54 protein-coding genes (2 of these 54 running past the window's edge) are annotated in these 56,455 nt (G+C 70.8%); 43 read left to right on the plus strand and 11 right to left on the minus strand.

Features of this window, described 5'->3' with window-relative positions; genetic code table 11:
* From sufD to OG623_RS27495, 7 genes are all read left to right on the plus strand, one after another.
* Positions 1-519, plus strand: partial view of a Fe-S cluster assembly protein SufD gene (sufD, locus tag OG623_RS27465; protein ID WP_406150083.1) — the final stretch only. 663 nt of this gene lie to the left of the window's left edge; the window shows 519 of its 1,182 coding nt (coding positions 664-1,182); its start codon lies beyond the left edge, outside the window; its stop codon occupies positions 517-519.
* Positions 519-836 carry a bifunctional 3-phenylpropionate/cinnamic acid dioxygenase ferredoxin subunit gene (locus OG623_RS27470; protein WP_018555702.1) on the plus strand — a complete coding sequence of 106 codons (318 nt, stop codon included), beginning with the start codon at positions 519-521 and terminating at the stop codon, positions 834-836. Before sufD ends, OG623_RS27470 begins: the two co-directional genes overlap by 1 nt.
* Positions 837-843: 7 nt before the next feature.
* On the plus strand, positions 844-1,608 hold the full coding sequence (sufC, locus tag OG623_RS27475) for a Fe-S cluster assembly ATPase SufC (protein ID WP_406150086.1): 765 nt from the start codon (positions 844-846) through the stop codon (positions 1,606-1,608).
* Positions 1,605-2,873: a cysteine desulfurase gene (locus tag OG623_RS27480; protein ID WP_406150087.1), complete on the plus strand. Its 1,269-nt coding sequence runs from the start codon at positions 1,605-1,607 to the stop codon at positions 2,871-2,873. The genes sufC and OG623_RS27480 overlap by 4 nt, the downstream gene beginning before the upstream one ends.
* 18 nt (positions 2,874-2,891) lie before the next feature.
* A complete protein-coding gene (sufU, locus tag OG623_RS27485) occupies positions 2,892-3,347 on the plus strand; it encodes a Fe-S cluster assembly sulfur transfer protein SufU (RefSeq protein WP_403985567.1) in 456 nt (151 codons plus the stop codon).
* Positions 3,344-3,682, plus strand: coding sequence for a metal-sulfur cluster assembly factor (locus OG623_RS27490; RefSeq protein ID WP_093539690.1), 339 nt, complete (start codon positions 3,344-3,346; stop codon positions 3,680-3,682). Before sufU ends, OG623_RS27490 begins: the two co-directional genes overlap by 4 nt.
* A 155-nt stretch (positions 3,683-3,837) precedes the next feature.
* A complete protein-coding gene (locus OG623_RS27495; protein WP_406150090.1) occupies positions 3,838-4,203 on the plus strand; it encodes a VOC family protein in 366 nt (121 codons plus the stop codon).
* Positions 4,204-4,375: 172 nt separating this feature from the next.
* Here the strand turns inward: OG623_RS27495 and OG623_RS27500 are convergent, their stop codons facing one another.
* Positions 4,376-5,119 carry a TetR/AcrR family transcriptional regulator gene (locus tag OG623_RS27500; RefSeq protein ID WP_406150091.1) on the minus strand — a complete coding sequence of 248 codons (744 nt, stop codon included), beginning with the start codon at positions 5,117-5,119 and terminating at the stop codon, positions 4,376-4,378.
* A 141-nt stretch (positions 5,120-5,260) separates the two neighbouring features.
* Here OG623_RS27500 and OG623_RS27505 point away from each other — a divergent pair, with 141 nt between their 5' ends.
* The gene (locus OG623_RS27505) at positions 5,261-6,124 is read left to right on the plus strand and encodes an SDR family oxidoreductase (RefSeq protein WP_406150093.1); all 864 of its coding nucleotides are present in this window, start codon (positions 5,261-5,263) and stop codon (positions 6,122-6,124) included.
* A gap of 23 nt (positions 6,125-6,147) precedes the next feature.
* Here OG623_RS27505 and OG623_RS27510 read toward each other — a convergent pair whose 3' ends face one another.
* Positions 6,148-7,317 carry a hypothetical protein gene (locus OG623_RS27510; RefSeq protein WP_406150094.1) on the minus strand — a complete coding sequence of 390 codons (1,170 nt, stop codon included), beginning with the start codon at positions 7,315-7,317 and terminating at the stop codon, positions 6,148-6,150.
* A gap of 144 nt (positions 7,318-7,461) precedes the next feature.
* On the opposite strand from OG623_RS27510, the gene OG623_RS27515 reads away from it, so the two are divergent.
* The 3 genes from OG623_RS27515 to dapD all read left to right on the plus strand — a co-directional run bounded on the left by OG623_RS27515 (position 7,462) and on the right by dapD (position 9,459).
* Entirely contained in the window at positions 7,462-7,782 is a 321-nt protein-coding gene (locus OG623_RS27515) for a DMT family transporter (RefSeq protein ID WP_406150095.1), read from the plus strand.
* Positions 7,782-8,330: a TetR/AcrR family transcriptional regulator gene (locus tag OG623_RS27520; RefSeq protein WP_406150097.1), complete on the plus strand. Its 549-nt coding sequence runs from the start codon at positions 7,782-7,784 to the stop codon at positions 8,328-8,330. The genes OG623_RS27515 and OG623_RS27520 overlap by 1 nt, the downstream gene beginning before the upstream one ends.
* A 130-nt stretch (positions 8,331-8,460) precedes the next feature.
* Entirely contained in the window at positions 8,461-9,459 is a 999-nt protein-coding gene (dapD, locus tag OG623_RS27525) for a 2,3,4,5-tetrahydropyridine-2,6-dicarboxylate N-succinyltransferase (protein ID WP_406150098.1), read from the plus strand.
* On the opposite strand, the gene dapA is transcribed toward dapD, so the two are convergent.
* A complete protein-coding gene (gene dapA, locus OG623_RS27530; protein ID WP_406150099.1) occupies positions 9,456-10,343 on the minus strand; it encodes a 4-hydroxy-tetrahydrodipicolinate synthase in 888 nt (295 codons plus the stop codon). The genes dapD and dapA overlap by 4 nt on opposite strands.
* Positions 10,344-10,525: 182 nt before the next feature.
* Here dapA and OG623_RS27535 point away from each other — a divergent pair, with 182 nt between their 5' ends.
* The 4 genes from OG623_RS27535 to OG623_RS27550 all read left to right on the plus strand — a co-directional run bounded on the left by OG623_RS27535 (position 10,526) and on the right by OG623_RS27550 (position 15,778).
* Positions 10,526-11,239, plus strand: coding sequence for an antibiotic biosynthesis monooxygenase (locus OG623_RS27535; RefSeq protein ID WP_406150100.1), 714 nt, complete (start codon positions 10,526-10,528; stop codon positions 11,237-11,239).
* Between the two features lie 112 nt (positions 11,240-11,351).
* Positions 11,352-12,854, plus strand: a complete 1,503-nt coding sequence (locus OG623_RS27540) for a hypothetical protein (RefSeq protein ID WP_406150102.1) — start codon at positions 11,352-11,354, stop codon at positions 12,852-12,854.
* Between the two features lie 157 nt (positions 12,855-13,011).
* The gene (locus tag OG623_RS27545) at positions 13,012-15,327 is read left to right on the plus strand and encodes an esterase-like activity of phytase family protein (RefSeq protein WP_406150103.1); all 2,316 of its coding nucleotides are present in this window, start codon (positions 13,012-13,014) and stop codon (positions 15,325-15,327) included.
* A gap of 220 nt (positions 15,328-15,547) precedes the next feature.
* Positions 15,548-15,778 (plus strand): hypothetical protein, encoded by a 231-nt coding sequence (locus tag OG623_RS27550; RefSeq protein WP_014156926.1) that lies wholly within the window; start codon positions 15,548-15,550, stop codon positions 15,776-15,778.
* A gap of 108 nt (positions 15,779-15,886) precedes the next feature.
* On the opposite strand, the gene OG623_RS27555 is transcribed toward OG623_RS27550, so the two are convergent.
* Together OG623_RS27555 and OG623_RS27560 are read right to left on the minus strand one after the other, a co-directional pair.
* A complete protein-coding gene (locus tag OG623_RS27555) occupies positions 15,887-17,140 on the minus strand; it encodes a TerD family protein (protein WP_406150105.1) in 1,254 nt (417 codons plus the stop codon).
* Between the two features lie 84 nt (positions 17,141-17,224).
* Entirely contained in the window at positions 17,225-18,034 is an 810-nt protein-coding gene (locus OG623_RS27560) for an NAD-dependent epimerase/dehydratase family protein (protein WP_406150106.1), read from the minus strand.
* 284 nt (positions 18,035-18,318) lie between these two features.
* On the opposite strand from OG623_RS27560, the gene OG623_RS27565 reads away from it, so the two are divergent.
* From OG623_RS27565 to OG623_RS27635, 15 genes are all read left to right on the plus strand, one after another.
* Positions 18,319-19,278, plus strand: coding sequence for a 5-dehydro-4-deoxyglucarate dehydratase (locus OG623_RS27565; protein ID WP_406150108.1), 960 nt, complete (start codon positions 18,319-18,321; stop codon positions 19,276-19,278).
* Entirely contained in the window at positions 19,275-20,456 is a 1,182-nt protein-coding gene (locus tag OG623_RS27570) for a hypothetical protein (RefSeq protein WP_406150110.1), read from the plus strand. The genes OG623_RS27565 and OG623_RS27570 overlap by 4 nt, the downstream gene beginning before the upstream one ends.
* A 186-nt stretch (positions 20,457-20,642) precedes the next feature.
* On the plus strand, positions 20,643-21,299 hold the full coding sequence (locus OG623_RS27575; RefSeq protein WP_406150111.1) for a GntR family transcriptional regulator: 657 nt from the start codon (positions 20,643-20,645) through the stop codon (positions 21,297-21,299).
* Positions 21,300-21,331: 32 nt separating this feature from the next.
* Complete coding sequence (locus tag OG623_RS27580) at positions 21,332-22,234, plus strand: dihydrodipicolinate synthase family protein (protein WP_406150112.1); 903 nt, start codon at positions 21,332-21,334, stop codon at positions 22,232-22,234.
* On the plus strand, positions 22,231-23,982 hold the full coding sequence (gene araD / locus OG623_RS27585; protein WP_406150113.1) for an L-arabinonate dehydratase: 1,752 nt from the start codon (positions 22,231-22,233) through the stop codon (positions 23,980-23,982). Before OG623_RS27580 ends, araD begins: the two co-directional genes overlap by 4 nt.
* A 144-nt stretch (positions 23,983-24,126) precedes the next feature.
* Entirely contained in the window at positions 24,127-25,065 is a 939-nt protein-coding gene (locus OG623_RS27590; protein WP_362887406.1) for a sugar ABC transporter permease, read from the plus strand.
* Complete coding sequence (locus OG623_RS27595) at positions 25,062-25,979, plus strand: carbohydrate ABC transporter permease (RefSeq protein WP_406150115.1); 918 nt, start codon at positions 25,062-25,064, stop codon at positions 25,977-25,979. The genes OG623_RS27590 and OG623_RS27595 overlap by 4 nt, the downstream gene beginning before the upstream one ends.
* Complete coding sequence (locus OG623_RS27600) at positions 25,976-27,178, plus strand: Gfo/Idh/MocA family protein (protein ID WP_406150117.1); 1,203 nt, start codon at positions 25,976-25,978, stop codon at positions 27,176-27,178. The genes OG623_RS27595 and OG623_RS27600 overlap by 4 nt, the downstream gene beginning before the upstream one ends.
* Complete coding sequence (locus tag OG623_RS27605) at positions 27,175-27,999, plus strand: PmoA family protein (protein WP_406150119.1); 825 nt, start codon at positions 27,175-27,177, stop codon at positions 27,997-27,999. The genes OG623_RS27600 and OG623_RS27605 overlap by 4 nt, the downstream gene beginning before the upstream one ends.
* Positions 27,996-29,543, plus strand: coding sequence for a glycoside hydrolase 43 family protein (locus tag OG623_RS27610; RefSeq protein ID WP_406150121.1), 1,548 nt, complete (start codon positions 27,996-27,998; stop codon positions 29,541-29,543). Before OG623_RS27605 ends, OG623_RS27610 begins: the two co-directional genes overlap by 4 nt.
* 92 nt (positions 29,544-29,635) lie before the next feature.
* Positions 29,636-30,970 carry an ABC transporter substrate-binding protein gene (locus OG623_RS27615; RefSeq protein WP_406150122.1) on the plus strand — a complete coding sequence of 445 codons (1,335 nt, stop codon included), beginning with the start codon at positions 29,636-29,638 and terminating at the stop codon, positions 30,968-30,970.
* A gap of 147 nt (positions 30,971-31,117) precedes the next feature.
* Complete coding sequence (locus OG623_RS27620) at positions 31,118-31,948, plus strand: rhamnogalacturonan acetylesterase (protein ID WP_406150124.1); 831 nt, start codon at positions 31,118-31,120, stop codon at positions 31,946-31,948.
* A gap of 78 nt (positions 31,949-32,026) precedes the next feature.
* Positions 32,027-33,355: a polysaccharide lyase family 1 protein gene (locus OG623_RS27625; RefSeq protein WP_406150125.1), complete on the plus strand. Its 1,329-nt coding sequence runs from the start codon at positions 32,027-32,029 to the stop codon at positions 33,353-33,355.
* Positions 33,356-33,495: 140 nt separating this feature from the next.
* Positions 33,496-34,599 (plus strand): pectinesterase family protein, encoded by a 1,104-nt coding sequence (locus tag OG623_RS27630; RefSeq protein ID WP_406150127.1) that lies wholly within the window; start codon positions 33,496-33,498, stop codon positions 34,597-34,599.
* Positions 34,596-35,702, plus strand: coding sequence for a dienelactone hydrolase family protein (locus tag OG623_RS27635; protein WP_406150128.1), 1,107 nt, complete (start codon positions 34,596-34,598; stop codon positions 35,700-35,702). Before OG623_RS27630 ends, OG623_RS27635 begins: the two co-directional genes overlap by 4 nt.
* A gap of 36 nt (positions 35,703-35,738) precedes the next feature.
* Here OG623_RS27635 and OG623_RS27640 read toward each other — a convergent pair whose 3' ends face one another.
* Positions 35,739-36,413: a TetR/AcrR family transcriptional regulator gene (locus tag OG623_RS27640; protein WP_406150129.1), complete on the minus strand. Its 675-nt coding sequence runs from the start codon at positions 36,411-36,413 to the stop codon at positions 35,739-35,741.
* Between the two features lie 77 nt (positions 36,414-36,490).
* On the opposite strand from OG623_RS27640, the gene OG623_RS27645 reads away from it, so the two are divergent.
* Positions 36,491-37,441 (plus strand): zinc-binding alcohol dehydrogenase family protein, encoded by a 951-nt coding sequence (locus OG623_RS27645; protein WP_406150130.1) that lies wholly within the window; start codon positions 36,491-36,493, stop codon positions 37,439-37,441.
* 105 nt (positions 37,442-37,546) lie between these two features.
* On the opposite strand, the gene OG623_RS27650 is transcribed toward OG623_RS27645, so the two are convergent.
* The 5 genes from OG623_RS27650 to OG623_RS27670 all read right to left on the minus strand — a co-directional run bounded on the left by OG623_RS27650 (position 37,547) and on the right by OG623_RS27670 (position 42,394).
* Positions 37,547-38,395, minus strand: a complete 849-nt coding sequence (locus OG623_RS27650) for a pectate lyase (RefSeq protein ID WP_406150132.1) — start codon at positions 38,393-38,395, stop codon at positions 37,547-37,549.
* A 98-nt stretch (positions 38,396-38,493) separates the two neighbouring features.
* Positions 38,494-39,213 carry a hypothetical protein gene (locus OG623_RS27655; RefSeq protein ID WP_406150134.1) on the minus strand — a complete coding sequence of 240 codons (720 nt, stop codon included), beginning with the start codon at positions 39,211-39,213 and terminating at the stop codon, positions 38,494-38,496.
* On the minus strand, positions 39,213-39,785 hold the full coding sequence (locus OG623_RS27660) for a SigE family RNA polymerase sigma factor (RefSeq protein WP_406150135.1): 573 nt from the start codon (positions 39,783-39,785) through the stop codon (positions 39,213-39,215). Before OG623_RS27660 ends, OG623_RS27655 begins: the two co-directional genes overlap by 1 nt.
* Before the next feature lie 283 nt (positions 39,786-40,068).
* Positions 40,069-41,520, minus strand: a complete 1,452-nt coding sequence (locus OG623_RS27665) for a peptidoglycan D,D-transpeptidase FtsI family protein (RefSeq protein ID WP_406150137.1) — start codon at positions 41,518-41,520, stop codon at positions 40,069-40,071.
* Between the two features lie 103 nt (positions 41,521-41,623).
* On the minus strand, positions 41,624-42,394 hold the full coding sequence (locus OG623_RS27670) for an IclR family transcriptional regulator (RefSeq protein WP_406150138.1): 771 nt from the start codon (positions 42,392-42,394) through the stop codon (positions 41,624-41,626).
* 154 nt (positions 42,395-42,548) lie between these two features.
* Between OG623_RS27670 and OG623_RS27675 the strand changes: the two genes are divergently transcribed.
* The 12 genes from OG623_RS27675 to OG623_RS27730 form a co-directional block, all read left to right on the plus strand.
* Positions 42,549-44,069: an aldehyde dehydrogenase (NADP(+)) gene (locus tag OG623_RS27675; RefSeq protein ID WP_406150139.1), complete on the plus strand. Its 1,521-nt coding sequence runs from the start codon at positions 42,549-42,551 to the stop codon at positions 44,067-44,069.
* A complete protein-coding gene (locus OG623_RS27680; protein ID WP_406150141.1) occupies positions 44,066-44,680 on the plus strand; it encodes a DUF1349 domain-containing protein in 615 nt (204 codons plus the stop codon). The genes OG623_RS27675 and OG623_RS27680 overlap by 4 nt, the downstream gene beginning before the upstream one ends.
* A gap of 173 nt (positions 44,681-44,853) precedes the next feature.
* Positions 44,854-45,975 (plus strand): IS30 family transposase, encoded by a 1,122-nt coding sequence (locus tag OG623_RS27685; RefSeq protein ID WP_406152021.1) that lies wholly within the window; start codon positions 44,854-44,856, stop codon positions 45,973-45,975.
* A 234-nt stretch (positions 45,976-46,209) separates the two neighbouring features.
* The gene (locus OG623_RS27690) at positions 46,210-47,115 is read left to right on the plus strand and encodes a polyphosphate polymerase domain-containing protein (RefSeq protein ID WP_406152022.1); all 906 of its coding nucleotides are present in this window, start codon (positions 46,210-46,212) and stop codon (positions 47,113-47,115) included.
* Entirely contained in the window at positions 47,112-47,789 is a 678-nt protein-coding gene (locus OG623_RS27695) for a DUF4956 domain-containing protein (RefSeq protein ID WP_099176060.1), read from the plus strand. Before OG623_RS27690 ends, OG623_RS27695 begins: the two co-directional genes overlap by 4 nt.
* Positions 47,789-49,591 carry a CotH kinase family protein gene (locus tag OG623_RS27700; protein ID WP_406150143.1) on the plus strand — a complete coding sequence of 601 codons (1,803 nt, stop codon included), beginning with the start codon at positions 47,789-47,791 and terminating at the stop codon, positions 49,589-49,591. The genes OG623_RS27695 and OG623_RS27700 overlap by 1 nt, the downstream gene beginning before the upstream one ends.
* 165 nt (positions 49,592-49,756) lie before the next feature.
* On the plus strand, positions 49,757-50,482 hold the full coding sequence (locus tag OG623_RS27705; protein ID WP_406150145.1) for a response regulator transcription factor: 726 nt from the start codon (positions 49,757-49,759) through the stop codon (positions 50,480-50,482).
* Positions 50,479-52,008, plus strand: a complete 1,530-nt coding sequence (locus OG623_RS27710; RefSeq protein WP_406150147.1) for a sensor histidine kinase — start codon at positions 50,479-50,481, stop codon at positions 52,006-52,008. The genes OG623_RS27705 and OG623_RS27710 overlap by 4 nt, the downstream gene beginning before the upstream one ends.
* 264 nt (positions 52,009-52,272) lie before the next feature.
* A complete protein-coding gene (locus tag OG623_RS27715; protein ID WP_406150148.1) occupies positions 52,273-53,991 on the plus strand; it encodes a PHP domain-containing protein in 1,719 nt (572 codons plus the stop codon).
* Positions 53,988-54,515, plus strand: coding sequence for a hypothetical protein (locus OG623_RS27720; protein ID WP_406150150.1), 528 nt, complete (start codon positions 53,988-53,990; stop codon positions 54,513-54,515). Before OG623_RS27715 ends, OG623_RS27720 begins: the two co-directional genes overlap by 4 nt.
* A gap of 139 nt (positions 54,516-54,654) precedes the next feature.
* Positions 54,655-55,392, plus strand: a complete 738-nt coding sequence (locus tag OG623_RS27725) for a DsbA family oxidoreductase (RefSeq protein WP_406150151.1) — start codon at positions 54,655-54,657, stop codon at positions 55,390-55,392.
* Positions 55,393-55,462: 70 nt separating this feature from the next.
* Positions 55,463-56,455 carry the 5' portion of an aminotransferase class V-fold PLP-dependent enzyme gene (locus OG623_RS27730; RefSeq protein ID WP_406150153.1) on the plus strand. The gene runs 69 nt beyond the window's last position, so the window shows 993 of its 1,062 coding nt (coding positions 1-993); the start codon lies at positions 55,463-55,465; its stop codon lies off the right edge, out of view.

The following is a 56,455-nucleotide window of genomic DNA, read 5'->3' on the forward strand; positions in this document are numbered from 1 at the left end:
GTCCGTCTGCACCCCCGGGTGGCCTATGCCGCCCCCGGCGGCGAGGCCGAGCTCTTCGGCCTGTACTTCACCGACAAGGGCCAGCACCAGGAGCACCGTCTCCTCGTCGACCACAACACCCCGCACTGCAAGTCCAACGCGGTGTACAAGGGCGCGCTCCAGGGCGACGACGCCCACGCCGTCTGGATCGGCGACGTGCTCATCCAGGCCGCCGCCGAGGGCACCGACACCTACGAGATGAACCGGAACCTGGTTCTCACCGACGGTGCCCGTGTCGACTCCGTCCCGAACCTGGAGATCGAGACCGGCGAGATCGTCGGCGCCGGCCACGCCTCGGCGACCGGTCGCTTCGACGACGAGCAGCTGTTCTACCTGCAGTCCCGTGGTATCCCCGCCGAGGAGGCCCGCCGTCTCGTCGTGCGCGGCTTCTTCGCGGAGCTGGTCCAGCAGATCGGTCTGCCGGACGTCGAGGCCCGTCTGCTCGACAAGATCGAGACCGAGCTGAAGGCGTCGGTCTGATGGCCTTCGTCAAAGCCTGTGCGCTGAGTGAGCTGGAGGACGACACCCCGAAGCGGGTGGAGCTCGACGGCACGCCGGTATCCGTCGTCCGCACCGAGGGCGAGGTGTTCGCGATCAACGACATCTGCTCGCACGCGAACGTCTCGCTCTCGGAGGGCGAGGTGGAGGACTGCTCGATCGAGTGCTGGCTGCACGGATCGAGTTTCGACCTGCGCACAGGCAAGCCGTCCGGCCTTCCCGCGACGCGCCCCGTCCCCGTATACCCCGTAAAGATCGAAGGGGACGATGTGCTCGTCTCCGTCACCCAGGAGTCCTGAGTCACCCATGGCAACGCTTGAAATCCGCGACCTGCACGTCTCCGTCGAGGCCGACAACGCCACGAAGGAGATCCTCAAGGGCGTCGACCTGACCGTGAAGCAGGGCGAGACCCACGCCATCATGGGCCCGAACGGGTCCGGCAAGTCCACCCTCGCCTACTCGCTCGCGGGTCACCCCAAGTACACGATCACGAGTGGCACGGTGACCCTCGACGGCGAGGACGTCCTGGAGATGTCCGTGGACGAGCGGGCCCGCGCCGGCCTGTTCCTCGCCATGCAGTACCCGGTCGAGATCCCCGGCGTCTCGGTCTCCAACTTCCTGCGCACCTCCGCCACCGCCGTCCGCGGCGAGGCCCCCAAGCTGCGTACCTGGGTGAAGGAGGTCAAGGAGGCGATGTCCGCCCTCCAGATGGACCCGGCCTTCGCCGAGCGCAACGTCAACGAGGGCTTCTCCGGCGGTGAGAAGAAGCGCCACGAGATCCTTCAGCTGGAGCTCCTCAAGCCGAAGGTCGCGATCCTCGACGAGACGGACTCCGGTCTGGACGTCGACGCGCTGAAGACCGTCTCCGAAGGCGTCAACCGGGTGCGCGAGACCGGCGAGGTCGGCACCCTGCTGATCACGCACTACACGCGCATCCTCAAGTACATCAAGCCCGACCACGTGCATGTCTTCGCCAACGGCCGCATCGCCGCCTCGGGCGGCGCCGAGCTCGCCGACCAGCTGGAGAACGAGGGCTACGAGGCCTACACGAAGGGTGGCGCTTCAGCGTGACTGACGCCCGACAGGGGCTCTCCGGCCTCCTCGACACCGAGGCGATCCGCAAGGACTTCCCGATCCTGGACCGCACGGTCCATGACGGCAAGAAGGTCGTTTACCTGGACAGTGCGGCGACCTCGCAGAAGCCGCGCCAGGTCCTCGACGCGCTCAACGAGTACTACGAGCGGCACAACGCCAACGTCCACCGCGGTGTGTACACGATCGCCGAGGAGGCGACCGCGCTGTACGAGGGCGCTCGCGACAAGGTCGCGGCCTTCATCAACGCGCCCAGCCGCAACGAGGTGATCTTCACCAAGAACGCCTCGGAGTCGCTGAACCTCGTCGCCAACATGCTCGGCTGGGCGGACGAGCCCTATCGGGTCGACAGCGACACCGAGATCGTCACCACGGAGATGGAACACCACTCCAACATCGTTCCGTGGCAGCTGCTCTCGCAGCGCACCGGCGCGAAGCTGAAGTGGTTCGGCATCACGGACGACGGCCGTCTCGACCTGTCCGACATCGACGAGATCATCACGGAGAAGACGAAGATCGTCTCCTTCACCCTCGTCTCCAACATCATGGGCACGATCAACCCGGTCGAGAAGATCATCCGTCGCGCCCAGCAGGTCGGCGCGCTGGTCTGCATCGACGCCTCGCAGGCGGCCCCGCACATGGTGCTCGACGTGCAGGCGCTACAGGCCGACTTCGTGGCCTTCACGGGCCACAAGATGGTCGGCCCGACCGGCATCGGCGTGCTCTGGGGACGGCAGGAGCTCCTGGAGGACCTGCCGCCGTTCCTCGGTGGCGGCGAGATGATCGAGACCGTGTCGATGCACTCGTCGACGTACGCCCCCGCGCCGCACAAGTTCGAGGCGGGCACGCCCCCGATCGCGCAGGCCGTCGGCCTCGGCGCGGCCGTGGACTACCTCTCCTCGATCGGCATGGAGAACATCCACCGCCATGAGCAGGCCATCACTCAGTACGCGGTGAAGCGGCTCCTGGAGGTGCCCGATCTCAGGATCATCGGCCCCGCGACGGCCGAGGACCGCGGTGCGACGATCTCCTTCACGCTCGGCGACATCCACCCCCACGACGTGGGCCAGGTACTCGACGAGCAGGGCGTCGCCGTCCGGGTGGGACACCACTGCGCACGGCCCGTCTGCCTGAGGTACGGAATTCCTGCGACGACGCGAGCGTCGTTCTATCTGTACTCCACGCCCGCCGAGGTCGACGCTCTGGTGGACGGCCTCGAGTATGTGCGGAACTTTTTCGGTTAGACGGCAGAGGGTTGACTGGTGAAGCTTGATTCCATGTACCAGGAAGTGATCCTGGACCACTACAAGCACCCCCACGGGCGTGGCCTGCGGGACGGCGACGCCGAGGTGCACCACGTCAACCCGACGTGCGGCGACGAGATCACGCTCCGCGTGAAGTACGACGGCGACACCATCGCCGACGTCAGTTACGAGGGCCAGGGCTGCTCCATCAGCCAGGCCAGCGCCTCCGTGCTCAACGAGCTGCTGGTGGGCAAGCAGCTCGGCGAGGCGCAGAAGATCCAGGAGTCGTTCCTGGAACTGATGCAGTCCAAGGGCCAGCTGGAGCCGGACGACGCGATGGAGGAGGTGCTGGAGGACGCGGTCGCGTTCGCCGGTGTCTCCAAGTATCCGGCCCGGGTCAAGTGCGCGCTGCTGAGCTGGATGGCGTGGAAGGACGCGACGGCGCAGGCGCTGTCCGAAGGGAAGACCGCATGAGCGACAACGAGACTCTCACCACCAAGCCGGCCTCCGAGGAGGAGGTCCGCGAGGCGCTGTACGACGTGGTCGACCCCGAGCTGGGGATCGACGTCGTCAACCTGGGCCTGATCTACGGCATCCACATCGACGACGCCAACATCGCCACCCTCGACATGACGCTGACGTCCGCGGCCTGCCCGCTGACCGATGTCATCGAGGACCAGGCGAAGTCCGCGACGGACGGCATCGTCAACGAGCTCCGGATCAACTGGGTCTGGATGCCGCCGTGGGGTCCGGACAAGATCACCGACGACGGCCGCGAGCAGCTTCGCGCGCTCGGCTTCAACGTCTGATCCATTGATCCATGGTGGTCTGAACGTCCTGGCGTCCTTGTCTGTCCGGATATCCCGGGCTTTCCGGACTTCCTGGGTCTTCTGAACGGCTCCCGGCACCGCCGGGGGCCGTTTTCGTATGCCCGCCGCCGCATCGGGCTGGCAGACTGACGGGCATGGCCGTCCGCTTTCACCAACTCGCCGTCGACACCCATGATCTGCCGAAGCTGGCCCGCTTCTGGAGCGCGGTGCTGGACTGGAAGGTGCTGTCCGAGGACGACGAGGAGATCGCCATCGGCGCCGAGGGGACCGGGGCACCCCGTATCTCCTTCCTCGCCGTGCCGGAGGGCAAGGTCGTCAAGAACCGGCTGCACATCGATCTGGACCCCGACGACCAGGCGGCCGAGGTCGAGCGGATCCTCGGGCTCGGGGCCAGGCGGGTGGTCGTGGGGCAGGGAGAGGACGCGACATGGGTCGTCCTGGCCGATCCCGAGGGCAACGAATTCTGCGTGCTCCGGCCGAGGGGGCCGCGGAACGGCTGATGGCTCAGCCGACGCGGGGCCTCCTGATCGCCGTCAGCCGCAGCAGACGCGGGACCTCACCCTGATCGCCGTCAGCCGCAGCAGACGCGGGACCTCACCCTGATCGCCGTCAGCCGCAGCCGGTGCCGGCCGCCTGATCGCCGTCAGCCGGTGCGGGAGCCTCTGATCGCCGTCAGCCGTCGCTGGCGAGGCGGTTCAGCCATTCCCTCAGGAGGTGCCGCTCCGCGCTGCTGAGGGGTGACTCCTCGGGCAGCAGGGCGCGCAGGGCGCGGGCGGCGCCCGCCGGGCCCTCGTCCCGCACGGCCGGCTCCTCACGGGTGACTGCGGTGACCATGGACTCCCGCAGGGTTGTGAACAGGGCGGGGTCGCGCCGGTCCTCCGGCAGCGACAGCCAGGTGAGCACCGCGCCGCGCGCCGTGGCATGGATGGTCTGGGCCGCGAGCTCCTCACCGACACGCAGCCAGCCACCGGCGGCCAGCCGCTTGACCCGGCCCATCAGGATCTCCAGGCCGGTCCTGAAGGCCGCCGAATCGGTCCTGGTGGGATCGGTGTACATCAGGGTGAAGAGCGCGGGATTCGCCAGGCCGAACTCGATCGCGACGTCCCAGCCGGCTCTCAGGTCCTCTATGGGGTCCCGCGGCTCGGGGTCGATGTGCTTCGTGGCGAGGAACGCGGCGAAGCCGTGCTCGGCCACCGCGTCGAGCAGCCCGTCCTTGTCGCCGAACAGCCGGTAGATGGCGGGCGGCTGGAGTCCCGCGGCATCGGCGACCGCGCGCGTGGTGACCGCGTCGCGCCCCCCGCGCGTCAGCAGATCGATGGCGGCCTCGATGACCCGCTGCCGGGTCTGCTCCCGGCCCGCGGATGCGGTGTCGGCCTTGACGGTGGTGCCGTCCCTGCCGCGTGAAGGTGTGGGCATGAATCGATGATACCGCGTTGATGGTTCCGGTGTTAGTATCAGTGATAACGTGAACTCGATTCCATCGGAATCGCTTGGATCGCCCGTATCGCTGGAACCACGGAACAGGGCCACAGCTGTGGCCGTACGGAGGAGCGCATCATGATCATCGTTACCGGAGCCACCGGGCAGCTGGGCCGTCTGATCGTCGAGAGTCTGCTCGGGCGGGTGCCGGCGGACCAGGTCGGCGTCAGTGTCCGCGACCCGCGGAAGGCGCGGGCGTTCGCCGACCGGGGTGTGCGGGTGCGGCAGGGCAGCTTCACCGACCCCGCCGGTCTCGCCCATGCCTTCGAGGGCGCCTCCCAGGTCCTCATCGTCTCCGTCGACAAGATGGGCGACGAGTGCGTCGAGCAGCACCGCACCGCGATCGAGGGAGCCGTCGCGTCCGGTGCCCGCCGCATCCTCTACACCAGTCAGATGGGGGCCGACGCGTCCTCGCACTTCCAGTCCTGCCGCGACCACGCCGCCACCGAGAAGCTCCTTGGCGCCAGTGGTGTGCCGTGGACCTCGCTGCGTAACGGCTTCTATGCCGCCAGCGCGGCGCTGTTCCTCGGGCAGGCCCTGGAGTCCGGCCGGATCGTGCTCCCCGCGGACGGGCCGGTCAGCTGGACCGCGCATGCCGACCTCGCGGACGCGGCCGCCACCGTCCTGGCCGACGAGGGGCGTTTCGACGGCCCCACGCCGCCGCTCACCGGGCCGCAGGCGCTCACCTTCGACGACATCGCCGCCCTCGCGACCGGGATCACCGGTCGCCCCGTCGAGAGGGTCACCGCGCCCGACGACCAGTTCCTGGAGCAGACGCTGGGCCGGGGTGTCCCCCCGGAGGTGGCGAGTCACCTGCTGGGCATATTCGCCGCCGCCCGTGCGGGGGAGTTCTCAGCCCTCGACCCGGCGCTGGCCACCCTGATCGGCCGCGAACCCGCCACCCTGGACGCGGTGTTGCGTGAGCGGCTGTCCGAGGGCTGATCCTTCCCGGGCCGCGGCCCTGGTCACCACTGCGGGGCGCCGCCTCCGTAGGGCGGAGGGACCGGTCCGTACGGCGGAGGGACGGGGCCCTGCGGGGGGAAGCCCGCGGCCTCGGCCAGGGCCGGGCCCAGGTTCTCCGTCCGTATCCGCCGGTCGACATAGAGCAGACCGGTCACCAGCTGCGGGAAGGTCGTGGAGAAGATCTGGCTCACGAGCTGGCCCAGCAGGCTCGCGACCAGATAGCCGCTCATCGCGACCATCACGGCTGCCGGGCTGGGGTCGTTGTCCAGTGACGCGGTCCCGATCATGCCGGGGAACAGCCCGAGGAAGGAGAACGGCAGCTGGACGACATAGCCGGCCACCCCCGCTATCAGGCCGGCCAGCAGGATGATGCCGAAGATCCGCCACCAGTCGCCGCGCACCAGCTCGGAGGAGCGGCGCAGTGCGGCGAAGGGGCGCCGGCCCTCGAAGACCACGGCCGCCGGTGCCAGGCAGACCTTTATCCAGAGCCAGACCGCCAGCGGGCCCGTCACCAGCACGCCGACGACGCCCAGCGACATGGCGACGGCGGCCCCGCCGCCACCGTCCAGAGTCATGAGGGAGATGACCGCCGCGACGAAGACCGCCACGACGAGCAGTGCGGGCACGATCGCGAACAGGGAGGTGATGATCAGGGTGCCGATCACGGGGGCGACGTGGCTCCAGGCCTTGCGCCACAGCGCCGCGAAGGCGACGGGCCTGCCCAGGACCGCCTCCTGGAGCACGGACGGGACCACCGCGTACATCAGGCCGGAGACGAGCGCCATGGTGGCGATACCCAGCAGCACCAGGACGCAGCCCGCCGTCACGAGCGCGGCGATGTCCCCGGAGGAGGCGCTCTCGCCGTAGTCGAGGGAGACCACCCGGTCCAGGTGGTCGGCGACGGCGGAATAGGCGACGGCCACCGCTGTCGTCATCAGGAGCGCGGCGCAGCCGTAGAGCGTGGCCGCCATGCCGAGCAGCTGCTTCCAGTACCTGCCTATCGTCGCGAACGCCCCGCCCAGCACGTCGCCCAGTCTCAGCGGGGCGAGCGGTATCACCCCCGGCTTCGGCGGGGGTGCCCAGCCGCCCCATCCCGGTGGGCCCCCGTAGGGACTTCCGCCGTACGCCGCGCCCCCGTAGGCGCCCCCGCCCCACCCTGCGTCCTGCGCCACCACTGCTCCGTTGTTCGTGTCGTGTGTTCGTGTCGTGTTCGGTGTCGTCCGGTCCTGCCGTGCGGACACCGTAGCGTCCCGTGGTCCCGGTTCCCCCGCCTCGGTTGTGTACGCCCGTACGCAACGCTGTGTACGCTCGTACGTATGGGATACGGATTGCTGGCCGCGGCGATAGCGGCGGAGGTGGCCGGGACGACGGCCATGAAGTACAGCGAGGGGTTCACCCGGCTGTGGCCCTCGCTCATCACCGTCGTCGGCTATGTGCTGGCCTTCGCGCTGCTGGCCCAGACCCTCAAGACCCTCTCGATCGGCACCGCCTATGCCATCTGGGCGGGGACGGGCACCGCGGCCGTCGCCGCCATCGGCATTCTCTGGATGGGCGAAACCGCGGGCCTCGCCAAGCTGGCGGGCATCGCGCTGGTCATCGCGGGGGTCGTCGTCCTCAATCTGGGAGGAGCCCACTGATGGTCCGCCGGTACGACCCCGAGCGGCGCGAACGCATCATCGACGCGGCCCTGCGCGTCGTCGCCGAGCGGGGCATCGGCGGGCTCAGCCATCGCACGGTGGCCGCCGAGGCCGATGTGCCGCTCGGCTCGACGACCTATCACTTTGCCTCCCTCGACGAACTGCTGGTCGCCGCGCTGCGCCGGTGCAACGAGAGCTTCGCCCGGACGGTGCGTGAGAGCCCGTACATCTCCGACCCCGAGGTTCCGCTGGCCGATGAGCTGACCCGGCTGCTGGGGGAGTGGTTCGGGGCAGGCCGCGGACCGCTGACACTCGAGTACGAGCTCTACCTCGCGGCCCTGCGCAGGCCCGCCCTTCAGCCGGTCGCCGCCGAGTGGGCCGACGCGCTGGCCGTGCTCATCGCCCACCGCACCGACCGGGCGACCGCGCGGGCACTCGCGGCCCTGCTGGACGGGATCAGCCTCCAGGTGCTGCTCACCGGGGGCGACTTCGACCCGGAGTACACCAGGGAGATGCTGGCCAGGGTGGTGGACGGAGCGACCCGCTGAGCCCGGTCGGGCGGTGTCCCGGCGGACGGGCGTCCCGCCCCGATGCTTCCGGGGGCAGCCCGGCCTCCGAATGCCTCCGGCAGCTGAGACCGGTTCGCCCGTGCGGGGCTCGGGCGGTTAGGTTCTGTTCATGACCGACACGACTTCCCAGGGCCCCGCCCGCACCACCGGCGCCGTCGCCGCCGGCCTCGCCACCATCGCCGGTGACGGCACCGTCCTCGACACCTGGTTCCCCGCCCCCGAGCTCTCCGCCGAGCCCGGCCCCGCCGGGACGCAGCGCCTCAGCCCCGAGGAGGCGGTGAACCGTCTCGGCGAGGGCGCGGCCAAGGCCATCGGTGTGGACGCACGCCGTGGGGTGGAGGTCGTCGCCGTGTCCACGGTCATCTCCTCGCTCGACGACAAGCCGCTCGACGCGCACGACACCTACCTGCGGCTGCACCTGCTCTCGCACCGCCTCGTCCAGCCGCACGGCCAGAGCCTCGACGGGATCTTCGGTTTCCTCGCCAACGTCGCCTGGACCTCGCTCGGCCCCGTGGCCGTCGACGACCTGGAGACGGTCCGGCTCAACGCCCGCGCCGAGGGGCTGCACCTCCAGGTCACCTCGGTGGACAAGTTCCCCCGGATGACGGACTACGTCGCGCCCAAGGGCGTGCGGATCGCCGACGCCGACCGGGTACGGCTCGGGGCGCACCTGGCCTCGGGCACCACCGTCATGCACGAGGGCTTCGTCAACTTCAACGCCGGCACGCTCGGCACCTCCATGGTCGAGGGCCGCATCTCCGCGGGCGTCGTCGTCGGCAACGGCTCCGACGTCGGCGGCGGCGCGTCCACCATGGGCACGCTGTCCGGCGGCGGCAAGGAGCGCATCGTCATCGGGGAGCGCTGCCTGATCGGCGCCGAGGCCGGCATCGGGATCGCGCTCGGCGACGAGTGCGTCGTCGAGGCCGGGCTGTACATCACGGCCGGCACCCGGGTCACCATGCCGGACGGGCAGGTCGTCAAGGCCCGCGAGCTCTCCGGCGCCTCGAACATCCTCTTCCGCCGCAACTCGGTCACCGGCGCTGTCGAGGCCCGCCCGAACAACGCGGTCTGGGACGGCCTCAACGACGTGCTGCACAGCCACAACTAGGCAGTAGCCGCCAGGAGTTCCTCGTACACCGCACGCAGCCCGTCGACCGTCCCGCGGTCGGCGGGCTGTAGCGGTTCGCGGACCGGGCCTGCGTCCAGCAGGGCCTTCACCGTGACCGTGCCGGGCAGGCCCCCGGCCATCATGGCCTCGACCAGAGGGGCGTTGAGCCCGTTGAGACGAGCTGCCCCCGTGGTGTCACCGGCGTCGAACGCGTCCAGCACGGCACGCATCCGACGCGGGATCACATTGGCGACCGTACTGACATAGCCGGCCCCGCCCAGCGCGTACAGCGGGAGGTTCAGCTCCTCGCAGCCCGAGTAGTACGCCAGCGAGGTCCGCGTCATCACCTGGGTGGCCGCGAGCAGATCGTACGAACAGTCCTTGACCGCCACGACGCGTGGATGTTCCGCCAGACGCAGCAGTGTCGCGGGTTCGATCCTCGTGCCGGTGCGGCCCGGGATGTCGTACAGCATCAGCCCGATGCCCGTGGCCTCCGCCACCCGGAGGAAGTGTGCCTGGACGGCGGCCTGCGGGGGGCGGCTGTAGTACGGGGTCACCACCAGCAGCCCGTCCGCACCCGCGGCCTCGGCCTCCTGCGCGAGCCGGACCGTGTGCCGGGTGTCGGCACTGCCGACACCCGCGACCAGCGGGACCGAGCCGCCGACCGCCTCCCGGACGGCCCGTAGCAGCGCCGTCTTCTCCTCGTCCGTCGTCGTCGGTGACTCGCCCGTGGTGCCGCTGAGCACGAGGCCGTCGCAGCCGTCGGCGACGAGATCCGTGGCACGGCGGCGGGCGGCGTCCAGGTCCAGGTCACCTGAGGCGGTGAACGGGGTGATCATGGCGCAGAGGGCGCGGCCGAAGGGCCCGGTGATGTCGGATGTCATGTCCGCAGTCTCGGTGCCCGGTGCGTGCCGGTCCACTTAGTTCTGCTTGGGGTGACAGGCAAGAGACGCTGAAGGATCGAGGGCGCGGAAGCGTCCGGCCGGCCTTGACCTCAAGCGCGCTTGACGTACGAGGGTGAGGGGCGAAGGCGCACCGCAGGGGCGCGCCCGGAGAGGATCACGCCATGTCGCCGTCCGTACGCTTCACCTCAGGTCCCGCACTCACCCCTTCAGGTAAGGGGATCGTCAAGGTCAGCACCTGGAACGTCGGCACCCCCGAACGGCAGCGCCGCACGGTCGAGGCCGTCCGCGCCGCCTGGGGGGCCAGGGAGTGGCCGCATCCGGGGCTGCTCTCGTACGGCGTCCTGGCCGCAGACGACGGGAAGAGCCTGCTCAACCACAGCCGGTGGGCCGACGAGGCCGCCCACCGGGAGTTCGCCCGTACGGGCCGTGACGAGCGGGTCGCCGAGATCGACGCGGCGGTGCCCGGCATCGAGCGGGTCGGACTGCGTGCGTACGAGCTGTACCGCTCCGGGGCGAAGGAGGGCGACGGCCGGGAGCCGGGCTGCGTCGTCAGCGTCGACGTCGAGTTCGACGGGCCTGACCCCGCCCGCCAACGGGCCTGGGTGGACGCCGTGTTCGAGGCGCTCGACTCCGACCCCGCCCCGGCGCCCGGCGGCATCGCGGCGCACTTCCACGTCAGTACGGACGGGACCCGGGTCCTCAACTACGCCGAGTGGGAGAGCGCACAGGCCCACATCGACGCACTCGCCGCCTCGGGCGACGGGGTCGGCTCGACGACACCGCAGTGGCACCGGGTCCAGAACTACCCCGGTCTGAAGGGCAGTACCGTGCGCCGCTGGACCCCCGTGCTCGGCATCGAGGCGGGACCGCGGTAGTTCCGGGCGGCTCGCGGTGAAATGCGTCTACGCTTGGGCCGCGGCCAAGGCCCCGTACGCACCGGTCCTGGCCCGTCCGCACAGCCGCGCACGCCCCGAGGAGAACCCCCTGATGTCCGCAGAGCGCCCCTCCCTGCCGCCTGTGCGGCTGCATACCGAGGCCGAGCTGGCACGGGACGCGCTGGCCGCTCCGCTGCTCGCGCGTGCTGTCCGCCTCGCCCGCTGGGCGGGTCCCACCACCCGGGTCGGCGCCGGCGGGGAGCTCGTCGATGCACAGCTGCCGGAGGCCGCCAAACACCTGGGCCTCGGCGACGACGAGGACGCCGCCGCGTACGCCAGTGAGGCGTGGCGCCTGGCCGTCGACACCGGCCTCGTCGACTTCGAGGACCCGCAGGACGCCGCCGGGGGCGCGCACGAGGACGGAACCGAGGGCGCCGGAGCGGAGGGTGAGGAGGAGGGCACCGTCACGGTCGGCGAGAACCTGGGCCTGCTGACCTCCGGATCCCCCGGTGATGTCCTCGCGATCTGGCTCGACGGTCTCGAGGCCGTGCACGCGGACGCCACCGCCCCCGCCTTCGACGACTTCGCCGACCTCATCGGCGAGGACGGCAGCGTCGACTTCGACGCCCTGGACTGGGACCCGGAGCAGGAGGCCGAATTCCTCGACGGGGTGCTCGGCAACCTCTATCTGCTGACCCTCTCGGAGGCCGGACCCGACGCCGGGCCCGTGCCGCTGCCCGCACTCGCCGCGTCCATGGTGGTGCCCGACGACATGGGGGAGCCCACCGACGACATCCTGGAGCAGGTGTCCGAGGCGATGATGCGGCTGGACGAGCAGTTCCGGGTCCTCGAACCCATCGGGATCGTCGAGTACCGGCCCGTGGACGAGACGCTGCTGACCGAGGAGGGCGAGGAGGCGACGCCGCCCGCCGACGACGAGGACGTCACCCGTTACGGCATGGTCAAGCTGACACCGCTCGGTCTCTACGGCATCCGGGAGCGGATGCTGGAGGCCGGCGTGGAGGCCCCCGCGGTCGGTGACCTCGCCGACAAGGGGGCGGACGCACTCCTCGACGGCATCGCCTACTACCCCGAGGAGGCCGCGCGTACCGAGGTCGGTCTCTGGCTCGGCCGGCGCGGGGCCGAAGGGGCGCGGGCCGCCGCCGCCGAACTCCTGGGCGCGGCGCGCGGCACCGACCGGCGGGCACCGCTGCGCAGGCTCCACTGCCAGCAGGCGCTCGCCCTGGTCGGGCAGGAGGCCGAACCCGAGGTGCGGGCGGTGCTCGGTGATCCCGAGCTCGGCGGGCTGGCGCGGGTCTGGCTCGCGGAGCGCGGCGCGGCGGACGTGCCCGCGCCGCCCGAGTCGATGATCTTCTGGCTCGCCGTGGACACGATCGCCGCGCAGCTGGACGCCGACGGCGAACTGGACGAGCTCCAGGAGCTGGTCGAGGGACTCGCCGGCCAGCACAGCGGCTTCTTCGACGAGGCCTGGCGGGTGGAGCACCCCGCCACCGCCGAGGTCCTCGACGCGATGGGCCGACTCCACAGCGACCGCGGCGCCGCGAAGGCCGCGCGTAAGGCCGCCTACAAGGCGCGGTCGCGGCAGAAGGACTGAGGCGGGTACGGGGCGGGGTCGCGGCGTGCGGCCCGCCGCGGCCCGCCCCGGTCGCCGTTGAAGCTCCTATATTTCGCCGTCCGTTCACCCGGCGGACCGTTGGCCATGGCTCACGGCTGCGAGCATCCGGTTCTCAGTGAACCGAACCGGAGGAACGATGCTCCCGAAGAGAACGTGTGCCGCACTCGCGGTTCTGGCCGTGACCGCGGGCACCCTTGCCGGCGCGGGTGTGGCGACTGCGGGTCCGTCGCACGGCGACCACGGGCGGAGCCCGGCGGCCTTCGAACGTACCGCCGTCTACCCGGTCTTCCAGAACCGTCCGGCCGGCGAGGACGCCGCGACGCAGACGGTCGCCGAGATCTCCGCGACCAGCGAGGACGGCCGTACCCTCGTCCACACCGACGCGGCCGCCAAGCGGATCGGTTTCCTCGACATCAGCGACCCCGACCGGCCCGAGGGGCTCGGCACGCTCTCCCTGGCCGAACTGGGCGACGCCGAGGACGAGCCGACCTCGGTGTCGGTCGTCGGCCAGTACGTGCTGGTCGTCGTGAACACCAGCGCGAGCTACACCGAGCCCTCCGGACGCCTCGACGTCATCTCGCTGCTCACCCGGAAGCGGGTGGCCAGCCACGATCTGGGCGGCCAGCCCGACTCGATCGCGATCAGCAAGGACAAGCGGCACGCCGCCATCGCCATCGAGAACGAGCGGGACGAGGAGGCCACCCCGCCCGGCGGCGAGGAGGGCGACCTCCCGCAGGCCCCCGCCGGGTTCGTCCGGATCGTCGACCTGAAGTCCTCCTCACCCGCCCGCTGGACCACCCGCGCGGTCCCGCTGACCGGCGCGGACGGCTCCGCGCTGCCCGCGCTGGTGGCCGCCGGCATCGCCGAGCCCACCGACCCGGAGCCGGAGTACGTCTCCGTCAACAGCCGTGGCCTGCTCGCCGTGACCCTCCAGGAGAACAACGGCGTCGTCCTGATCGACCTCGCGTCGGGGCGCGTCACCAAGGCGTTCAGCGCCGGCACGGCCTCGGTCGACGGCATCGACACCGTCGAGGACGGCGTCATCGACCAGACCGGTTCGATCACCGACGTGCCACGCGAACCGGACGCACTCGGCTGGATCGACGACCGCTATCTGGCCACCGCCAACGAGGGCGACTGGAAGGGCGGCACCCGCGGCTGGAGCGTCTTCGACAGCCGCACGGGCAAGGTGGTCTGGGACGCCGGCAACAGCTTCGAGCACCTGGCGGCGAGCCACGGCCTGCTCGACGACAGCCGCTCCGAGAAGAAGGGCACCGAGCCCGAAGGCCTGGCGGTCGCCACCTACGACGGTGTCCGCTACGCCTTCGTCGGCTCCGAGCGCAGCAACTTCGTCGCCGTCTACGACATCAGCAGGCCCACCCGGCCGGTCTTCCGCCAGGTGCTGCCGACCACCAACGGCCCCGAGGGCCTGCTGCCGATCCCCTCGCGCGGACTGCTCGCGGTCTCCAGCGAGGAGGACGACGCCGACGCCGGGGTACGGGCCTCGGTGAGCCTGTTCCGGCTCGGCAGGGGCAAGCCGTCCACCCCCTCGCTCGTCTCCGCCTCCGGCTCCACGGGCACCCCCATCGGCTGGGGCGCGCTCGGCGCGCTGTCGGCCGTGCCGGGACGCGACGACGAGGTGTACACCGTCACCGACGCCGCGTACGCCACCACCCGCATCCTCACGATCGACACGAGCGCCCGGCCCGCCGTCATCCGGCGTGAGCTGGCCGTCAAGGACGCCTCGGGCAAGCCCCTGGGGTACGACGCCGAGGGCATCCACGCCCGCCCGCAGGGCGGCTTCTGGCTGGCGGTCGAGGGCGCGACGGGCGCCGGCAACCAGCTGGTGCGCCTGGACCGCCACGGCATCACCCGGCAGATCGTGCCGCTCCCCTCCGACATCGCCGACGGCCTCGGCGCGCAGGGCTTCGAAGGCGTCACGGCCACCACGGGGCGCGACGGCCGCGAGATCGTCTGGGCGACCCTCCAGCGCGAGGCCGCGGGCGACCCGGACGGCGTGGTCCGCCTCGGCCGCTACGATGTCAGGGCCGGCACCTGGAGCTGGTACGGCTACCGGCTCGGCACCACCGGCACGGACGGCGACTGGATCGGGCTGTCCGAGATCACCGTGGTCGGTGACAGGCTCGCCGTCATCGAACGCGACAAGCTGAACGGCCCGGCCGCGAAGATCAAGCGGATCTACACCGTCGACCTGCCCGGGCACGCCGCCCCCGGCGGCAAGCTCACCGTGCTGCCCAAGACCCTCGCCCACGACGTGCTGCCCGACCTGCGGGCCACGAAGGGCTGGACCCAGGAGAAGCTGGAAGGCCTCACGGTGGCCGGTGACGGCCATGTCTACGCCGTCACCGACAACGACGGTCTGGAGGACTCCACCGGGGAGACGGTCTTCCTCGACCTGGGAACCGCCCGCAAGGTCTTCGGCCGCCACTGACCGCCCTCGCGAGGACGCGCCGCCTCGCCCCGGGGGGAGCGAGAAGCGCCACACCTTCGGGGGGCTTTCCGGGGCTGTGCTCCCGCCCGCCGCCCTTGCCGGAAGCGGGCGGGAGCACAGCCCATGGCCCGGAACCGCTGATTACGAATGCGGCACTACTGCCCGCCCGGAAGCGGTCGGGCATGGCGTCGGGGGCTTACAGGGCGCATACTCGACCGTAATGAAACAGTCAGCCGGTTCCCGGCGTCACCTGCCTTCCAGTCCCTTCAACCGCCCGGCCCAGGCGGCCCCACCGGTCGAATGCTTCGATGTGGGCGACAGGGTGTCGCACGACCAGTTCGGACTCGGCCGAGTCCTCGCTGTCGAGGGCGACAACGACGCAGTGCTCATCGACTTCTCGGGGCGACAGGGGAGGATCCTGAGCCCGTACTCCAAGCTGACCAAGCTCTGAGGGAGCGAACGAGCACGCACCGCGTCCCACCGGAGAGTCTCCGGATCCGGGGCACCTGAGGGGATGAACCCGCGGGTGCCCCGGAAGCCGTTCCTGGGGCCGGTGGTGCTACAGGGCCTTCGCGGCGGGCTTGACCATGCCGCGGACGGTCCGCGACTTCACGAACTCGCCCATCGCGGTCATCTCCCACTCGCCGGAGAACTGCCTGATCAGCTTGGCCATCATCACGCCTGTCTGCGGCTCGGCGCCGGTCAGGTCGAAGCGGACCAGCTCCTCGTCGGTGGTCGCGTCGACCAGCCTGCAGTAGGCCTTGGCGACCTCGGTGAACTTCTGCCCGGTGAAGGAGTTGACCGTGAAGACCAGGCCGGTGGCCTCGGCGGGGATTCGGCCGAGATCCACGACGATCACCTCGTCGTCACCCGCGCCCTCGCCCGTGAGGTTGTCGCCGGAGTGCTTGATCGCGCCGTTCAGGATGGAGAGCTTGCCGAAGTAGCAGCTGTCCAGGTGATCGCGGTTGGCGCCGAAGGCGACCACCGAGGCGTCGAGGTCGATGTCCTTGCCGCGGAACGCGGGCTCCCAGCCGAGCCCCATCTTGACCTGCGAGAGCAGCGGCCTGCCGCCCTTGACCAGGGACACGGTCTGGTTCTTCTGGAGGCTGATGCGGCCCTTGTCCAGGTTGACCTTGCCGGAGCCGGCGGGGGCCGGCGGCGCGGGAGGCGCCGCGGGGGCGGCGGGAGCCACCGGGGGCGGGGGAGCGATCCGCGGGTCGAGCGGCGCCGCGGTCGGCGGCGGGGGAGCGACGGGCGGCGCGGCGGGCGGCGCGACCGGTGCGGCCGCGGGGGCCGGCGGCGCGGCGGCGGGCTCCTCCACCGACACGCCGAAGTCCGTGGCGATGCCCGCCAGCCCGTTCGCATAGCCCTGGCCGACCGCGCGGGCCTTCCAGGCGCCGTTGCGCAGATAGATCTCGATGACCACGAGCGCGGTCTCGCTGCCCAGCTGCGGCGGGGTGAAGGTGGCGAGCGCGCTGCCGTCGTCCGCGTCGCGCACGGTGGCGGTGGGCTCGATGCCCCGGAAGGTCTGGCCCGCCGCGTCGGGGCTCGCCGTGACCACGATCTTCTCGATGCCCGGGGGCACGGCCGCGGTGTCCACCACGATCGCGTCGGGTGCCGAGCCACCGCCCGAGCGGTAGGTCACCCCGGGGCCCGAGGGCTGGTTGTAGAAGATGAAGTCGTCGTCGGAGCGCACCTTGCCGTCAGCGGTGAGCAGCAGGCCCGAGACGTCGAGCCGCACCGGGGCGGCGACGTCCACCGCCACACGGGCGGCGGAGAGAGGAATGTTCGAGCCGGGGGTCATTGCGGTCATGCACGGAGTAACGAACGACCCGGCTTTGCCGTTCCCTTACCTTCGCAGGCTTGCCCCGTACGGGTGTACGGGGCAAAAGGGCGCTCAGTAGGGCCAGATGGGCGGGTTCGTGACGAAGTGGCCGCCGATGCGGGCCTGGTCGGGATGGGCCGGGTCCAGCTCACCGTGCTCGGCGACGAGCTTCTCGGCGTACTGCTCGGAGTCGTCCTGCGGCTCGTAGCCGAGGGAGCGGGCCGTCGTCAGGTCCCACCACAGCCGGGTGTTGTCGGAGGAGCCGTAGACCACGGTGTGCCCCACGTCCTCGGCGGTGAGTGCCGCGTGGAAGAGGCGTGCCCCGTCGCCCGGGCTCATCCACATGGACAGCATCCGCACCGACGTCGGCTCCATGAAGCAGGAGCCGATCCGCACGGAGACGGTCTCGATGCCGTGCTTCTCCCAGTAGAGCTGCGCCAGGTCCTCGCCGAAGGACTTCGAAAGGCCGTAGAAGGTGTCGGGGCGGCGGGGGGTCTCGACCGGGATCAGCGGGTCGCCGTCGCGCGGGTACGGGGTGTAGCCGACGGCGTGGTTGGAGGACGCGAACACGATGCGCCCCACACCCTCCTCGCGCGCGGCCTCGTAGAGGTTGTACGTGCCCTCGATGTTGGAGTGCAGGATCTTGTCGAACGAGGCCTCCAGGGAGATGCCCGCGAGGTGGATGACCGCGTCCACGCCCCGCACCGCTTCCCGCAGCGCGGCCCTGTCGCCGAGGTCGGCGGTGACGGCGTCCGGTTCGCCCTCGATCGGGGCGAGGTCGAGAAGCCGCAGGTCGTAGCCGTACGCGGGAAGCAGCCCCCGCATCAGGGTACCGAGGCCGCCGGCGGCGCCGGTGAGAAGGACGGTGCGCGGAGCTGGCATACGGGATCTCCTCGGTGCGGGCGCGGGGGGCGCGTCTGTGTCGCACGGCCGCCCGATGCGTCAAAGTCATGGGCGGCATTCACATGCGTGGACAAGCTAAGAAGGTGCGGCGGACCGCGTCAAGTGTCGCTCGGGGTCGACCGGTTCGCTCCGAGGTCGGATGCTCGTGCCTTGACCGGCGCCGCGAGCCTGGCTTAGCGTGGCATCGTTCAGAAATATGGACGCCGATCATAATTGTGCACACCCTATGTGTCGTGCACACCCGCATCACTCAGGGAGCGCCCGTGACCTCAGCCCCCCTAGCCGCCCGACTCACCGACGTCGCCGGGCCGCTCTTCTTCCCCGTCACCGCCTACGGTCCGGACGGCACCGTCGATCTCGACGCCTTCCGCGCACATGTGCGCAAGGGTGTGGACGCCGGTGCGGCAGCCGTCTTCGCCTGCTGCGGCACCGGTGAGTTCCACGCCCTGGCCCCGGAGGAGTTCCGGCTCGTCGTCGGGGCGGCCGTCGACGAGGCCGCGGGACAGGTGCCCGTGGTCGCCGGCGCCGGCTACGGCACCGCGCTCGCGATCCAGTACGCGAAGCTCGCCGAGGACGCGGGCGCGGACGGGCTCCTCGCCATGCCGCCCTACCTCGTCGTCGCCGGCCAGGAGGGGCTGCTGGCCCACTACGCCGCCCTCGCCGCCGCCACATCGCTGGAGACGATCGTCTACCAGCGGGACAACGCGGTCTTCACCCCGGAGACCGTCGTCGCGCTGGCGAGTACCCCCGGGATCATCGGCCTCAAGGACGGCTACGGCGACCTCGACCTGCTGCAGCGCATCGTCAGCGCCGTACGCACCGGGCTGCCCGCCGAGGAGTTCCTGTACTTCAACGGACTGCCCACGGCCGAGCTCACCGGGCTCGCCTACCGGGGCATCGGGGTCGCGCTCTACTCCTCCGCCGTCTTCGCCTTCGCCCCCGACATCGCCATGGCCTTCTACCGGGCCCTGGACTCCGGCGACGACACCCTGGTCAACGCGCTGCTCGACCACTTCTACCGGCCGTTCGTCGAGCTGCGGGCCAAGGGGCGCGGCTACGCGGTCTCGCTCGTGAAGGCGGGCGTCAGGACCGAGGGCCTGGACGTCGGTCCGGTGCGTACCCCGCTCACCGAGCCCCCGGCCGCGCACATCGAGGAGCTGACCTCGATCGTCGCCGACGGCCGCGCGCTGCTGGAGAAGCACCGTGCGGGGGAGGCGACATGAAGGCATCGGCATTCCTGTACCCCTGGGACGTCGTGGGGGACCCGGATGCCCCGGCCCGCCTCGCGGACCTCGGTGTCCAGCAGGTGACGCTCGCGGCGGCCTACCACTCCACCCGTGCCCTCACCCCGCGCCACCCCGGCCACCGGATCGTGACGGCCGAACACGCGGCGGTGCTCTACCCGGCGGACGCCGCCCGCTGGGCGGGGCGTGAGCCGCGCCCCTACGCGCAGACCTGGGTGAGCGGGGACGACCCGTACGCCGAGGCGGCCGGCGCCCTCGCCGCCGCCGGGCTCCAGGTGCACTCCTGGGTGGTCCTCGCGCACAACTCGCGCCTGGGCGCGGAGCGTCCGGACACCTCCGTGGTCAACGCCTACGGCGACCGCTACCCCTGGGCGCCGTGCATCGCGCAGCCCGCCGTCCACGCGTATCTGGTGGACCTGGCGGCCGAGGCCGCCGTGCGCCCCGGGGCGGCGGGCACCGAGCTGGAGTCCTGCGGCTGGTACGGCTTCGCCCATCTGCACGCCCATGACAAGACCTCCGGGGTCGCGCTCGGGGACGCGGCGCAGTATCTGATGTCCCTCTGCTTCTGCGCCGACTGCCGGGCCGGCTACGCCACCGTGGGGCTGGACGCCGAGCAGCTGCGCACCGCCGTGCGCCGCGCCCTGGAGCCGGTCTTCGCCGGATCAGGATCCGGCGAACAGGGCTGGGCCGCCGTCGAGAAGCTGCTCGGCGCCGGCCTCGCCGACGCCACCCTGCGGTGGCGCGTCCAGGTCGCCAGGGGCCTCCAGGAGGCGGCCGTCGCCGCCGTGCGGGCCGCGGCGGCACCGGACTTCCAGGTCCTGCTGCACGCCGACCCCGCCTCCTACCGCACCGGCGCCAACGTCGGGACGGACCCCGCCCACATCCTGTCCACCGCGGACGGCGTCGTGCTGCCCTGCACCGGCGGCACGCAGGCGCGCGAGGCCGTACTCGGGCCGTTCGCGGGGCTGTCCGGGGTACTGGCGGCGAACTTCAACGTGGTGAGCGGGATGGGCGGCAGCCCAGCGACGCTGGCGCGGGACGCCGCGCACGCGGCCTCGCTCGGCGCGAACGAACTGCGCCTCTACCACGCGGGCCTGGCCTCGGGGCCCGACCTGAGCGCCGTCACGGACGCGCTCTCCGTCGTCCGCGACGGCTGACCCCGGGCCGTCGAAGACCCCTGGAAACGCAGGTCCCCGGTGCACGGCCGGGGACCTGCGCCATGTTCGGCGAACTTCTTTTGTCAGAAGCGTTGACGAAACATTCCCACCGCTCTAGCTTCATCGCGTCGTACTTCGTACGTCATATATGAGACGCGATACGCGAGATGTGAGAGCTCTTCACCCATGACCTTTGCGCCTGCCCCGATTCCGTCCAGGACCCAGTACGTCCTCGAGGCGATCAAGCACGCCATCCTCACCGCGCAGCTGAAACCGGGGCAAGCGCTCGTGGAGACCGAACTCGCCGCGCAGTTCGGGGTGTCGAAGACGCCCGTACGCGAGGCCCTGAAGACGCTCGCGGGCACCGGACTCGTCGTCATGAGCCAGTACAAGGGTGCCACCGTGCGGCTCGTCGACGCGACGATGGCCCGCGAGGTGTACGACGTACGGCTGCTCCTCGAACCGGAGGCGCTGCGCCGCTCCATCACCCGCAAGGCGTCGCTCGACGAGGCCCAGGAGGCCCTGGAGCGTGCCGACTCGGCGATCGACAAGGCGGACAGGTCGCTCGCCAACCGGGACTTCCACCGAGCGCTCTACGTCCCCTGCGGGAACCCGCTGCTGGCCAGGATGCTCGACGAGATCCGCGACCAGGCCGCACTCGTGTCGACCGTGGCCTGGTCCGCGATCCCGACCTGGGAGCGCGAGGCCGCCGAGCACCGCGAGATCCTGCGGCTCGCCCTCGCCGACGACGCGGCGGCCGCGGCGGCCGCCCTGCACGATCACATCGCATCGTTCGTGCGCCGTGCCTTCCCCGACGACGAAGACGGGGGTGACACGGCGTGAAACACCAGCACCTCGACGAAAGGCCAGTCCGCATGGACCTCTCCCCGCTGAAGGCGGCCCTCGCAGACGTTGTGGCGATCCCGGTGACCCCGTTCACGCAGGACGGGAGCATCGACATCCCGGCGCACCGCGCACTGCTGCGGCGACTCCTCGACGGCGGAGTCCGCATCGTCACCCCGAACGGCAACACCGGTGAGTTCTACGCACTCACCCCCGACGAGCGGCGCACCGTCACCGAGCTCACCGTCGAGGAGGCGGGCGGCCGTGCCACCGTCGTGGTGGGGGTCGGCCACGACGTGCCGACCGCCGTGGCCGCCGCCGAGCACGCCAGGGACATCGGGGCCGAGATGGTGATGGTCCACCAGCCGGTCCACCCCTACGTCTCGCAGGACGGCTGGGTCGACTACCACCGGGCCATCGCCGAGGCCGTCCCCGGGCTCGGGATCGTGCCGTACGTCCGCAACCCGCTGCTCGCGGGCGAGCGCCTCGCCGAGCTCGCCGACAGCTGCCCCAACGTCATCGGTGTGAAGTACGCCGTCCCGGACGCCGCCCGCTTCGGCGCGTTCGCCCGGGACGCGGGCCTGGAACGGTTCGTGTGGGTCGCCGGGCTCGCCGAGCTGTACGCCCCCTCCTACTTCGCGACCGGCGCCACCGGTTTCACCTCAGGACTCGTCAACGTCGCGCCCGGTGTCTCGCTCGCCATGCTGGAGGCGCTGCGGGCCGGCGACTACGTCGCGGCCATGAAGGTCTGGGAGCAGATCCGCCGCTTCGAGGACCTGCGCGCCGACCGGCAGTCCGCCAACAACGTCACGGTCGTCAAGGAGGCCCTGGCCTCGCTCGGACTCTGCCGGCGCGACGTACGCCCGCCGAGCCGGGCCCTGCCCGAGTCGCAGCGCGCCGAGGTCGCCCGTCTGGTCGCCGGGTGGTCGATATGAGCGACACCGGCGCGGGAGGAGGAGAGGGCCGCATCGCCCCCGAGGAGCTGCGCAGCCACCAGTGGTACGGCACGGACGGGCTCCGCTCGTTCAGTCACCGCGCCCGCACCCGGCAGCTCGGCTACCTCCCCGACGAGCACCTGGGCAAGCCGGTCATCGCGATCCTCAACACCTGGTCCGACATCAACCCCTGCCATGTACACCTGCGTGACCGTGCACAGGCGGTCAAGCGGGGCGTCTGGCAGGCGGGCGGCTTCCCCCTCGAATTCCCGGTCTCCACCCTCTCGGAGACCTTCCAGAAGCCCACCCCGATGCTCTACCGCAACATGCTGGCGATGGAGACGGAGGAGCTGCTGCGCTCCTACCCCGTCGACGGCGCCGTGCTGCTGGGCGGCTGCGACAAGTCCACGCCCGCCCTGCTGATGGGCGCCGCCTCCGTCGACCTGCCGGCGGTCTTCGTGCCCGCGGGGCCGATGCTGCCCGGACACTGGCGCAACGAGGTCCTGGGCTCCGGCACGGACATGTGGAAGTACTGGGACGACAAGCGGGCCGGTCTGATCGGCGACTGCGAGATGGCCGAGCTGGAGAACGGGCTCGCCCGCTCACCCGGCCACTGCATGACCATGGGCACCGCCTCGACCCTGACGGCCGCGGCCGAGGCGCTGGGCGTCACCGTGCCGGGCGCCTCGTCCATCCCGGCCGTCGACTCCGGGCACGACCGGATGGCGGCGCGGTCCGGGATCCGGATCGTCGAGCTGGTGTGGCGGCAGCTGAAGCTGTCGCGGATCCTCACGGCGGACGCGTACGAGGACGCGGTCGCCACCGTCCTGGCGCTCGGCGGCTCCACCAACGCCGTCATCCACCTGATCGCGATGGCGGGCCGTTCCGGGGTGAAGCTCACCCTGGACGACTTCGACCGCATCGCCCGCACCGTGCCCGTACTCGCCAACCTCCGCCCCGGCGGGAAGTACCTGATGGAGGACTTCCACTTCGCCGGGGGGCTGCCCGGATTCCTGGCGCGGCTCACCGACGTACTCCACCTGGACCGGCCCACCGTCGCGCACGACACCCTGCGTGAACAGCTCGACGGGGCGCTCGTCCACAACACCGACGTCATCCGGGAGCGCGAGAACCCGCTGGCCGACGAGGGCGGAGTGGCGGTCCTGCGCGGCAACCTCTGTCCCGACGGCGCGGTCATCAAGCACATCGCCGCCGAGCCGCATCTCCTGCGCCACACCGGGCCCGCGGTCGTCTTCGACGACTACAAGGAGATGCAGCGCACCATCAACGACCCGGCCCTGGCCCTCACCCCGGACCATGTGCTGGTGCTCCGCAACGCCGGCCCCAAGGGCGGCCCCGGTATGCCCGAGTACGGCATGCTGCCGATCCCCGACTACCTGCTGAAACAGGGCGTACGCGACATGGTGCGGCTCTCCGACGCCCGGATGAGCGGCACCAGTTACGGCGCCTGCGTCCTGCACATCGCCCCCGAGTCCTTCGTCGGCGGGCCGCTCGCCCTGGTCCGCACCGGTGACCTGATCACGCTGGATGTCGAGGCGCGGCTGCTCCATCTCGACGTGTCCGACGAGGAGCTGGAGCTCCGCAGGTCCGCGTGGACCGAGCCGCCCGCCCGCTACGGACGCGGCTACGGGGCGCTCTACCAGGACCAGATCACCCAGGCCGACACCGGCTGCGACTTCGAGTTCCTGGCCAGGCAGGGAGAAGTGCCCGACCCCTACGCGGGCTGAACCCGGGCGAAGAGAATTCCGCGCACCGTCCCGTCCGGAATACCGAACGGCATGCGGTAAGCGCTTGCACCATGCATCGACGCACCAAGAGACACGCACCGACAGCACGGCACATCCAGCTCATCCAGAGATCGGAGACGCGTCATGGCCCAATCCGCAGCCGTGGCCACACCACCCCCCAAGGGGAAGGCGTCCAGGCGCCGCTCGGCCACCCCCCGCCGACTGCCGTATCTGCTGATCGCGCCGGCCGGCCTGCTGATGCTGGGCTTCATCGCCTATCCGGTGATCAGCGTCTTCTACTACAGCCTGCAGAACTACAACGTCACCAAGCCGTGGCGGAACGGCTTCGCCGGCCTCGACAACTTCACCCGGATCTTCACCGACGACGACAAGTTCTGGCCGACGCTCGGCTTCAGCGCCCAGTGGGTCTTCACCCAGGTGACCCTGCAACTCGTCCTCGGCCTGGCCCTCGCCCTGATCGTCAACCAGAGCTTCATCGGCCGCGGCATATCCCGCGCCATGGTCTTCTCGCCCTGGGCCGTGTCCGGCGTCCTGACCAGCACCATCTGGATCCTGCTCTACAACTCGTCGACCGGTTTCAGCCGCTACCTCGCGGACGCCGGGATCGGTGAGTACGGCACCTCGGTCCTCTCGGACACCGGGACCGTCTTCTGGGCCGCCACCGTCTCCGAACTCTGGCGCGGCGTGCCCTTCTTCGCCATCCTCATCCTCGCCGACCTGCAGTCCGTCTCCAAGGAGCTGTACGAGGCGGCGTCGGTGGACGGCGCCGGCCGGATGCGGCAGTTCTTCCACATCACGCTCCCGCACCTGCGCGACGCGATCATCCTGGCCACCCTGCTGCGCGGGGTCTGGGAGTTCAACAACGTCGACCTGCTCTACACCCTCACCGGCGGCGGACCCGCGGGCGAGACCACCACACTCCCGCTCTACGTCGCCAACACAGGCATCGAGGGCCACGACTTCGGATACGCCTCCGCGCTCACCACCGTCGCCTTCGTGATCCTCCTGTTCTGCTCGATCGTCTATCTGCGCCTGAGCAAGTTCGGAGGCGACAAGAAGTGACCGCCGCACTCGTGGAGAAGAAGAGCGCCCGCACGCCGGGCCCCGACCGGGACGACGCCGCCCCGCCGCCCTCCCCGCCCCGCCGCCCCAAGCGCGAGCGAGCCTTCGACGACGTACCGCGCTGGCAGATCTATGTGCCGCTCGGGATCTACCTGCTCTTCACGCTCATCCCGTTCTACTGGATGCTCCTGTTCGCCGTACGGCCCGCGGGATCCACCTCGCTGGTGCCCTGGCCGATGACGGCGGACCACTTCTCCAAGGTCTGGAACGAGCGCAGCTTCGCCCTCTTCTTCCAGAACAGCATGATCGTCGGCGTCGCGACGCTGATCGCCACGACCCTGGTCGCGCTGGCCGGCGGCTACGCCCTGGCCCGCTTCGACTTCAAGGTCAAGGGCGCCTTCATGCTGGCGCTGCTCTGCTCGCAGTTCATCCCGGGCGCCCTGATGCTCGTGCCGCTCTTCGAGATCTTCAAGAACCTCCAGATGATCAACTCCCTGGGGAGTGTCGTCATCGCGGAGACCGTCTTCCAGCTCCCCCTCTCGATCATCCTGATCAGCGGCTTCATCAAGAACGTGCCGGTCTCGCTCGAAGAGGCCGCCTGGGTGGACGGCTGCTCGCGCTTCAAGGCCTTCTGCGCCGTGGTCCTGCCGCTGCTGCGCCCCGGACTGATCGCGGTCGGCTCCTTCGCCTTCGTCCACAGCTGGAACCACTTCCTGTTCGCCCTGATGTTCCTCAGCGAACAGGACAAGCAGACGATCCCGGTCGGCCTCAACACCCTGATCGGCGCCGACAGCGTCGACCTCGGGGCGCTGGCCGCGGGCGGGGTGATCGCCGCAGTGCCCGTGGTGATCGTCTTCGCCTTCATCCAGAAGTGGCTCATCACCGGCTTCAGCGCCGGTGCGGTGAAGGGATGACGGACATGACCCGGACGCACCACCCGACGCGTGCGACCACCCCGCTGCCCCTCGTCCTGGCCGGAGCCCGCGGCCACGGCGGCTGGCACCTCTCCAACATCCGCCGCCTCCAGCGCCAGGGCCGGGTCAGACTGGTGGGGGTATGCGAACTGAACCCGCTGACGGACGGTGAACTCGACCAGTTCGCCGGGGAGATGCCCGAGCAGTCCGACGACTTCGAGGCGCTCCTGGACTCCACGGGCGCACGCGGCGCCGTCGTCTGCACCCCCATCCCGACCCACACCACGATGGCCCTGGCCGCAGCGGCCCGTGGCGTCCATCTCCTCCTGGAGAAGCCGCCGGCCGCCACCTGGGACGACTACGCCCGCATGGCCGAGGGGGTACGGGAGGCGGGCATCGCCTGCCAGATCGGCTTCCAGTCCCTCGGCTCGCACGCCGTGGGGGCCGTCGACGAGCTCGTACGCTCCGGGGCGATCGGCACCGTCAGGGGCGTCGGCGCCGCCGGCGCCTGGGTACGCGACGACGCCTACTTCCGGCGGGCGCCCTGGGCCGGGCGGCGCCGGATGGGCGGGACGGACGTGGTCGACGGGGCGCTCACCAACCCCCTGGCGCACGCCGTCGCCACCGCACTCGAACTCGCCGGCCGGGGAACCGCCAAGGACGTGGCGTCCATCGAGACCGAGCTGTTCAGGGCCCATGACATCGAGTCCGACGACACCAGCTGCGTCCGGATCACCACCACCGACGGGCTACCGGTGACCATCGCCGCCACCCTCTGCGCGGAGCAGGCCGGCGAACCGTATGTGATCGTCCACGGCGACCGCGGCCGCATCACCTTCTGGTACAAGCAGGACCGCATCCTCGTCCAGCGCTCAGGACACGGCCCGGAGGAGACCGTCCACGGGCGGACCGACCTCCTGGAAAACCTGCTCGACCACCTGGAGCACGGCACCGGGCTCCTCGTACCGCCCGAGCGGACCGGCGCGTTCATGCGGGTCCTGGAGGCCGTACGCACCGCACCCGAGCCCACCGCGCTGCCCGCCACCGCCTGGCACAGCAGGCCCGCCGACCAGGGCGACGGCGTACGGCGCATCGTGCGCGGCATCGACGGCACCGTCGCCGCCGCTGCCGACACCCTCAGTCTCTTCTCCGAACTAGGCGCCTCCTGGGCGCGACCAAGCGAGGTGAGCACAGCATGACCACCGCACTCCTCAGCTGCGCCGGGCGCCCCGTCGGCCGCTACGGCTACGGGCCGGACACCGAGAACCGCCCCTATCTGCACCCCGTCACCACGCTCGCCGGCATCCCCGTCACCGAGGAGCGGCCGGACGACCACCCGCACCATCTGGGTGCCTCGGTCGCGGTGCCCGACGTGGCAGGACACAACTTCTGGGGCGGACGCACCTTCGTCCGCGACCAGGGCCCCACCGCGCTCGACAACCACGGGACGCAGCGCCACATCGGCTGGAAGCTGCGCGACCCGGACGGCTTCGTGGAGGAGCTCAGCTGGGAGGCCGGCGGCGCCGAACTGCTGCGCGAGCACCGCACGGTCGCCGTCGTCGAGATCTCACCGACGGCCTGGGCGCTGGACTTCTCCTTCTCCCTCGCCAACCGGAGCGGCACCGACCTCTCCATCGGCAGCCCCGCCACCAACGGCCGCCCCGGCGCCGGTTACGGCGGCTTCTTCTGGCGCGCGCCCAAGGAGGACGCCCCGCCCGCCGTCTTCAGCGGAACGCTCGACGGCGAGGAAGCGGTCCACGGGAAGGCCGCCGACTGGCTGGCCCTCGCGGGGAACGGCTGGACGCTCGTCTTCGCCGGCGCGACCGATGAGACCCGGAGCGACCCCTGGTTCGTACGGACCGCCTCTTACCCGGGGGTCGGATCCTCCCTGGCCGCCGACCGCCGACTCCCCGTGGCCGCCGGAGCCACCGTCGTGCGCCGGGTCGTCACCGTCGTCGCCGACGGACGCCTCGACCGGGACGCGGCGGCGGCCCATGTCCGCAAGGCGGTCGCCGGATGACGATGCCCTGGAGATCCGACCTCGGGGACGGCACCTACCGCAACCCGGTCCTGAACTCCGACTGGTCCGACCCCGACGTCGTCCGCGTCGGCGACGACTTCTACCTCACCGCGTCCAGCTTCGGCCGGGTCCCGGGACTGCCCCTGCTGCACTCCCGCGACCTCGTCAACTGGACGCTGGTGGGCCACGCACTCGAACGGCTCACTCCGGAAGCCGACTTCGCCGTGCCCCGCCACGACTGCGGGGTGTGGGCACCCGCACTGCGCCACCACGCCGGACGCTTCTGGATCTTCTGGGGCGACCCCGACCACGGCATCCAGCAGATCAACGCCGAGGACATCCGCGGTCCCTGGAGCGCCCCGCACCTCGTCAAGTCGGGCAAGGGCCTCATCGACGCGTGCCCCCTGTGGGACGAGGAGACCGGCGAGGCCTATCTGGTGCACGCCTGGGCGAAGTCCCGTGCAGGCATCAAGAACCGCCTCACCGGCCACCGGATGAGCCCCGACGGACGTGAGCTCCTCGACGGCGGCACGACCCTCGTCGACGCCGACACGATCCCGGGCTGGTTCACCCTTGAGGGCCCCAAGCTCTACCGGCACGACGGCTGGTTCTGGATCTTCGCCCCGGCCGGGGGAGTGGAGACCGGCTGGCAGGGAGCCTTCCGCTCGCGGACGTTCGAGGGACCCTACGAGCAGCGGGTCGTACTCGCCCAGGGCGGCACCGAGGTCAACGGCCCCCACCAGGGCGGCTGGGTCAGGACCGCGGTGGGCGAGGACTGGTTCCTGCACTTCCAGTCCCGAGGAGCGTACGGCCGTGTGGTGCACCTCCAGCCGATGAGCTGGGAGGGGGGCTGGCCGGTCATCGGTGACGAGGGAGAACCCGTCCTCGTGCACCGGAGCCCCGAGGCCCCCGAACAGCCCGCCGAAGCGCCGGCCTCCGACGACGACTTCCCCGGCGGCCGGTACGGCAGGCAGTGGCAGTGGACCGCCAACCCCCGGCCCGGCTGGACGGTCGGGCACGGCGGCGACGGGCTGCGCCTCAGCTGCGTACGGACCGCGTACGCCCACGACCTGCGCGCCCTGCCCAACGTCCTGGTGCAGCGGCTGCCCGCGGAGGAGTTCACCGCCGAGACCTCCCTCACGCTGGACTCCCGCGAACCGGGGGCCAAGGCCGGGCTCGCCGTGCTCGGGGACGCCTTCTCCTGGATCGGCCTCGAAGCGGGGCCCGACGGCACGGCCGCACTCGTGCACCGTTACGCCGAGGCCGTCGCCGAGCACGAGCGGGACGCCGAACACCCCCGCCCAGCGCCCGGGGCAGCCGTCCGCGTCCGTATCGAGGTCACCCGGGGCGCCCGCTGCCGCTTCTACGCCGACACCGGCGACGGGACCGGCTTCCGGGCCTCCGGCCAGGTCTTCGCGGCGGCCCCCTGGCGCTGGGTCGGCGCGTTGCTGGGCCTCTTCGCCACCGCGCCGGCCGGGACCGAGCCGTCGGGAACGGCCGGCTTCACCTCGTTCCGCACCACCGGAACTTCTCGCACCGTCTGACCCCGCACCGCTGTAGGAGCCGCGATGACGCACCCGCGTACCACCGACCTCCCCCCACGCACGCGTACAGATTCCGAGAGAGACGAGCTGACATGAACATCTCGAAGGCGTTCCGGGGGCGTGCCGCGACCGCGGTGTCCCTCACGGCGGTCCTCGCCCTCGGAGCCACTGCCTGTGGTGACGACGGCAGCAGCTCAGGCACGGAGGGCAGCGGAAAGGGCGAGATCACCTTCTGGGACAACAACGGTGGTCCACGCACCGCCGTCTGGACCGAGATCATCAAGGACTTCGAGAAGAAGAACCCGGACATCAAGGTCAAGTACGTCCCGATCCCGATCGCCGACGTCCAGTCCAAGTACGACACGGCCATCGCCGGCGGCGGGCTGCCCGACGTGGGCGGAGTCGGCACCGCGTTCCTGGCCGGGATGGTCTCCCAGGACGCCCTGGAGCCGGTCAACGGCCGCCTGGAGAAGTCGTCGCTGAAGGGCAAGCTCGTCGAGAACATGGTCGAGAGCGTCAGAGCCGCGGCCGGCCGGGGCGACGACGTGTACGCCGTGCCGACCTCCGCGAACAACGGCGCGCTCTGGTACCGCACCGACCTGTTCGAGGCGGCCGGCCTGGACGCGCCCACCACCTGGCCCAAGTTCTACGAGGCCGCGGACAAGCTCACCGACGCGAAGAACAACAAGTTCGGCTACACCATCCGCGGCGGTGCGGGCTCCATCGCGCAGGCCCTGGACGCGATCTACGGCCAGACCGGCATCACGGACTTCTGGGACGGCGACAAGACCACCCTGAACGACCCGAAGAACGTCGAGGCGCTGGAGAAGTACGCGGCCCTCTTCAAGAAGACGACGCCGGCCGCCGACGTCAACAACGACTTCACCAAGATGGTCGCCCAGTGGGACACCGGCACCATCGGGATGCTCAGCCACAACCTCGGCTCCTACCAGGACCACCTGAAGGCGCTGGGCGAGGACAAGTTCGCCGGGATACCCGCCCCGATCGGGGAGGGCGGCACACGCGTCCAGGTCTCCAACCCCGTCGACGGCCTCGGCCTCTTCCGTACGAGCAAGAACAAGACCGCGGCCTGGAAGTTCATCGAGTTCGCGGCCTCCCACGAGTCGAACAGCAAGTGGAACGAGTCCGCCGGCGCCATCCCGGCCAACACCGAGGCGGCCAAGGACCCCTGGATCTCCGAGGCCGAGCCCACCGAGCTCGCCGCGAAGGCCCTCACCGACGGCTCCACCAAGATCGTCGACCTGCCCTACTACCTGCCCGACTGGAACAACATCAGCAAGGCGGACAACGAGCCCGACTTCCAGAAGCTGCTCCTCGGCAAGATCACGGCCAAGGCGTTCCTGGACAAGGTGGCCGGTGAGCTCAACGCCGCCCAGAAGGAGTGGAAGGAACTGGGCAACGGCTGACCGGCCGTCCAGCGAGCCGCCACCCCCGATGACCGGGACCGGCGGCGGTCCGGGTCGCACCCCGCCGCCGGTCCCTCCTCCCCGCGCATCCCTCATGTGTGTTCTCCGAGTGTTCTCCGAGCGTTCTCCGAGAGAGGCAGTCATCCCGTGTCACTCACCCGTAGACGGACGGCAGCCGCGCTTCTCGCGCTGCCCCTCGCCCTCGGCGCCACCCCCGCGTTGGCGCACGGCGGTGGCGGCGGAAGCAGGCCAAGGCCCCGCACACTCCATATCGCGGGCGACTCCACCGCGGCCCAGAAATACGCCGACGCCGCGCCCGAGACCGGCTGGGGCATGGCCCTTCCCTTCTTCCTCGGGCATGCGCTCACCGTCGCCAACCACGCGGTCAACGGCCGGAGTTCGAAGAGCTTCGTCGAGGAGGGCCGCCTCGCCGCCCTCCTGGACGGTGTCCGCCCCGGCGACCTCGTCCTCATCCAGTTCGGCCACAACGACGAGAAGACCGAGGACCCGGACCGGGGCACCGACCCCTGGACCACCTACCAGGACTATCTGCGCCAGTACGTCAAGGGCGCCCGGGACCGGCGCGCCGAGCCCGTGCTGATCACCCCGGTCGAGCGCCGTAGCTTCACCGAGGACGGCGCCGCCCGGCCCACCCACGGCGAGTACCCCGCCGCGATGCGCTCCCTTGCATCCGACGAGGGCGTCCCCCTGCTCGACATCCAGGCGCTCTCGCTGGCCCGCTGGCAGGAACTCGGCCCCGAGGGGACCGAGGCCCTCTTCAACTGGCTGGAGCCCGGCCAGTCGCCGAACTACCCCGAGGGACGGCAGGACAACACGCACTTCCGGCCCGAAGGTGCCGTCGAGGTGGCCAGGACGACCGCCCGCGCCCTGCTGGACGCGCGCGTGCTCGCCGCGCGCGACGTACGCCGTCTCGACGCGCCGGTGCCCGGTGCGTGGATCACCTGGCCGCAGAGCTGAAGCTCCCTTCCTTCTTCCTTCTCCCTGTTCTTCGTTCCTCGTTCCTCGCTCCTCCGACACGACAGTCAAGGATTCGCCATGCCCGCACGCATGAGAAACGTCCGCGCCATCGCCGTGGTGATGGGCTGCGCCTCGCTCGGCCTCGCCGTGAGCCTCCCCGCCCAGGCCTCCTCGCCTCACAGCAAGGGGATCGAACGCGCCGTACTTCCCTCGGGTGACGGCTGGGCCTCGGCCGACGGCTCCACCACGGGGGGCGCAGACGCCACCCCCGACCACGTCTACACCGTCACCGACCGGGCCGAGCTCATCGCCGCGTTCGAGGACGCCGGGGACGCACCGAAGATCATCAAGATCGCCGGGACCGTCCACGGCAACGCCGACGAGGCCGGCACCCCGATCGACTGCGAGGCCTACCAGCAGGACGGCTACACCCTGGAGAAGTACCTCGCCGCCTACGACCCGGAGGTCTGGGGCACCGACGAGGTGCCGTCGGGCCCGCTGGAGGACGCCCGTGTCGCGTCCGCGAAGCTCCAGGCCGCCGCGGTCAACGTGAACGTCCCGTCCAACACCACGATCATCGGCGTGGGCAAGGACCCCACGGTCATCGGCGCCAGCCTCCAGGTGAAGAACGTCTCCAACGTCATCATCCGCAACCTCTCCTTCGAGGACACCTACGACTGCTTCCCCCTGTGGGACCCGACCGACGGCGACACGGGGCACTGGAACTCCGAGTACGACAACCTCGTCGTGTACGGCTCCGACCACGTCTGGGTCGACCACAACACCTTCAGCGACGGTGACCGCCCCGACGCCGACCAGCCCAGCTACTTCAACGAGGTGTTCCAGCAGCACGACGGGCTCTTCGACATCGTCCGGGGCGCCGACCTGGTCACCGTCTCCTGGAACGTCCTCAAGGACCACGACAAGACGATGCTCATCGGCAACAGCGACAGCGCCGGTGACGACGACCGGGGCAGGCTCCGTGTGACGCTGCACCACAACCTCTTCAAGGACGTCAACGAGCGCGCGCCCCGGGTGCGCTTCGGACAGGTCGACTCGTACAACAACCACTTCGTCGCGTCCAAGGGCGCCGCCTACGGCTACTCGTACGGCGTCGGAGCCGAGTCCCAGCTCGTCGCCGAGCACAACGCCTTCACCGTGCCCAAGGGCTTCGACAAGGCGACCATCCTCAAGAAGTGGTCCGAGTCCTCCCTCTCGGCCGGGGACAACTACGTCAACGGACGCAGGACCGACCTGATCGCCGTGCACAACGCGGGCGTGCCCGAGGAGCAGCTCACCGAGGGCGCGGGCTGGACCCCGGCGCTGCGGACGAAGGTCGACCACCCGCTGGCCGTCCCGCTGCTCGTCGGCCTCGGTGCGGGCGCGGGCAAGGCCTCGCTCCGCTGACCCACCCCCCCGAACGGCCGGAGCGGCACCGCACGCTCTCCAGCACCCCGGAGAGCGCCGCTCCGGCCCCATCCGTCCCCTCCGGATCCGCCCCCTCCGGCCTTGCCTCTCCGGCAGACCCCGCCCAAAGGAGTACCGCCATGCCCAGCAGACGCCGTGCGCTGACCCTGCTCGCGGGTGCGGGCACCGCACTCACCCTCGGCGCGCCCGCAGCCCTGGCCGCGCCCGCGCACCCGCGCCCCTTCGGCCGTTACGGTGCGCCGTCCCGGCGGCTCGACGCCCTGACGCTGTACGTCGACCCGCGCGGCAGGGGCGACCACACCGACGTACAGTCCGCCGTCGACGCCGCGTCAGGCCCCGGGCACACCCTGGTGCTCGCCCCGGGCACCTACCGAGGCCCGGTGCTCGTCACCGCCGACCGGGCGGAGCTCACCGTGATCGGTGCGAGCGGCGACCCGCGCGACACCGTCATCGTCCACGACAACGCGGCCGGCACGCCCAAGCCCGACGGGTCCGGCACCTACGGCACGAGCGGTTCGGCCACCGTCACCGTCGCGGCCGCCGGCTTCACCGCCCGCGACGTGACCTTCGCCAACGACTGGCTGCGCTCCGACAACCCGGAGTACACAGACACACAGGCCGTCGCGATCAAGGTGCAGGGCGACCGATCGGCGTTCCACGGCTGCCGGTTCCTCGGCCACCAGGACACCCTGTACGCCGACTCCCTCGCCCTCACCGATTTCGCCCGCCAGTACTACCGAGACTGCTATGTGGAGGGGGACGTCGACTTCGTCTTCGGCCGTGCCACCGCCGTCTACGACCGCTGCCACTTCCGCACCCTGACCCGCACGGACCTGGCCTCCGCGCCGTACGGCTTCGTCTTCGCACCCAGCACCGCAGGGGCCAACCCGCGCGGCTACCTGGTCCTGGGGTCCCGGGTCACCAGCACCGCCCCTGACGCGTACTACAAGCTGGCCCGCCCCTGGGTGCCCTCGTCGGACCTCACCGCACACCCGATGCTGACGGTCCGCGACAGCCATCTCGGTGCGGGCATCGACGCGGTCACGCCGTACGACACGATGTCCTCGGGCTTCCCGTGGCAGGACCAGCGCTTCGCCGAGTACCGCAACACCGGCCCCGGCGCACGCGTCACCGTCCCCGGCAACCGGCCCCAGCTGACCGCATCCGAGGCCCGCGCGCACACGGTGGCCCGGTACCTCGGCGACTGGCGTCCCTACGCGTGAACCTGGGGATCACCGGGCGCGTCCTTCCGGCCTTCTACGAGCGGCTGAGGGACGAACTCACCTTCCCGCTCTCCTGGGAGAGGTCCGTGGCCCGTGACTTCCCGGCCTGGCGCGCGGGGGCGCGCGCCGTGGTCGGGGAGTCGCTGCTGCAGCCGACGGCTCCCGGTCCCGAGCCCTTCGACCCGGTGACCGTCGAGGAGCGTGACGAGGGGACGTACACCGCGCGGACCGTGGAGTTCGCGCTCAGCCGCTACGGACGGGCGCACGGCTCTCTGCTGACGCCGCACGGGTCAGGGCCCTTTCCCGCGGTGCTGGTCCTTCACGATCACGGGGCGGAGTTCACGATCGGCCGGGAGAAGGTCGTACGGCCGGGACCGGACCTCGTCGCGCGGGCCACCGCATGGGCCGACCGGTGCTACGACGGCCGGTTCATCGGCGACGAACTGGCCGCCCGCGGCTACGCAGTGCTCGCCGTGGACACCCTGGGCTGGGGTGACCGGGGCCCGCTGGTCCACGAGGACCAGCAGGCTCTGGCCGCCAACCTCTTCCAGCTGGGTACGTCGCCGGCCGGCCTCGCCGCCCATGAGGACATCCGTGCCGCGGCCTTCCTCGCCTCGCTGCCCGAGGTGGACGAACGACGCGTCGGGGCGCTGGGCTTCTCCATGGGCGCCTACCGTGCCTGGCAGCTGTCCGCACTGTCCGACGGCATCAGGGCGGCGGCGTCCGTCTGCTGGATGACGGGGCTCAAGGAGATGATGGTCCCGGGCAACAACACGCTGCGCGGCCAGTCCGCGTACTTCATGCTCCACCCCGGGCTGCACCGCCATCTCGACATCCCGGACGTGGCGTCACTCGCAGCCCCCAAGCCCGCACTGTTCCAGGCGGGCGGCAGGGACCACCTCTTCACGGCGGCCGGGGTGGAGTCGGCGTACGCGAAGCTGCGCGCGGTCTGGGAGTCACAGGGGGCGGGCGACCGGCTCACCACCACCCTCTGGCCGGAGACCGGGCACGTCTTCTCGGCGGCCATGCAGGACACGGTGTACTCCTGGCTGGACAGCTGGCTGGCCCCGGAACCGATGGACCCGGAACCTGCGCCGTCCTGACCGCCGCTGCTCAGCCCCGTAACGCACTCCCGCTGCTCAGTCCCGCCCGTCGTCGAGCGCGGGGGCGCCGGTGAAGGTGGTGGCCTGTGACGCCGCGGTGAACGTGTCCTGGAGCCGGGAGCGCAGGCCGGGGAGCGTCTTCGGTCCTGGCTGCTGCGCCCACTGTTCCATCGCGGAGTGGAACGCGGCGACGAGGAGGTCCTGGGCCAGGCGCGGACGAAGGTCTTCCGTATCGGTCAGTCCGAGCCTGCCGCAGAGCATCCGCCAGGTCTCGTCGCTGATGCGGTCGCAGAAGCTGAGGCAGTGCGCGGTGATCGAGGGCGAGGTCTCCGCGAGCTGCCGGCCGGCGACGGCTCGTTCCGCCCAGCGTGGCGTCGTCATCCCCTCCAGCGCCGCGAGCAGCACCTCCTGGAGCGTCTCGAAGACGGTGCCGCGGGTGGGCGTGAGGGACTCGATCTCGTGCTGGTACGCCAGCCACAGCTCGTGATGGGGAGCCACGGCGACGTCCTCCTTGCCGGCGAAGTAGCGGAAGAACGTCCGCTTGGAGACCTCGGCCGTCGCGCAGACCTCGTCCAGCGTCGTCTCGGCGAAGCCGTTCTGCTGGAAGAGCCGCAGTGCGGTGTCGATGAGGGCGTCCCGGGTCTGCTGCTTCTTGCGTTCCCGCAGCGAGGTGGGGGGCCGGGGCGCCGACTTCGAGGGGGTGGTGGACATGACGTCACCCTACCAAGAAATCTGCTACTGATACGCTTGTGCCACTCAGTGCCAGTTTTTACCCAAGGGGCGTGTTCATGAAAGCCGTCATCGTGTCGTCGTTCGGGGACTCCGGTGTGCTGCGGGTCGTCGACCGGCCCGAACCCGTGCCGGGTCCTGGTCAGGTCCTGATCCGGGTGGAAGCCGCAGGTGTCGGCTACGTCGACGTCATGGCGCGCAACGGCGACTACCAGCCGCTCGCCGAGCCCGGCTTCGTGCCGGGCGTCGAGGTGGCGGGCACCGTCGCCGCCGTGGGGGAGGCGGTGGGCGAACGCTGGGTCGGCCGACGGGTGTTCGTGCTGACCGGAACCGGGGCCTACGCGGAATCGGCCGTCGCCGACGTCCGCGACGTCGTGCGTGTGCCGGAAGGGGTCAGCGCCGCGGACGCGGTCGCGCTCGGTGTGAACGCGCTGGTCGCGGGCCTGGGCCTGAAGAGGGCGAACGTGAGGGAAGGCGAGCGGGTGCTGGTCAGGGGCGCCGGCGGTGGTATCGGGCTGATGGCGGTGCAGCTGGCTGCCCTGTCCGGCGGTGTGGTGACCGCGATCACCTCATCGCCCGAGCGCGGGGAGCGCCTGCGCGGCCTCGGGGCCGCACATGTCCAGGACCGTGCGGCAGGCCAGGACGGCAGCGAGGACACCTACGACATCGTCGTCGACCCCGTCGCGGGGCCGGATCTGGGCCGCTACATCGAGACGCTGCGGCCCGACGGCCGGTATCTGCTGGTCGGAGCCGCGGGAGGCGCACCGGAACCCGCCGCCCTCGGAAGCCTTCTGACCACGTATCACAACTCGCCCACGCTCCTCGCCTTCAGCCTCAACTCCGTCAGCTCCGAAACCGTCGGGGAGGAGGCGGCCGAACTCTTCGGACGCGCGGCCCGGGGTGAGCTCCGGGCGGTCGTCGACGAGCGGATCCCTCTCGCCGAGGCGCGCCGCGCGCACGAGCGCATCGAATCGACTCCGGTGTTCGGGAAGATCACGCTGCATCCCTGATGCCCTGATGCCCTGATGCCCTGATGCCCTGACTGCTCTGATTGCCCTGATGCCCCCCAGGCCCGGACCGCGGACGCGCCGTGGTCCGGGCCTGCGGATCCCGGGTCAGTCGTAGCTGATGTCGGACTCGGAGTAGAGGCAGTACTCGCCGTCGGGGCCGCTGCCCGTCTCGGGCGGCTCGGCGCCGGTGTCGTTGCCCTCGTAGCGGACGCACGGCTTGATCTTCTTGCTGCTGTCGCCGTGGATCCTGATCGAGCTCAGCGTGGCGGTGTCCCCGTAGTTGCTGTTGATGCCGACCAGGGACTTGCCCGGCGCCGTGACGTCGACGTCCTTCACGACGATGTCGCGCTTGTACATCGTGGAGCAGTTGCCGCAGGACCGCACGAGCTTGCCGAAGTCCTCGACCTGGAACCCCGAGACGGTCAGCGTGCCCGTGCCGTTGAACTGGAACACCTTGTCCTCGGCACCCTTGGCGCCGCCGCCCTTCACCGTGTACACGGAGCTCGACGACTTGCCCAAGAACGTGGCGGCGTCCTCGCCGACGTCCGTCCACCAGACGTTCTCGAGGGTGCAGCTGCCGGAACAGTGGACGCCGTCGGCGGCGGGGGAGCCCAGGACGACGTTCTTGAGGGTCGCGCCGTCGGCCAGTTCGAACAGCGCGTCCTGGCCCTCCTCCTGGCCGCCGCCGCCGAGGTCGCCCTCGCCGTAGAACTCCTTGAGGCCGCCGTCGTAGCTGCCCGAGACCTCGATGGTCTCCGAGACGGCCTCGCTGCCGCTGGGGGTGGGCCATTCGGCCACCGCGGCGGCTGTCGCGTCCGCCGGTGCCGCGCCCGCGGGCTGGAGCATCATGTTCGTGGCCAGGGCGGCACCGGTGAGGCCCAGGGCCGCGGTCAGCGCGGCGGCCATGCGGCGCTTGCCGACGCGGCGGCGGTGTGTGTGCGCTCGTTCACTCATGTCGACTGATCCCGTTTCTGGAAGGTGGGGGGAGCGTCTTGCACTCCTGAGTCGCCGCCGTCCACGGAACGGTTGCCGGGGTTCCGGATCGTTCTCGCTCAGCGCCTGGCGCCGAAGTCGCCACCCACCGAGGTCTGTTCACCCGTCGCACGCCCCCGCCCACGCGCCGTGTAGTCGTCGCGTCCGGTGTCGCGGGTGCCCTCCGCGTGGTTGTACTGCCCGGCGAAGGTGTGCGTCCCGGCCGGTACGCTCCTTCCCTGCTTCAGGGTCCAGCGGTAGACGAGGTAGCCGCCGTCCTCGCGCGCCGAGACCACGAAGTCCTCCTCGGGCAGCGAGCGCCAGGAACCGGTGCTGTTCACCCCGCCGTTCAGCGCGATCCGCAGTTCGACGGTGAGCGCGGACAGTGTCCGGGCCGTCGTGACCGTCACTTCGCTCTGCGCCCAGTAGTCGTTGCTGTTCGGATTCAGCGAACCCTTCGACGTCAGCGGTCCGTCCTCGGCGGGCAGCGCACCGCCCCGGCGCGGGGACGGTGTCGCGGAGGCGGCCGACGAGGGCTCGGCGGCCACCCGCTGACCGCCCGCGGGCTGTTCACGGCCGGCCGTCGATGTGACCGCGAACGCCCCGGCCGTCAGCACCCCGCACACCGCCGCCGTCGCGCCGGCGACCCGCAGCCACGGCATCGGCGTACGAGGCGGGCGGGCGGGACGGGCCGGTGACTCCTGCGCCATGCCGCGCTCGATCCTGGCCAGCATCCGAGCCCGGTCGGGGCGGTGCGAAGCGGCGGCTGCCCGCAGCCGCTCCCGCAGGTCCTCGTCCATCAGTGCCTTCCTCCGGTGCGCTGTCCGGCGGCGGCCACCTGCACCTGTGCCGCCGGGGCCTCGGGGCCGAGCAGCCGCTGGAGTTCCGCCACACCGCGCGAGGTCTGGCTCTTCACCGTACCCACCGAGATCCCGAGGACCAGAGCGGTGTCGCGTTCGGACAGGTCGAAGGCGTGCCGCAGCACCACGCACGCACGCTTGCGGAACGGCAGCCTGCGCAGCGCACCCTGGACGTCCACCACGGCCGACACGTCGGGCCCGTCCGTCGCATAGCCGTCCCCGGCACCGCGCGGCGCCCAGAACAGCGCGATTCTTCGGCGCTCCCGTACCGCGCTGCGGATGCGCGTACGGGCCAGGTTGGCGACGACCCCCCTCGCGTACGCCACCGGGTGGTCGGCACCCCTGACACGGTCCCAGCGGTGCCAGAGCGCCATGAGCGCGTCGGCCGCCAGATCGTCCGCCGCATCGGCCTCACCCGTCAGCAGATGGGCGAGCCGGGCGAGTTCGGCGTAATGCGCCTCGAAGAACGCGTGGAACTCGGCGGCAGCGGCATCATCCACGACGGTGCCCACGTGTACCCCTTCTCCGGCACTGGATCCCTGCGCGCTCCAACGGACTGTGTACGTTCCCAGGTCCGTTCGCGGGGCGAGAGCGTACCAATGGACCCCGGAAGCGCTTCGACGCGTGCGCCTCCCAGTAAGGCGTAACACGAGGGAAACGTGAAGCCCTGGTGCCGAAGAAACCGCTCGGCTCACGCGGTGCCGGGCTCCGCGAGCCACCGGGTGCGCAGGCCCGTGCGGCGGGCGATCGCCTCGAAGTCGGCGTCGTAGTGGAGAAGGGTGAGGTCCGTCTCCCTCAGTCCGCCAGGGCCGCCTTCATCATTTTCTGTGCGATCGGTGCCGCCAGGCCGTTGCCGCTGACCTCGGAGCGGGCCGCGCCGGAGTCCTCGACGACCACCGCGACCGCGACCTGCTTGCCGGTGGAGTCGTCCTTCGCGTACGAGGTGAACCAGGCGTACGGGGTGTTGCTGTTGTCCACGCCGTTCTGCGCGGTTCCCGTCTTGCCGCCGACCTCGGCGCCGTCGATCTTCGCGTTGCTGCCGGTGCCCTTCTCCACGACGGTGACCATCGCGCTGCGCAGCTGCTCGGCGGTGGACGCCTTCACGACCTGCTCGGTGTCGCCGTCCGGATACTCCTGCAGCGTGGAGCCGTCGGCGTCCGTCACCTTGGAGACCATGTGCGGCGAGGCCAGCTTGCCGTCGTTGGAGAGGGCGGCCGAGACCATGGCCATCTGCATCGGGGTCGCGGTCACCTCGAACTGGCCGATGCCGGTCAGCGCGGTCTGGGCCTCGTCCATGCCCTTCGGGTACACGCTCTGCGAGGCCCGCACCGGCACGTCCAGCTTCTCGGTGTCGAAGCCGAAGGCGTCGGCCATCGCCTTCAGCTTGTCCTGGCCGAGATCGGCCGCCACCTTCGCGAAGACGTTGTTGCAGGAGTACTGGAGGGCCGTGCGCAGTGTGGCGTTCTTGCAGGGGGCCGAGGGGTTCTCGTTGGACATGGGGGTGGTCGTGTTCGGCAGGGTGTACGGGTCGGGGCTGTCCGTGGGGTCGTCGACCGAGTCGTACAGGCCGTTCTCCAGCGCCGCCGACGCGACCACCAGCTTGAACGTCGAACCGGGCGGCAGCGGCTGTCGCAGTGCCCGGTTGACCAGCGGCTTGCTCGTGTCGTCCAGCAGCTTCTGCCAGGCGTCACCGTCCGACGTCCCGCTGATGTCGGAGGGGTCGTAGGAGGGGGACGAGACCATGCCCAGGATCTGTCCCGTCTCCGGGTCCATCGCGACCGCGGCTCCCCGGTCGTCGCCGAGCGCCTCGTAGGCGGCCTTCTGCACGTCCGGGTCGATCGTCGTCAGGACGTTGCCGGGGGCGGTCTGCTTCCCGGTGATCACGTCGGTGGGATTCTTCAGCCGGTCGTCGGTGCCGTCGAGGACATCGCTGTAGATGCCCTCCAGCTGGGTGGCGCCGTAGGCCTGCGAGCTGTAGCCGGTGACCGACGCGTACAGCTCACCCTGGGTGTAGGTGCGCTTGTACCGCAGGTCGTCGCCGTCCGTCTCCTTCGATCCGGTGACCGGGGATCCGGCCACGATGATGTCTCCGAGCGGCTGCGCGTACTGCGCGATCGTGTTCCGCCGGTTGTGTTCGTCGTCTGCGAGCGCCCGTGCCTCGTACGCCTGCACCCAGGTCGCCCGCACCAGCAGTGCGAGAACCATCAGCAGGCAGAAGACCGAAGCGCGCCTGATCGTCTTGTTCATCCCGCTGGAGGGACGAACGGGGGCGCCGGAGACGTTCCCGTCCGTGTTCCTTCTCACCGGTTTCTCAGGCGCACCGCTGCGGTGCCGTTTCCGATTCCGGCGCTCAGAGCCTGCGGGTCGCCAGGGTGAGCCGGTCGCGGGCGTCGAACAGGGCGTCCTTGACCATCTGCTCGTGCGCCGGCGTGAGCCGGGCGACCGGCACCGAGCAGCTGATCGCGTCGCGCGCCGGAGTGCGGTACGGGATGGCGATGCCGAAGCAGCGCAGCCCCAGGGTGTTCTCCTCGCGGTCCACCGCGTAACCCTGCTCGCGGATGAGGTGCAGCTCCTCGATCAGCTTCTCGCGGTCGGTGAGGGTGTGCTCCGTCAGCGCCGGCAGCGTCTCGGGCAGCATCTTGCGGACCTGCTCGTCGCTGTGGGTCGCCAGCAGCGCCTTGCCGAGCGAGGTGGAGTGCGCCGGCAGCCGGCGGCCGACCCGGGTGAAGGGACGCAGATAGTGCTGGGACTGCCGGGTGGCGAGGTACACCACGTTCGTCCCGTCCAGCCGTGCCAGGTGGATGGTCTCCGTGGTGTCGTCGGAGAGCCGGTCCAGGGTGGGGCGCGCGGCGGCGACGACCTCGTCACCGTCGATGTAGGAGGTGCCGACGAGCAGGGCGCGTACGCCGATCCCGTACCGCGTGCCCGTGGCGTCGGTCTCCACCCAGCCGAGCTCCACCAGTGTGCGCAGCAGCATGTAGAGGCTGGACTTGGGGTAGCCGACGGCCTCCTGCACCGCGGCCAGGGAGTGCATACCGGGACGCCCCGCGAAGTATTCGAGGAGTTCCACCGTCCTCACAGCGGACTTGACCTGCGCCCCACCGGACTCGCCAACCGACATGCCTCATGCCCCTTCCAGCCTGCTCGTACGACCCTGCAACTTCTTGCCAACACCGATCGCCCGGAAATAGAGTTCCTGTGTATTCACGATCAGGAACGCTGTTCAGAATACCGAACAACTTCTCCTGTGTGGCAGTGGACCGGAAGGAAACACCGTGGCAGCAGCACCAGTCTGGAGCGTCGACCCCCGAACGGGGAACCCGCGTGAGCAGGTTGCGGTGGAGGCGACAGCGGAAGAGGTCGACCGTGCGGTCCGGGCGGCGCACGCCGCTCGCGGAGCACTGGCCGACCGCACCGTACGCGCCGCGTTCCTCCGCACCGCGGCCGACCTGCTCGCCGGGGCCGAGGAACACGTCATCGAGGCCGCCGACGCGGAGTCCGCGCTCGGCCCGGCCCGGCTGACCGGCGAACTCGCCCGTACGGCCGCCCAGTTGCGGGCCTTCGCGGAGGTCGTGGACGAGGGCGCCTACCTCGACATCCACATCGACCACGAGGACGGCAGCAGGACCCCGCCCTGGCCCGACCTGCGCCGCTACAAGATCCCGCTCGGTGTCGTCGCCGTCTACGCCGCCAGCAACTTCCCGCTCGCCTTCTCCGTCCCGGGCGGTGACACCGCGAGCGCGCTCGCCGCGGGCTGCCCCGTCGTCGTCAAGGCGCACCCCGACCACCCCGCGACCTCGGAGCTCTGCGCCTCGCTCCTGCGCAGGGCAGCGACACAGTACGGCCTGCCCGAGGACGTCCTGACCGTGGTCCACGGCTTCGAGGCGGGTGTCGAGCTGGTGAAGCACCCGCTCGTCTCCGCCGCCGGTTTCACCGGCTCGGTCCGTGGCGGCCGCGCCCTGTTCGACGCCGCGGCCGCCCGGCCCACCCCGATCCCCTTCCACGGGGAGCTCGGTTCGCTCAACCCGGTCGTGATCACGGAGGCCGCCGCCGCCGAGCGCGGTGAGCAGATCGGTGCCGGGCTCGGTGGCTCGATGACCATGGGCGTCGGACAGTTCTGCACGAAGCCCGGCTTCGTGTTCGCCCCGTCGGGTCCGGCGGGCGACCAGCTGCTGAAGTCGCTGACCGAGACGGTGAGCGGCACGGGCTCCGGGGTCATGCTCGACCACCGGATGCGCGAGGCCTTCGTCCAGGGGGTGGCCGAGCGGGCCGCGCTCCCGGACGTGGACGCCCCGGTCACCCCGGGCGCGGGCGGCGAGCACACCGTCTCGGCCGGCTTCCTGACCGTACCGGCGGGGCGGCTGGCCCAGGAGGGGCCGCACGACGCGCTCCTGGAGGAGTGCTTCGGCCCCGTCACCGTCGTCGCGCGCTACGACTCCGCCGACGAGATCACCGCCGTGCTGTCCCGTCTGCCCGGCAACCTCACCGCCACCCTCCAGATCGCCACGGAGGAGGCCGACGGCGGCGCCGCGGGCCTGCTGGCCGAGCTCACCCCGGTGGCCGGCCGTGTCCTGGTCAACGGCTGGCCGACCGGCGTCGCCGTCGCCCCCGCCCAGCACCACGGCGGGCCGTACCCGGCGACCACCTCCACCTCCACCTCGGTCGGCGCCACCGCGATCGAGCGCTGGCTGCGTCCGGTGAGCTACCAGTCGACGCCCGAGGCGCTGCTGCCGCCCGAGCTCCGCGAGGGCAACCCGCAGCAGCTGCCGCGACGGGTCGACGGGCGGCGCGCATGACGGCCGTGCGGCTCCCCGAGCTCCCCTTCGCCCTGGAGCCCGCCGGGCCCGACGGCGGATGGGCGTACGGGGAAGGCGTGCTGACCGGCACGGCAGGGGCGAAGCAGGACCGTTTCGTCCCGCCCGGCGGTGACGACCTGGAGCCGGCCACCGACGCGCCGCGCCTGCTGGGCCCGGCGCCGGAGGGCGACTTCCAGCTGATCGCCCGGGTGAGCGTCGGCTTCGCCGCGGCCTTCGACGCGGGGGTGCTCTACCTCCATGTCGGCGAGCGGGAGTGGGCCAAGCTCTGCCTGGAGCTCTCCCCGGAGCGCCCGACGATCTGCACCGTCGTCACCAGGGGCCACTCCGACGACGTGAACTCCGCCGTTGTGGAAGGGGACAGCTGCTGGCTGCGGCTCAGCCGCATCGGCAGCTCCTTCGCCTTCCACGCCTCGGCGGACGGTGAGCACTGGACCTTCGTCAGGCTGTTCACCCTCGGCACGGAGGAGGCACGGGCGGCGGCCCGTATCGGCTTCCTCGTCCAGTCACCGACCGGCGACGGCTGCGCCGTCTCGTTCGACCGGATCGCCTTCAGGCCCGGCGGCCCGGGCGATCTGCGCGACGGCAGCTGACGACCCCGTACACCCGCGAAGGGCCCGGATCCGTACTTGGGTTCTAGAGATCGTCGCAACACCCCAGTTCAGGGGATGCGATGGATTTCAAGATCCGGGACAGGTCCGTCATCCAGGGGCGCCGTTCCTTGTCCGAGGAGCGGCGCTTCTACCTTCAGCTCATGCAGCAGGGCGTGAGCAACAAAGAGGCGTGCCGGGCCGTCGGCATCAACGAGAAGACCGGACGGCGCTGGCGTAACGGCCGCGCCCCGTCCGGCGGGCATGTCGGGGCGCCACCGATCAACACGGTGGCGCCCCCGCCTGGTCCCTCGCGGTATCTGCGGGAAAGCGACCGGATCCACATCGCCGACCGGCTGCGGGAGAAGGCGACGATCCGGGCGATCGCGTCCGAACTCGGCCGCAGCCCGTCCACGGTCAGCCGGGAGATCCGCCGCAACCGGCATCCGGGCAACGGCCAGTACCGGCCGCACGCAGCCCAGGCCCGCGCCGATGCCCGCCGGCCCCGCCCCAAGCCCGGGAAGATCGGCCAGAACCCCAGACTGCGGGACTTCATCCAGGACCACCTGCACATTCGGTGGAGCCCTGAACAGATCTGCCAGGCTCTGCGGGCACAGTTCCCCCAGCAGCCGGAGATGCACGTGGTCCACGAGACCGTCTACCAGGCCCTTTACGTCCAGGGCCGGGGCGAACTACGCCGCGAGCTGGCCCGCGCTCTGCGCACGGGCCGCGCCCGACGCAAACCCCGCCGCCAGGCCCAGCAGCGCCAGCCACGGTTCGCCACCCCGATGGTCATGATCAGCGAACGACCTGCGGAGGCGGAGGACCGAGCCGTCCCCGGCCACTGGGAGGGCGACCTCATCATCGGCAAGGACGGGAAGTCGGCCATCGGCACCCTGGTCGAGCGCGCCACCCGCTACGTCATGCTCCTGCATCTGCCCGGCGACCACGGCGCCGAAAGCGTCCGGGACGCGCTGGTCTCCACGGTCCAGACCCTGCCCGCTCACCTGCGACGATCGTTGACCTGGGACCAGGGAAGCGAGATGGGCAGCCACGGCTCCTTCACCATCGCCACCCAGGTCCCGGTCTACTTCTGCGACCCCGCCAGCCCCTGGCAACGAGGCTCGAACGAAAACACCAACGGCCTGCTCCGTCAGTACTTCCCCAAGGGCACCGACCTCGCCGCCCACCCCCGCGAACACCTCGACGCCGTCGCCGCTGAACTGAACGGCCGCCCACGCAAAACGCTCGGCTGGGAAACCCCAGCCGAGCGCCTGCATAAACTGATCGCCGTCTGATCAAACCAGCCACGTGTTGCGACGATCCCTAGAAACCGCCGTAAGGATTCGGGCCCTTCGTCCGTGGAGCCCCGGTCTGCCGCCTGCCGTCTGATGTTCACCTGTACGTCACCCAGGATCCTCCTGCAATCAACCCGTGTTTCTCACGGCTTCCTCATGCGGCCTTGATTGCGTGTCCGTGCCGGCCAGGTCCGGCACGGACACGCAAGGAGGCGCAAGGTGTCGCGACCCGACATGGCCGCATCCCACGGGTCCCGGGACGGCGACGCCCCGGCCCCCGAGGGCGACCAGCCGCAGCACGTGGCGAGCAGGCTGCACGCGTTCAACCGGTTCGAGCTGAAGTACCTCGTGCCCGTGGAACAGGCCGCCGAGATCCGGGAGGAACTCGGCGAGCGGATGGACCGCGACCTGAACAGCCCGGTGGGCGGTTACGGGGTCTGGAGCCTGTACTACGACAGCCCCGAGCTGCGGTTCTACTGGGAGAAGATCGAAGGCCTGAAGTTCCGGCGCAAGCTGCGGATCCGGCATTACGGAGACCTCGACGGAGTCACCGAGGAGTCACCGGTGTGCGTGGAGATCAAGCAGCGCGTGAACCGGGTGACGCAGAAGCGCCGCATCACCCTGCCGTACGCCACCGCCAGAAGGCTGTGCGACGACCGGGAGATGGTGGAGCACTCGCCCCAGGAGGGGCCCTTCATCCATGAGGTGCTGGACCTCGCGGTCCGGCTGAACCTCCGCCCGATGGCGATCACCGGCTACCAGCGCGAGGCGCTGGTCGGCCGTGCGTCCGACACGGGGCTGCGGGTCACGTTCGACCGGCGGATCCGGGGCCGTGACCGCGACTTCCACTTCGGGACCGAGACACCGGAGAACAGGTTCACCATCCCGCCCCACATGACGGTGATGGAGATCAAGGTCAACGAGCGCACACCGCACTGGATCACGGACCTGGCCGCGCGCCGGAACCTGAGCCTGGTGCGGGTCAGCAAGTACGTGCAGTCCATCGAAGCCTTCGGCCTGGCGCCCAGGTCGGTCTTCCACGTGGCGGAGGCGGACTGTCCGCCCCCCACCCCCCACACCCGACTGCCGCTGGGGCAGCCGGCGGCGCCACACGCGCCGGTGAAAGCAGGAGCAAAGTGAACTTCGATCTGCAGGAACTCAGCGGGACGTTCAGCGTCGCCGACGTGGTCGCCGCCATGGCGCTGTCGTTCATCCTGAGCACAGTGATCGGTTACACCTACCGGTACACGCACCGCAACGTCTCGTACAGCCAGTCCTATGTCCAGACGCTGGTCATCGTCGGCATGATCGTTGCCCTGATCATGCTGGTCGTCGGCTCGAACCTGGCACGGGCGTTCTCCCTGGTCGGCGCCTTGTCCGTCGTCCGGTTCAGGAACGCGGTCAAGGAGACCAGGGACGTCGGCTTCATCTTCCTGGCGATGGCCATCGGGATGGCCTGCGGCGCCCGCTTCTACACGCTGGCCGCCGTCGGCGCCGTCGTGATCTGCGTCGTGATCCTCGTGATGTTCAAGTTCAACTGGTTCGCACTGAACGTCCAGCGCCAGGTCGTCAAGGTCCAGGTCCCCGCGGGCGAGGACTACACGCCCGCCATCCGTGACGTGCTGATCAAGTACACCAGCGAGTTCGAGCTGGTCAGCACCGAGACGATCCGCGGCGGAGCGCTCAACGAGGTGTTCTACACGGTACGGATGAAGAAGGGCACCGAACCCGGTGACCTCGTCACGGCCCTGCAGGAGCGCACCTCGGGGCAGCGGGTGACGGTACTGACCGGTTACGACACGACCGACCTGTGATGAGCGGCGGTACGACGCCGGTGCGCCGGAAGCGGCTCAAGGACCGCCTCCCGGTGCGGCTGCGGCATCACTGGAAACCGGCCGGAGCGCTGTGCGTGGGCCTTGCCGTCATGGTGTACGCCTTCGGTGACGCCCGTATCTCGCCCTACGTCACCTCGGCCTCGCAGGTGGAGGCCAACACGATCACCGACGACGTCAAGGGCTCGGTCGACCTCTACGACTCCACGGTCAAGCACTCGATCCAGCTGTCGTACGAGCAGACCGACTTCGACAAGATGATGAAGGAGTTCAAGGACGACGGGACCAAGGACCCCATCAAGGCTGACGTCACCATCGACGGGGTCTACCTCCAGGACGTGGGGATCCGGCTGAAGGGGAACTCCACCCTCCAGTCCCTGAGCGGTAACAAGGGCGGACCCGGTGGCGGCGGCGGAAGGCCCGGCGGAGCCGGGCAGGACGACGCCCAGAAGCAGGACGGCGGGGACCAGGCCGCGAACGGCGGCGGTCCTGCTGCGGGTGCTGCGGGTGGCACCGGTGCCGCAGGCGGTGATGATGCCGCCGGTGGTGACAAGGCCGGTGGTGCCGGTGGTGCCGGTGGTGGCGGGGGAGGGATGGCGCAGTTCAATCTCTCCGCCGACAAGCCGGAAGAGCTCCCCCTGCTCATCAAGATCGACGAATTCGTCGAGGGCCGCGCCTACCAGGGCGAGCGGGAGATCTCGCTCCGTCCGGGCGCCGACGCACAGGTGCCGCTGAACGAGGCCCTGGCCCTGTCGATGACGGACGCCAGCGGGGCGACGGCCGAGCGGTACGGCTTCACGACGGTCTCCGCCAACAACGGTCCTTCGGTCACCAGGCTCATGGTCGAGAACCCCGACACCGACTACGCCGAGGACATCGACGGCAACGGGATCCTGTACAAGGCGAGGGCCGACGGCAGCTTCGACTACAAGGGCGACGACCCCTCCGACTACGAGACGTCCTTCCGTCAGCTGAACAAGGTCGGAAGCCAGGACCTCGAACCCGTCATGAAGCTCATCAAGTGGGTGGACAAGGCGTCGGACAAGGAGTTCGCCGCCGACCTCGACAAGCACATCGACGTCGAGTCCTTCGCGGAGTACGTCGCCGCGCAGAACCTGCTGATGAACTTCGACGACATGGCGGGCCCCGGCAAGAACTACCTGCTCTGGTACGACCTGGACACGAAGAAGTTCTCCATCCTCGGATGGGACTACAACATGACCTTCAGCGGAGACACCGCCGCCGGGCCTGACGACTCGATGACCATGGGCGGCGGCCGCCCCGGAGGCACGGCCGAAGCCACCAAGGACGGTGACGAGGCAGCCCAGGGCGGGGCAGCGCAGGGCCAGGACGGAGCCGCCCAGGACCAGGGCGACATGCCCGCCGCTCCCGAAGGGGCACCGGAGGGGATGCCGGGCGGCACAGGTGAGGACGGCCCGCAGGGCGGCTTCCCGGGTGGCGCCGGCACAGACGCCCCGGGCGGAGACGCCAAGGGCGACGGTGACAAGGCGAAGGGTGGCGGCGGCATGATGTCGGGACATGCGCTGAAGGAACGCTTCCTGGAGCTCGACGCCTTGGACCCCGTGTACAAGAAGGCCTACAAGAAGCTGTACAAGGAGATCTTCAGCTCCGGTGCGGCACTCAAGGCACTGGACGGGATCTCCGAACAGGTGGCGAAGGCCGGTGTCGACGCGGCCGAGCTGAAGAAGGCCGTGGCCACGCTGCGCACGACCGTCACCGCGCGCACCGAGGCACTGGCGAAGGACACGGAGGTAACCGGGTGACCACCGGCGCCCCGGACACGGATCTCCCCCGATCCGGTCCGGGGCGCCGGTACATCCGCGTACCCGCGTCAGCCCTTCCGTTCCGTACGGTGGAGAGCGCCCCGCGTACCCAGGCCCGCCCCGGCCGACGTATGAACCGCCCGTACCACCCGAGGTGAACCAGCCGTGACGGCTTCATCAGCCCGGCACACCGTTCTGGTCGTCGAGGACGACCCGAGCATCCGCACCCTGCTCACCTCCGCCCTGCACGCCGCCGGGTACGCCGTCACATCGGCCGGAACCGGGCAGGACGCCCTGTCGGAGACGGACCGGGGCGGGCCCGACCTGATCGTGCTGGACGTGATGCTCCCCGACACCGACGGCTTCACCGTGACGCGCGAACTGCGCGCCAGGGGCGTCTACACCCCGGTCCTCTTCCTCACCGCACGCACCGATGTCGAGGACCGCATCATCGGCCTCAGCTCGGGCGGGGACGACTACGTCACCAAGCCGTTCCACGTCCAGGAGATCCTGCTGCGGGTGCGCGCCATCCTCCGCCGCAGTGCCGGACCGCACGCACCGCCGCCGCCCGACGAGCGCCCGCCGCTGCGCTACGCCGACCTCACCCTCGACGAAGAGGCCCACGAGGTGCACCGGGCCGGGCAGCGGGTACCGCTGTCGCCGACCGAGTTCCGGCTGCTGGCCTGCCTCATCGCGCAGCCGGAGAAGGTGCTGGAGAAGCAGCAGATCCTTCAGAAGGTCTGGCACCACGACTTCGCCGGTGACACACGCATCGTCGACACGTACATCAAGAACCTGCGCCGCAAGATCGACCGCACGGAACCGCTGCTCATCCACACCGTGCGTGGCGTCGGTTACTGCCTGCGCCTGCCACGGGACACGAGGGCGTGAGGACGGTACCGGGCCGCCTGCGCCCACGCTCCCTCCGTACGCGACTGGTCCTGATCGCCACGGTCCTCGCGACCGCGGCGGTCCTGGTGTGCCAGGCCACCGGGCTGACCCTCATGCGCTCCTGGCTCGTCGGGCAGGTCGACGACCGGCTCACCGACTTCCGCCCGCCCGAGCCCGTCTACCGGGACATCGCCGACGGCACCGCGCCCGCCCACCGGCCGCCCCCGCACGAAACGCTGCCCTCGGACTTCCGTGTCTACTTCTACGACGCCGATGGCCGCCTCCTGCCCGCCTCGCTGGGCAGCGGCCGTGGCGAACCACATCTGGCCGAGGACATCACCGCCCGCGATCCCGCGGACGGCCGCCCCGCCACGGTGCCCGCCAGGGACGGAGGGGGCAGCTGGCGCGTCGTCGCCGACTCAGGGCCCGACGGGATGCGCGCCGTCGTCGCCCTCCCGCTGGACTCCGTGGAGGAGGCGACGTCCAAGCTGCTCTGGTTCAGCCTGGCCATCGGCGCGTTCGCCGCGGGCGGAGTCATGCTGCTGGGCGGCGCCGCCGTACGCCTCGGGCTCCGGCCGCTGACCCGCGTCGAACACACCGCCCGCAGCATCACCAGCGGCCGGCTGGAACAGAACGTCGCCGGCACCAGCCCCGACACCGAGGTCGGCCGGCTCGGTATCGCCTTCAACACCATGCTGGACCAGCTGCGCGCCGCCCTGCACCGCAAGGACAGGACCGAACGCCGGCTGCGCCGCTTCATGGCGGACGCCGGACACGAACTGCGCACCCCCCTGACCTCCCTCCAGGGCTTCGCCGAACTCCTGCTGGACGACCCGGACATGTCCCCGGCCCGCCGGCGTGAGGCCCATGAGCTCATCGCGCAGAACGCGGACCGGATGAGCCGCCTGGTCGACAGCCTCTTCCTGCTGGCCAAGCTCGGCGACGCCCCCACCACCGAGCACGGACCCGTCGACCTGCTCTCGCTGGCCGCCGACGGCATCGCCGCGTCCGCCGCACGCCACCCGGACCGGCGCATCGCCCTCGCCCCCCTCGGGGCCGGGTACGGCGCCGACCCTGCGGAGCTCGACGTCGTGGAGGCCTCCGGCGACCCCCACCAGCTGGCCCAGGTGCTGGCCAACCTCCTGGACAACGCCTGCACCCACACCCCGCCGGGCACCCGGCTCCAGGTACGCGTCGGCAGCCTGCGCGCCGGTCCGCGCACCGGAGGCACCGACCGCCCGGGCCGCACCAGCACAGGACCGCCCCTGCCCGCCGGCACCCCGGCCCAGGTCATCGAGGTCGCCGACGACGGCCCGGGCCTGACACCCGAGGAAGCACAGCAGGTCTTCGACCGCTTCTACCGGGTGCCTCCGGCCCCCGACGCCCTCCGTGACAGCGGCTCCGGCCTGGGCCTCGCCATCGCCTCGACGATCGCCGAGGCCCACGGAGGCCGCCTGGAACTCGACACGGCCCCCGGCGCGGGCTGCACCTTCCGCCTGCTGCTCCCGGCCTCCGGCGGGACGTGAGACGCCCGTACGCCCCTACCATCCCCGGAGGGTACGCCGCCTCGGTTGAGGTCCGCGCAGGGGAGGTCAGGGACAGGGAAATCGGGCATTTCGCCCGGGTTTTGGTCCGTAACCTCCCGGCGGTCGCAGGCGGCCCCACTGCGGCCATGCGGAGGCCGTTCAACGTTCACCTTTTGGCGCGAGTCTCCTCGTGCGGCCCGCGCGGCACAGGCAGGGCCGGCGATACCAATCCATCGCGAGCGGTCATCAGCCACGAGGAGCGTCATGGGACACGGGCACGGGCACGGACATCACCACCACGATCACGAGCACGACCACACTCACCAGCACGAGACGGCGCCCCTGCCCGCCGCCTTCGACACCTCCGTCCCGGACGAGGCGCTGAGTCCGGAACAGCAGTCCCGCCGGACCCTGTTGCGCCGTGCCGGACTGCTCGGCGCCGGTGTGGCCGCGGGCAGTGTGCTGGCCGGTGCGGCGAGTGCTCCCGCGTACGCCACCGGGAGCCGCTCCGGCCGCCGCCGCGGCAACAAGGGCTTCCTGTGGCTGGCGGGTGACCACCACATCCACACGCAGTACAGCAGCGACGGCAAGTACCGTGTCGTCGACCAGGTCCGTCAGGGCGCACGGCACGGCATGGACTGGCTGGTCATCACCGACCACGGCAGCGAGACGCACGCCAAGATCGGCGTGGAGAAGGTCAACCCGGACATCAAGGCCGCCCGTTCCGCCTATGAGGACACCCTCGTCTTCCAGGGGCTCGAGTGGAACATCCCGGCCGCCGAGCACGGCACGGTCTTCGTCCACCCGGGCAGGAACGAGGTCTCCGTACTCAAGCAGTTCGAGACCGGTTACGACGGCGCCGTGAAGGAGGCGACCGGCTCGACCCCCGCCAACGAGGCGCTCGCCATCGCCGGCCTGACCTTCCTCTCCGAGCAGGTCAAGCGCCGCAAGGTCAAGGACGCCCTGATGCTCGCCAACCACCCGGCGCGCAAGGGCATCGACTCCCCGCACGAGATCCGGGCCTGGCGGGACGCCACCTCGGGCGGCCACCGCATCGCGGTCGGCTTCGAGGGCGCACCCGGCCACCAGGCGGGCGGCCTGCCCGAGCCGCTCGGTCCCGGCGGTGCGCGTGGCATCTACGACAACAGCCCCGGCAGCGACTCCTTCGCCGGCTACCCGCTGGAGAGCTACCGCACCTGGGGCGGCTTCGACTGGATGACGGCCACCGTCGGAGGCCTGTGGGACAGCCTGCTCGCCGAGGGCAAGCCGTGGTGGATCACCGCCAACTCCGACTCGCACCAGGTCTACGGCGACACCGCGGCCCGTGGTGGCGGCGACTTCGACGCCGACGGCCGTTACGGCGACCCGGTCTACGGCGGGCAGATCGACATCACGGAGAACGACTTCTGGCCCGGCTACTACAGCCGTACGCACGTCGGCTCCGAGGACTTCTCCTACGCCTCCGTCATGGACGGCATCCGTGCCGGCCGCGTCTGGGTCGACCACGGACAGCTCATCAGCGGCCTCGATGTCCGGGTGTCGGGCGGCAGCCGCTGGGCGACCCTGGGCGGCGCGCTCCAGGTCAGGAAGGGCACCCGTGTCACCCTCACGGTGGAGGTGACTCCGGCGGGCGGGCCCAACTGGGCGGGTTTCCAGCCCACACTGGCCCGCGTCGATGTCATCCAGGGCGATGTCACCGGTGTGGTGAAGGACAAGGACACGTTCACCGCCCCGAGCGCGAAGGTCGTCAAGTCCTACGAGGTGAAGAAGTCCTCCGGCGCCCTCCGTATCACCTACGACCTGGGGCGCGTCGACCGGCCCGTCTACCTCCGGCTGCGCGGCACCGACGGCAACCGTTCCGCCGTCGGCGCGATGGGCGCGTCCGTCGACCCGGCGGGTCCGGCCATCGACGTCGTCGGGGACGCCGACCCGTGGCGCGACCTCTGGTTCTACTCGAACCCCGTCTGGGTCCTGCCGTCGTGAACCGACCGCCGTACGCCATCGGCATCGACACCTCGGTGACCCGGCTGTCCGAGGCGGACCGGCTGCTGCGGGAGATCGCCACCGGGCTCGCCCTGCCGCCCGACGCGTTCGGCTGCACCCATCTGGTGCGGGACGCCGACGGCGGCCGGCCGCGGGTGGCGCTGTCCCTGGCCGCCGGGTCCGAGGCCGTCATCGAGGGCGCCAGGGACCGGCTCACGGGCCAGGGGCACCAGGTGCAGGACGGCGTCTGGGACGGAGCGGGGCGTGCGGTGCTCTATCCGGGCGCCGACGGACTGAAGGGCACCCTCACGGTCGCCGAGCTGGTGAGCCGTTCGGCTATCGAGCGCGTCCAGGTCCTCGGGGCGCAGGACGGGCCGGACCCGTCGATCCGCGTGGTCACCCGGGAGTTCGTCCGGCCGCAGTGGCGGGAGGGCGAGCTGGTACTCGCCGCGATGCCCGCTGTGGGCGGCACCCTGGTGCCGTTCGAGGTGCCGGACCCGACTCCCTGCTGCGCGGACCACTGAGGGTCCGGCGGGCCCGTACGGCACCATGCCGGACGGGCCCCGCCCCGGCGCCGGGAATCAACCGCTCCGTCCGCACGTTGAACCGGCCGCGGAGGCACCCTCCGCAACCGGTACCGCAGAACTGGAGAGCGGAAGAGTCATGCGCGTCGAGATATGGAGCGACATCGCCTGCCCGTGGTGCTACGTCGGCAAGGCCCGCTTCGAGAAGGGCCTGGCCGGGTTCGCCCACCGCGACGACGTCGAGGTGGTCCACCGTTCCTTCGAGCTCGACCCGGGCCGGGCCAAGGGCGACACCGAGCTGGTGATCGACATGCTGGCCCAGAAGTACGGGCGCAGCCCCGAGGAGGCCCGGGGCATGGAGGCCAACGTCGCGGCGAACGCGCAGGCCGAGGGGCTCGGCTACCGCGCCGACGGGCGTGACCACGGCAGCACCTTCGACATCCACCGGCTGCTGCACCTCGCCAAGGCACGCGGACGCCAGGACGAACTGCTGACGCGCGTCTACCGGGCGAACTTCGCCGAGGAGCGCTCCGTCTTCGACGACGCGGTGCTGGCCGACCTGGCCGTCGAGGCGGGACTCGACGCCGACGAGGTGCGCGCGGTGCTGGCCGACCCCGGGGCGTACGCCGACGACGTGCGCGCCGACGAGCGCGAGGCGGCCGAGCTGGGCGCCAACGCCGTCCCGTTCTTCGTCCTCGACCGGCGCTACGGCATCTCGGGCGGGCAGCCCGCCGAGGTCTTCGCCCAGGCGCTGGAGCAGGCGTGGAAGGACCGTGAGGTCCCCGGCCTCACCCCGGTCGGCGGGGACGCGGCGGCCTGCGACGCGGACGGGGCCTGCGACGTACCCCGGCCGGAGGCGTCCGACCAGCACGTATAAGGCCTTCTTGGGCGCGCCGCTCGAACTCGTGTGATTGACGCGAGGTGGGGCGGCCGTCAGGCTGTCCGGCATGGAGACTTCTGCGATCGACCGGGTCAGGACCACCGAATTCGCATCCGAAACCACCTATCTGAACACCTCCAGCTGCGGACTGCTGCCCCGTCGCGCGGTCGAGGCCGTCAAGTCCCTGGCCGATGACTTGGGCGCCGGTGTCAGGGGCGGTGGGGGAAGCTTCGAGTCGGTGGACGCCGCCCGTGCCGGGTTCGCCCGGATCGCCGGGGTCACGCCGGGCAGGGTGGCCCTCGGCGGCTCGGTCGCCGCGCATGTGGGACTCATCGCGGCCTCCCTCCCTGCGGGCGCCGAAGTCCTCGCCCCCACGGGGGAGTTCAGCTCCGTCGTCAGCCCCTTCGCCGTACGCGGGGACCTGGAGATGCGGTACGTCCCGCTCGAAGGTCTTGCCGACGCCGTACGGCCCGGTACCGCGCTCGTCGCCTTCTCGGCCGTCCAGTCCTCCGACGGCCGGGTCGCCGACCTGGACGCGGTCCGCGCGGCAGCCGCAGCGCATGGGGCCCGTACGCTGCTCGACGCCAGTCAGTCGGCCGGATGGCTGCCGCTCGACGCAGGCGCCTACGACTACACCGTCACCGGTGGATTCAAGTTCCTGCTGGGCCCCAGGGGCGCGTCGTTCCTGACGGTGACCGAGGAGGCGCAGCAGACCCTGCGCCCGCTCTACGTGGGCTGGGTCGCCGCCGATGACCGCTGGAACAGCACCTACGGGCCGGTCGAGAAGCTCGCCGCCGACGCCCGTCGCTTCGACGAACCGGTCGCCTTCCTCTCCTACCACGCGGCCGAGCAGTCCCTGGCCCTGCTGTCCGAGGTCGGGGTGGACGCCGTGTACGCCCGTGCCACGGGGCTCGCCGCCCGCTTCCGTGAAGGGCTCGCCTCGATCGGGCACGCGTCGGTGCCCGGCACGTCCGCCATCGTCGCCGTGCCCGGCCTGGGTAGCCGGGAACCCGATCTGGCCGCCGCCGGGGTGATGGTCTCGGCCCGGGCGGGGAATCTG

The sequence above is a fragment of the Streptomyces sp. NBC_01012 genome (assembly GCF_045162755.1).
In the GTDB taxonomy this organism is placed as follows: domain Bacteria; phylum Actinomycetota; class Actinomycetes; order Streptomycetales; family Streptomycetaceae; genus Streptomyces.

Excerpts from the sequence above, each read along its gene's own strand:
- OG623_RS27470 (WP_018555702.1), top strand. The coding sequence starts at position 519 with ATGGCCTTCGTCAAAGCCTGTGCGCTGAGTGAGCTGGAGGACGACACC.
- OG623_RS27560 (WP_406150106.1), bottom strand. The coding sequence starts at position 18,034 with ATGCCAGCTCCGCGCACCGTCCTTCTCACCGGCGCCGCCGGCGGCCTC.
- OG623_RS27515 (WP_406150095.1), top strand. The coding sequence starts at position 7,462 with ATGGGATACGGATTGCTGGCCGCGGCGATAGCGGCGGAGGTGGCCGGG.
- OG623_RS27555 (WP_406150105.1), bottom strand. The coding sequence starts at position 17,140 with ATGACCGCAATGACCCCCGGCTCGAACATTCCTCTCTCCGCCGCCCGT.
- OG623_RS27700 (WP_406150143.1), top strand. The coding sequence starts at position 47,789 with ATGAGCGGCGGTACGACGCCGGTGCGCCGGAAGCGGCTCAAGGACCGC.
- OG623_RS27505 (WP_406150093.1), top strand. The coding sequence starts at position 5,261 with ATGATCATCGTTACCGGAGCCACCGGGCAGCTGGGCCGTCTGATCGTC.
- OG623_RS27650 (WP_406150132.1), bottom strand. The coding sequence starts at position 38,395 with ATGAGTGAACGAGCGCACACACACCGCCGCCGCGTCGGCAAGCGCCGC.
- araD (WP_406150113.1), top strand. The coding sequence starts at position 22,231 with ATGAGCGACACCGGCGCGGGAGGAGGAGAGGGCCGCATCGCCCCCGAG.
- OG623_RS27665 (WP_406150137.1), bottom strand. The coding sequence starts at position 41,520 with ATGAACAAGACGATCAGGCGCGCTTCGGTCTTCTGCCTGCTGATGGTT.
- OG623_RS27490 (WP_093539690.1), top strand. The coding sequence starts at position 3,344 with ATGAGCGACAACGAGACTCTCACCACCAAGCCGGCCTCCGAGGAGGAG.
- OG623_RS27575 (WP_406150111.1), top strand. The coding sequence starts at position 20,643 with ATGACCTTTGCGCCTGCCCCGATTCCGTCCAGGACCCAGTACGTCCTC.
- OG623_RS27630 (WP_406150127.1), top strand. The coding sequence starts at position 33,496 with ATGCCCAGCAGACGCCGTGCGCTGACCCTGCTCGCGGGTGCGGGCACC.
- OG623_RS27580 (WP_406150112.1), top strand. The coding sequence starts at position 21,332 with ATGGACCTCTCCCCGCTGAAGGCGGCCCTCGCAGACGTTGTGGCGATC.
- dapD (WP_406150098.1), top strand. The coding sequence starts at position 8,461 with ATGACCGACACGACTTCCCAGGGCCCCGCCCGCACCACCGGCGCCGTC.
- OG623_RS27640 (WP_406150129.1), bottom strand. The coding sequence starts at position 36,413 with ATGTCCACCACCCCCTCGAAGTCGGCGCCCCGGCCCCCCACCTCGCTG.
- OG623_RS27570 (WP_406150110.1), top strand. The coding sequence starts at position 19,275 with ATGAAGGCATCGGCATTCCTGTACCCCTGGGACGTCGTGGGGGACCCG.
- sufC (WP_406150086.1), top strand. The coding sequence starts at position 844 with ATGGCAACGCTTGAAATCCGCGACCTGCACGTCTCCGTCGAGGCCGAC.
- OG623_RS27725 (WP_406150151.1), top strand. The coding sequence starts at position 54,655 with ATGCGCGTCGAGATATGGAGCGACATCGCCTGCCCGTGGTGCTACGTC.
- OG623_RS27645 (WP_406150130.1), top strand. The coding sequence starts at position 36,491 with ATGAAAGCCGTCATCGTGTCGTCGTTCGGGGACTCCGGTGTGCTGCGG.
- OG623_RS27600 (WP_406150117.1), top strand. The coding sequence starts at position 25,976 with ATGACGGACATGACCCGGACGCACCACCCGACGCGTGCGACCACCCCG.
- OG623_RS27670 (WP_406150138.1), bottom strand. The coding sequence starts at position 42,394 with ATGTCGGTTGGCGAGTCCGGTGGGGCGCAGGTCAAGTCCGCTGTGAGG.
- OG623_RS27625 (WP_406150125.1), top strand. The coding sequence starts at position 32,027 with ATGCCCGCACGCATGAGAAACGTCCGCGCCATCGCCGTGGTGATGGGC.
- OG623_RS27500 (WP_406150091.1), bottom strand. The coding sequence starts at position 5,119 with ATGCCCACACCTTCACGCGGCAGGGACGGCACCACCGTCAAGGCCGAC.
- OG623_RS27610 (WP_406150121.1), top strand. The coding sequence starts at position 27,996 with ATGACGATGCCCTGGAGATCCGACCTCGGGGACGGCACCTACCGCAAC.
- OG623_RS27715 (WP_406150148.1), top strand. The coding sequence starts at position 52,273 with ATGGGACACGGGCACGGGCACGGACATCACCACCACGATCACGAGCAC.
- dapA (WP_406150099.1), bottom strand. The coding sequence starts at position 10,343 with ATGACATCCGACATCACCGGGCCCTTCGGCCGCGCCCTCTGCGCCATG.
- OG623_RS27605 (WP_406150119.1), top strand. The coding sequence starts at position 27,175 with ATGACCACCGCACTCCTCAGCTGCGCCGGGCGCCCCGTCGGCCGCTAC.
- OG623_RS27535 (WP_406150100.1), top strand. The coding sequence starts at position 10,526 with ATGTCGCCGTCCGTACGCTTCACCTCAGGTCCCGCACTCACCCCTTCA.
- OG623_RS27520 (WP_406150097.1), top strand. The coding sequence starts at position 7,782 with ATGGTCCGCCGGTACGACCCCGAGCGGCGCGAACGCATCATCGACGCG.
- OG623_RS27615 (WP_406150122.1), top strand. The coding sequence starts at position 29,636 with ATGAACATCTCGAAGGCGTTCCGGGGGCGTGCCGCGACCGCGGTGTCC.
- OG623_RS27680 (WP_406150141.1), top strand. The coding sequence starts at position 44,066 with ATGACGGCCGTGCGGCTCCCCGAGCTCCCCTTCGCCCTGGAGCCCGCC.
- OG623_RS27690 (WP_406152022.1), top strand. The coding sequence starts at position 46,210 with ATGGCCGCATCCCACGGGTCCCGGGACGGCGACGCCCCGGCCCCCGAG.
- OG623_RS27540 (WP_406150102.1), top strand. The coding sequence starts at position 11,352 with ATGTCCGCAGAGCGCCCCTCCCTGCCGCCTGTGCGGCTGCATACCGAG.
- OG623_RS27545 (WP_406150103.1), top strand. The coding sequence starts at position 13,012 with ATGCTCCCGAAGAGAACGTGTGCCGCACTCGCGGTTCTGGCCGTGACC.
- OG623_RS27550 (WP_014156926.1), top strand. The coding sequence starts at position 15,548 with ATGAAACAGTCAGCCGGTTCCCGGCGTCACCTGCCTTCCAGTCCCTTC.
- OG623_RS27655 (WP_406150134.1), bottom strand. The coding sequence starts at position 39,213 with ATGGACGAGGACCTGCGGGAGCGGCTGCGGGCAGCCGCCGCTTCGCAC.
- OG623_RS27495 (WP_406150090.1), top strand. The coding sequence starts at position 3,838 with ATGGCCGTCCGCTTTCACCAACTCGCCGTCGACACCCATGATCTGCCG.
- OG623_RS27590 (WP_362887406.1), top strand. The coding sequence starts at position 24,127 with ATGGCCCAATCCGCAGCCGTGGCCACACCACCCCCCAAGGGGAAGGCG.